We start from the raw sequence: 57,671 nt of genomic DNA on the forward strand, positions 1-57,671 counted from the left end.
ACCGCCGCACGCCACACACGCACGCCACACCCGAACCTGCACGGCTCACCGCCGCACGCCACACACGCACGCCACACCCGCACGTCCCTGTCCTGCCGCGTTTGTGGCCAACTCAGGAGATACGTCGGCCGCGTTCTGTTAGCCCCCGGACCAGTGCGGCGGAATCCGCCGGACGACGGCTTCCCCAGCGGATCTCCTGAGTTAGCCCCACGCGCGGCCCGTGCCCCACGCGCGGCCCGTACCCCACGCGCAGCCCGCAGCCCACGCGCGGCCCGTACTCCACGCGCAGCCCGTACTCCACGCGCAGCGCGCAGCCCGCAGCCCGCAGCCCACACGCGCTCCCCGCTCCGCGCCGCGGTGGCACCGGAAGCCTAGGCTGAGGTCATGAGCAACGAGGCTGTCATTGTCGATGTCGTGCGCACCGCGTCGGGTCGAGGCAAACCGGGCGGCGCCCTCTCGGGAGTGCACCCCGCGGACCTGCTGGCCGGGGTGCTGAGCGAACTGGTCACCCGCAACGGGCTCGATCCCGCGCTCGTTGACGACGTGATCGGCGGCTGCGTCAGCCAGGTCGGCGAGCAGGGCTACAACGTGACCCGCACCGCCCTGCTCAGCGCGGGTTTTCCCGACTCGGTGCCCGGCGCGACCATCGACCGGCAGTGCGGATCCAGCCAGCAGGCGGCCACGTTCGCCGCGCAGGGCGTGATGGCCGGCAGCTACGACATCGTCATCGCCTGCGGCGTCGAATCGATGAGCCGCGTGCCGCTGGGCTCGTCGCTCGGCACGGCCCAGAGCCCGCAGAACCAGCAAGGCGGGCAGAGCCACCAGAACCAGCAGAGCGGACAGATCCCGAATCCGCACGGCACGCTGATGCGCGACCGCTACCCCGACGGGCTCGTCAACCAGGGCGTCTCGGCCGAGCTGATGAACCAGAAGTGGAAACTGGGCCGCGGCGAACTGGATGCCTTCGCCGCCCGCTCGCACCGACTCGCCGCGGCCGCCGCCGAACGCGGCGATTTCGACGGCGAACTGCAGCCGACGACTCTGCGGGACGGCCGGGTCGTGGCCGCCGACGAGACCATCCGCCCCGGCACCACCCTCGATTCCCTGGCCGCCCTGCCTCCGGCGTTCCGCACCGACGCCCTCGCCGCCCGCTTCCCGAAACTCGACTGGCACATCACCGCCGGCAACTCGTCGCCGCTCACCGACGGCGCCTCCGCGGCTCTGATCATGAGCGCCAAACGCGCCGCCCAGCTCGGCCTCAACCCGCGCGCCCGGTTCCACAGCTTCGCGGTGACCGGAAGCGACCCGCTCTTGATGCTCACGGGCGTGATCCCGGCGACCCGGCGCATCCTGGAGCGCTCCGGTCTCAGCATCGACGACCTCGACGCCTACGAGGTCAACGAGGCGTTTGCCACCGTGCCGCTGGTCTGGCTGCGCGAACTCGGCGCCGACCCGGCCCTGCTCAATCCGCGCGGCGGGGCCATCGCTCTCGGCCACGCGCTCGGCTCCTCGGGCACCCGGCTCCTCGGCACCCTGCTCAACCACCTCGAACTGACCGGCGGCCGCTGGGGCCTGCAGACCATGTGCGAGGGCGGCGGCATGGCCAACGCCACCATCATCGAACGGCTCTGAGATGCGCGTCGACGGATGCTCCGCCCTCGTCACCGGAGCCGCCTCCGGCCTCGGGCTGGCCACCGCTACCGCCCTGGCCCACGCTGGGGCAGCGGTCGTGCTGCTCGACCTGCCCGGCACCAGTGGGGAGCAGGCGGCGGTCGTGATCGGCGGCCGGGCGTGTTTCGTGCCGGGTGACGTCACCCGCACCGAGGACGTGCAGGCCGCCGTCGACGCCGCCGCCGCGATCGCCCCGCTGCGCATCGTGGTCAACTGTGCCGGCATCGCCCCCGGCCAGCGCACCGTCGACCGCACCGGGGCCCCGCTGCCGCTGGACGACTTCGACCGGGTCATTCGCATCAACCTCGTCGGCACGTATAACGTGATCCGGCTGGCCGCGGTCGCCATGCAGGCTACCGACCCGGTCGGTGGCACGGACGGAGCCCCCGGGACGAACGGCACGGACGGCACCCCCGGCACGATCGACCAGACGGCCGGCACCGTCCCGGAGCGCGGTGTGATCGTGAACACGGCATCCGTCGCAGCCTTCGACGGGCAGATCGGTCAGGCGGCCTATGCCGCCTCGAAGGGCGGCGTCGCCGCGATGACCCTGCCGCTCGCCCGCGAATTCGCCCGATCGTTGATCCGGGTGGTGGCGATCGCGCCCGGCATCTTCGACACCCCGCTGCTTCAGGGGCTCCCCGAGAACGTGCGCGAGTCCCTCGCGGCGCAGGTTCCACACCCTTCCCGGCTCGGCAACCCGGCCGCGTTCGCCGCGCTCGTGCGGCACATCGTCGAGAACCCGATGCTCAACGGCGACACCATCCGGCTCGACGGCGCCATCCGGATGCCGCCCCGCTGACCGGGGCCGAGCCTGTGTATTCCCCTGCGGCCCCGACGACGCCAATTTCTTTAGGGTAGGCTTACCTAAAAGCACTGTGGGTCATGCCCGCACGACAGTAGGGACGCAACACGATGATCTTGACACGCCGCTGGGCACTGCTTACCGCTATCGGAACGGTGGCCCTGCTCGGGGTGACCGGGTGCAGCGCACCCGAGGAATCCAGTCCTGGTGCTACCGACGCTTCCACCCCGTCGGGTTCGATCACGGTCTACAACGCCCAGCACGAGGAACTGACCCAGGCCTGGGCCGACGAATTCACCGCGGAGACCGGCGTCACCGTCACGCTCCGCAACGGCGACGACTCGGAACTCGGCAACCAGCTCGTGCAGGAAGGCGCCGCGTCGAAGGCCGACGTGTTCCTCACCGAGAACTCGCCCGCGATCAGCCTCGTCGACAAGGCCGGCCTGTTCGCCCCGGTCGACGACGCCACGCTGGCCCAAGTTCCCAAGCAGTTCCAGCCGTCCACCGGCACCTGGACCGGCATTGCCGCCCGCTCGACCGTGTTCGCCTACAACCCGAGCATGATTAGCGCGGGCGAACTGCCGGCCTCGCTGCTCGACCTCGCCGACCCGGCCTGGGCCGGCCGCTGGGCCGCGTCGCCCTCCGGCGCCGACTTCCAAGCCATCGTCAGTGCGCTCCTCGAGCTCAAGGGCGAAGCCGCAACGAGCGACTGGCTCGCGGCCATGAAGGAGAACGCGGTCGTCTATAAAGGCAACAGCACCGTGATGAAGGCCGTCAACGCGGGTGAGATCCCCGGCGGCGTGATCTACCACTACTACTGGTTCGCAGACCAGGCCGGTACGGGCGAGAACAGCTCCAGCACCCAGATGCACTACTTCAAGAACCAGGATCCCGGTGCGTTCGTCAGCGTCTCCGGCGGCGGAGTGCTGGAGACCAGCGCGAACCCCGTGGCCGCTCAGGCGTTCCTCGCTTTCATCACCGGCAAGGCCGGCCAGGAAATCCTGAAGACCGGCACCTCGTTCGAGTACCCCGTTTCCGACGCGGTCGACGCGAACCCCGCGATGGTGCCGCTTCGCGAACTCGACGCCCCCGTCATCGACCCGTCCAAACTCAACAGCACCAAGGTCACCGATCTGATGACCGAGGCCGGTTTCCTCTAGGCTGAAACTGGTGATACCTGCAGCCCCCTCGACCGCGAAACCGGCGCCCGACCCGTCGGACACCGGTCGCGGAGCCGTCGCCGAAACCGGCGCAACGGGGCTTGCGGGGCGCACGGATGCCGCCGGCCGGGTCGGCAAACGACCCTCACCATTCATCGTGGCGGCCGCCGTCACCGTGTCCGTGCTCGGGCTGCTGCCGCTGGGCTACGTCATCGTCACCGGTATCCTGACCGGTTGGCCGACCCTCTCGGCGCTCGTGTTCCGGCCGCGGGTCGGCGAACTGCTCCTGAACACGATCGGGTTGGTCGTGATCACCGTGCCGTTGACCGCGGCGATCGGGGTGGCCGCCGCCTGGCTGGTCGGCCGCACCTCCCTGCGCGGCCACCGGGTGTTCGCCGTGCTCCTGGCGACGCCGCTCGCGGTGCCGGCCTTCGTCAACAGCTACGGCTGGGTGAGCGCCGTACCCTCCTTGAACGGGCTCTGGTCCGGGGTTCTGATCGCCACCCTGTCGTACTTCCCGTTGGTCTACCTGCCCTGCGTCGCCGCGCTCCGTCGGCTGGACCCCACGGTCGAAGAGGCAGCAGAGTCGCTCGGCAGCGGTGCCTGGGGCGTCTTCTTCCGCGTCATCCTGCCCCAGTTGCGGCTGCCGATCCTCGGCGGCGCCCTGCTGGTAGGGCTGCACCTGCTCTCCGAATACGGCGCGTTCGCGATGATCCGCTTTGACACCTTCACCACCGCCATCGTGGAGCAGTACCGGTCCACGTTCAACGGCCCCGCGGCCAACGCCCTCGCCGGCGTTCTCGTGCTGCTGTGCCTGTTCCTGTTGATCGGGGAGTCCGGTGCCCGCGGACGCTCCCGGTACGCCCGCATTGGCTCGGGTGTGGCCCGGGTCACGCCGCGGCGCTCCCTCCGCGCCTTCACGCCGGTCGGCTACCTGTTCCTCGGTGGGCTGTTCGCACTCGCGATCGGAGTCCCGTTCTGGAGCGTCATCCGCTGGCTCTACCAGGGCGGCGCAATCGTGTGGACCGATGCCGTGCTGGTCCAGGCCCTGCTGCAGACCGTGGGCTACGGCCTCGTCGGCGCCGCGGTCACCTGTGTACTCGCGTTCCCGATCGCGTTCCTCGCGGTGCGCTACCCGAGCCGGCTGTCCCGCGGCCTCGAATCGGTCAACTACCTCACCAGTTCCCTCCCTGGGATCGTCACGGCCCTCGCGTTGGTGACCATCAGCATCCGTTTCGTGCAGCCGCTCTACCAGACCACCGTGCTGGTGATCGTGACGTACTTGCTGATGTTCCTGCCGCGCGCGCTGGTGAACCTCCGGGCCGGGCTCGCACAGGTTCCGGTCGGACTGGAGGAGGCGGCCCGGTCGCTCGGCAAGCATCCGTTCGCCGCGTTCCTGAGTGTCACCACCCGCTTCTTCGCGCCCTCGGCCCTGGCCGCGGGGGCGCTCGTGTTCCTTGGCATCGTCACCGAGCTGACCGCTACGCTGCTGCTGGCCCCGAGCGGCACCCGCACCCTCGCGATCCAGTTCTGGTCGAAGGTGAACGACATCAACTACGTCGGCGCCGCGCCCTACGCCCTGATGATGATCGTGCTGAGCCTGCCGGTCACCTACCTGCTGTTCGCCCGCTCCCGGCTGACGAGCGTTTCATGACCGCCGCCGTCGAACTGTCCGGGGTCAACAAGAGCTTCGGCAGCACCCGTATCCTCGAGGACATCGCCCTCTCGGTGCCGGAGGGTAGCCGCACGGTCGTGGTCGGCTCGTCCGGGTCGGGCAAGACCACCCTGCTGCGCCTGATCAGCGGCTTCGAGCTGCCCGACTCGGGCACCATCAGCGTGCTCGGTCGCACCGTGGCCGCCCCGGGCGCGGCCGTGGCCGCGCATCGGCGCGGGATCGGCTTCGTCGCGCAGGACGGCGCCCTGTTCCCGCACCTCACCGTGGGGCAGAACATCGCGTTCGGCCTCGGCCCGGCGCTCCGCGGCGGCACCCGCAAGCAACGCGCCCGCGCCGTGAGCGAGCTGCTCGAGATGGTGTCGCTGAGGCCCGACTTCGCCGCCCGCCGCCCCGACGAACTGTCCGGCGGCCAGCAGCAGCGCGTGGCCCTGGCGCGGGCCCTCGCCCGCCAGCCGCGGGTGATGCTCCTCGACGAACCGTTCTCCTCCCTCGATGCCGGACTGCGGGCGGCAACCCGCGACATCGTCGCCGAAACGCTGGAGCGCGCCGGCATCACCACGGTGCTCGTCACCCACGACCAGGCGGAGGCGATGAGCTTCGCCCACCAGCTCGCGGTGCTCCGCGACGGCAACCTCTGCCAGGTCGGGCCGCCGCGCGAGGTCTACTGGCGCCCCGTCGACCTGTTCACGGCCCGGTTCCTCGGCGACGCGGTCGTGCTACCGGCCACCATCTCGGACGGTTTCGCCGCCTGCGCGCTGGGCACAGTCGCGGTCGCCCCCACCAGCCTGCGCGGCGACGCCTGCATCATGCTGCGCCCGGAGCAGATCATGGTCGAGCACTGCGAGTCCGGAGGGGCGGATGCCGCCGCCTCCTGTACCGGCCAGGTCGAAGCGGTCGATTTCTACGGGCCCGAGGTGCAGCTGGCGGTGCGCCTGTTCTGCGTGGGCGCCCCGGCGTCCGGCTTCCCCCAGAGCCCAGGGACGCAGAGCCCCGGGACGCTGGTGCACGTAAGGCAGCACGGCACGATGGGCACCGTCGTGGGCAGCCGGGTCAGCCTCACCGCCCGTGGCACCGCCACCGCGTTCGCCGCCCGCCCCTGACCCTCGCCCTGCCGCCCGTCGGGCCGCTCCGTCGTGCCCTGTCCGCGCCGAGCCGCCCGTCGTCTCCTGTCCGCGCCGAGCGTACGCTGTTCATCACAGATGGAGCGCCGTGTCCGGTATCGAACCAATTCGACGGAGATTCTCGCAAAAAGAAGCAGTTTCGGAGCGTTCGGGACCGTTTCTGGCAAAATCTCCGTCGAATTCGTTCGACGGAGACGGAGACGGAGACGAAGTCGTCTTCGTCGACGGATGACCCGACGACGTAAGTGGCTCAGTGCCAGGATCCCCACTACTCCGCGGCGTGCGCCTCGAGGAACTCGTAGACCTCGGTGTCGTCGACGCCGGGGAAGGTGCCGCTGGGCAGCGGCGACAGCACGTGCGCGTGCAGCCGGGCGCTCGGCCAGGCCTTGCCGGCCCAGCGCGAGGAGACCTCGGAGGCCGGGCGGCGACAGCAGGACTCGTCCGGGCAGCGGGACACCGCCCGCTGCGTGGTCTCCCGGCCGCGGAACCACTTGGCCTGCACGAAGGGCACGCCGACGCTGATCGAGAACTCGCCGGCATCCGTCGCCCCGGTCTGGGTGGCGCACCAGAAGGTGCCGGCCGGCGTGTCGGTGTACTGGTAGAACTCGGTGGTGCGGTTGGTGTGGGTGAAGGCGCTGCGGGCGCTCCACTGCTTGCAGACGAACTGGCCCTCGATCGAGCCGGTCACGTCGGCCGGCAGGGGAAGGTCGTCGTTCTCGTAGCCCTTCTGCAGGGCGCCGTCGCCGGTGACGCGCAGGAAGTGCAGCGGCATGTCCAGGTGCGAGGTGGCCAGGTTCGTCAGTCGTAGCGCCGCGGCCTCGTGGGTCACCCCGAAGGCGTCGCGGAAGTCCTCGACCGAGAGCTCGCGTTCGCGCTTGGCGTGGGAGAGGAACGCGACGGATGCCGCCTGCGGCATCAGGCAGGCGGCCGCGAAGTAGTTGATCTGCAGCCTCTGCCAGAGGAACTCGGCGTAGCTGCCCGGCCGCTCGTGGCCGAGCAGCCGGTGCCCCATGGCCTGCAGCGCCATCGAGCGCAAGCCGTGACCGCCGGGGATCGACGCCGGCGGCAGGTAGATGCGGTGATTGACCAGGTCGGTGACCGACCGGGTCGAGCCGGGCAGGTCATTGACGTAGATGAGGTTGAAGCCGAGCTGCTCGGCCATCACGCTGACCTCCCGGTGGGTGAGGGCGCCCGACACATGCCCGGATGCCCGCACTCGGTCTTCGGCGAGCTGCTCGATGTCGGGCATGAAATTATCTTGTTCGCGCATCTGTTCGCGCAGTTCCGTGTTCGCGCGGCGGGCCTCTTCCGGCGTGGCGATGGCTTCGCTGGCGCGGCGAGCGAGTTCGCGGTGCAGACCGAGAAGGGACTCGAGCGCCGCCATCGGCATGCCCTTGGTCATCTTCACCCGCGGCAGGCCGAGGGCGCCGTAGAGCGGATTGCGCTGCGCGCGCTCCAGCTCGATCTCGAGTGCGGCCCGCGTGTTCGGCGCTTCGTTTTTGAGCAGGTCGGTGAGCTCCACGTCGACGGCGGTGGCAATGTCCTGCAACGTCGACAGCTTGGGGGAGCGGCGGCCGTTCTCGATCAGGGAGAGCTGGCTCCCGGCCATGCCGACCTGCTCGCCGAGCTGGTCGAGCGTGAAGCCGCGCTCGGCCCGGAAATGACGGATACGGAGTCCCAGGGTGATCAGATCAGCGGCACGTGTCGACATTCCTTAACGATAACGAAAGATTCGCTGTTCTTAACCTGAGCACTTCCGGCACCGGTGGCATCGGTGGATCATTGTGGAGAGGGAGGGCGTATTTGCGTCCCCCCACGACTGCAGACCACTGGTTCACGCCGGATTGACCACGAAAGGCCAGGAGATGACAATCGCGAATTCCCGACTTGAGACCGGCGGGGGCGAGTCCCGCTATGTCGCCGGCACCACCGACCCCAACCTTCAGGCCTGGGTGGACGAAATTGCCCGGCTGACCCAGCCCGACGCCGTCGTCTGGTGTGACGGATCGTTGCGCGAAGCCGACGTGCTCGCGAAACAGCTCGTCGCCGAGGGCAAGCTCATCCACCTGAACCCGGAGTGGCGCCCCAACAGCTACCTGGCCCGCACGAGCCCGTCGGACGTGGCGCGCGTCGAGGACCGCACCTTCATCTGCTCGGTCGACCCGGGCGATGCCGGCCCCACCAACAACTGGGCCGACCCGGACGCGATGCGGGGCGAGCTGCGGGGAGTCTTCGCCGGCAGCATGCGCGGGCGCACAATGTACATCGTGCCGTTTTCGATGGGACCGCTCGGCGGCCCCATCTCCCAGCTCGGCGTGGAGATCACCGACTCGCCCTACGTGGTGCTGAACATGGGCATCATGACGCGCACGGGCCAGAAGGTGCTGCACATGATCGAGGCCGGAGCCCCCTGGGTGCACACCGTGCACAGCGTGGGCTACCCGCTGGTCGACGCCGAGGGGCGCCGCCGTGGGGACGTCTCCTGGCCGTGTAACGACACCAAATACATTGTGCAGTTCCCGGAGACCCGCGAGGTGTGGTCGTTCGGCTCGGGCTACGGCGGCAACGCGCTGCTCTCGAAGAAGTCGTTCGCGCTGCGGATCGCATCCGTCATGGCCCGCGACGAGGGCTGGCTGGCCGAACACATGCTCCTGATCAAGGTAACCTCCCCGGAGGGCGGCGTGTCGCACCTGGCCGCGGCGTTCCCGTCGGCCTGCGGCAAGACGAACCTGTCGATGCTGCGCCCGACCATCCCCGGGTGGAAGGTCGAGACCATTGGCGACGACATCGCCTGGCTGCGCCCCGGGCCCGACGGCCGGCTGTACGCGATCAACCCGGAGGCCGGCTTCTTCGGTGTGGCCCCCGGAACCGGCGAGGTCACCAACCCGACCGCCGTGGCCACCGTCTGGGGCAACACGATCTTCACGAACGTCGCACTGCGCGACGACGGCGACGTGTGGTGGGAGGGTCTGACCGAGACCACTCCCAGCCACCTGATCGACTGGGAGGGCAAGGATTGGACGCCCGCCTCCGGCCGCCCGGCCGCCCACCCCAACTCCCGCTTCACGGTCGCTGCGGCGCAGTGCCCGTCGATCGCCGACGACTGGGAGGCTTTCGGCGGCGTGCCGATCGACGCCATCCTCTTCGGCGGACGCCGCGCGACGAACGTGCCGCTGGTGGCCCAGGCCCGCAGCTGGAAGCACGGCGTGTTCATGGGCGCGACCATCTCCTCGGAGAAGACCGCGGCCGCCGAGGGCACCGTCGGCGAGTTGCGCCGCGACCCGTTCGCGATGCTCCCCTTTTGCGGCTACAACATGGCGGACTACTGGGCGCACTGGCTCAAGGTCGGCCGTGGTCTCGGCGGCAAGGCGCCGGAGATCTTCCAGGTGAACTGGTTCCGCAAGGGCGCGGACGGAAGCTTCCTCTGGCCCGGTTTCGGCGAGAACTCCCGCGTGATCGAGTGGATCGTGCGCCGCGTCGAAGGCTTCGCGGATGCCGTGGACACCCCGATCGGACACCTCCCGGTCCAGGGTGGCCTCGACCTGAAGGGTCTGGACTTGGCCGACTCTGATGTCGAGCAGCTCTTTGCGATCGACCCGGCCTCCTGGCTGGCCGAGTGCGACCTCACTGAGGAGTACTTCGCCAAGTTCGGCGACCGGGTGCCGCCGGCGCTGCTCTCCGAGCTCGCGAGCGTGCGCTACAACCTCCGAAACGCGTAGCGGAGCTCGGCGCCGCTCGTGCACTGCGGCATCCGTTGCCTGACGAATTCGACGGAGATTGTGCTCCCGTGGGGCTGTTTCGGGTGTGTAATCCGCTTCAGATCCGAAAATCTCCGTCGAATTGGTTCACGAGCGCCTGCAGTGGGGGACGTGCGGGGCCGGGGGCAGTCGTACGATGCTGCCAGTGGGGCGGCGGTGCCCGGCGGGAAGTCGCAGGTGCGATGCATGACGACGGCGCACTCGTGGAGAAACGCATCGACCGGTTCGTGCGGGAGCGGTTGCGCCCGGCGGTGCACCGGGCATCCGTGCCGTTGCGGGTCGGCGCCGGTATCCCCGAGGCGGTCGCGGAGGGGTACCGGCTGAACCTGCCGCTTTGTTCGGTGACCGGGGTGAGAGCGGCCCGCGTGGATCCGTTGATCGAGGTCGACCACCCGGCCGTCGTGGTCGAGGCGGTCAAGCTGGCCGAGGACCGCAGCGGGGATCTGATCGTGCGGCTCTCCGAGACGCACGGGTCGCGGGTGCGGGCGCGGGTCATCCGTCACTTCGCCGCGACGGATGTCACCGAAACCGACCTGCTGGAACGCCCCCTGGCCGCGCCGCGGGCTCCGTTCGCCGCCGATGGCTCCGCGCTGACGCTCGAGCTACCCGCGCTGTTACCCGCCCTGCTACCCGCTGTCCGCGCGCTGACAGGGTCACATGCGCCTAACGAATTCGACGGAGATTTTGGCTAGATCGGGTGTTCCAGGCCCAAAACTGGCGGTTTAGACTAAAATCTCCGTCGAATTGGTTCGGGCAGCCCAGGCTAAACGAGCAGCTGGTGCTTGGCGAGCTCGCGGTAGAGCGGCGTCGAGGCGACCAGCTCGGAGTGCGTGCCGGTGCCGATGACCTGGCCGTGGTCGAGCACCACGATCTGGTCGGAGTCGACCACGGTCGACAAGCGGTGCGCGATCACGATCAGGGTACGGTCCACGGCGACCGCGTCGATCGCGGCCCGCATCTTCTGCTCGTTGACGCCGTCGAGACTCGAGGTGGACTCGTCCAGCAGCAGGATGGGCGGCGCGGCCAGCAGGGCGCGCGCGATCGCCAGCCGCTGGCGTTCGCCGCCGGAGAGCATCACGCCGGACTCGCCGACCGCCGCGCCCAGCCCGGCCGGGTCGCGCTCGAGCACCTCGGAGAGGTTCACGGCGTGCAGCACGGCGATGCACTCCTCGTCGGTGGCGTCGGGCGTGGACAGGGTCAGGTTGTCCCTCAGCGAACCGGCCAGAACGGGGGCGTCCTGTTCGACGTAGCCGATCTGCGAGCGCAGCGCGGTGCGGTCGAGGGTGCGGATGTCCAGTCCCCCCATGCGCACAACGCCCCCGGTCGGGTCGTAGAAGCGCTCGATCAGGGCCAGGATGGTGCTCTTGCCGGCACCGGACGGGCCGACCAAGGCGGTGCGCTTGCCGCGCGGGGCGTCGAAGGAGACGCCGCGGAGCACCGGGCGGGGCTTGCCGGCGGCGTCGGCGCCGTTGCGCTCGGTCGCCCGTTCGGTCGCCTGCTCGGCAGCACGGTCGGCCGCGGCCGCGGCCGCGGCCGCGGCGGCGGCGGCGCGGTCAGCGGCCGCGAGATCTGCCTCGACGAGGTCGGGTTCGGCCAGCACGGCCTCCATCACGGCCGGAACCACGATGGCGGTCTCGAGCACGAACGGAGCCGCGACGGCGGTCTCGATCATCGCGTTCTCGGCGGCGACGAGCTCGGCGTCGGAAGCCGTGTGAGCGGAACGCCCGGCACCGGAAAGAGCGGCGGCATCCGCCGACGCGGCCGCAGCAGAGCCGATAGCCCCCGCACCGGCTGCGGCGCCGGCAACACGGCCGACACCGGCAGCACCGGCAGCACCGGCAGCACCGGCCTGCGACCCGGCCTGCGACCCGGCCTCCGACCCGGCCTCCGACCCGGCCTCCGCACCCGCGGCATCCGTCGCTGCCGAGGCGACCAGGTAGCCGAACTGCACGTTCTCGAACGAGATCGCCGGGGCATCCGGCCGCACCGACTCGTTGGCGGCGCCGACCGTGATGGCCAGAGGGGCGATGTCGCGGTCGAACTGGTCCTCGGTGGGCAGGTCGATGATCTCCTGGATGCGGCCGAGGGCGCCGAGCGCGGCGTTCACGGAGGTGATCGCGCCGAACGCCTGGCCGAGCGGCACGATCATCAGAAACAGGAACAGGATGAACGCGATCAGGTCCGCGATCGTGATGGTGCCGCTGGCCACGCGGAAGCCCCCCACGCCCAGCACGACCAGGAACGACACCTGCATGGCGATGCCGGCGATCGGCACGACGAGGGCCGAGATCCTCGCGACCTGGATGCCCATCCGCCAGGCGCCCTTGGCGTCCTCCTCGACGGCGGCGATCTCCCGGTCGGTGGCGTTCGAGGCGCGCACGGTGCGCACCGCGCTGATGGCGCGCTCGACACTGGCGGCGAGGTCGCCGACCTTGGCCTGCGCGGCGAGGCTGGCGGCACGGATGCGCTGCGACAGCAGTGTGACGGTGACCACCGACACGGCGATCACCAGTACCGTCAGGCCGAGCAGCACCGGATCGATCACGAGCATGGCGATGAGCGCGCCGACGAACGTGAGCGAGCCGCCGATCGCTTCGACCAAACCCTGGGTGAGCACGGCCCGCAGCAGCGTGGTGTCCGACCCCACCCGGGAGACCAGGTCGCCGGTGCGGCGGGTGTCGAATTCGCTGATCGGAAGGCGGAGCATCCGCCCGATCAGTTTGCGGCGACTGGAGAGCACGACGCCCTCACCGGTGCGCTGCAGCAGATAGTGCTGGTAGCCGCTGATCAGGGCGGAGACGACGACGAGTGCGACCAGCGCCCACACCAGGCTGCCGAGCGCGTCACCCTCCTGCACGATCGTGATGACCTGGCTGACCAGGAGCGGCTGGGCGAGGCTGGCGAGGGCGCCGAGGATGCTGAGTACGACGACGAAGCCGAGCACCTTCTTGTGCTCGAGCAGATACGGGACCAACTGGCTGAACGTCGCGCGGGGTCCGCCGGCATCGTCGCGGCGCCCCATCCGGCCGAGGCGACCGCGACCGGCCGTGCGGCCGGCCGTACTGGTGGGCGGGCGGGCGGCGGAACGGGGGTTGCTGGGGGTACTCACTGAATGAGCTTAACCTCATCCCGCTTGGGATGGGCCCGGCGGTCTCCAGTAGGGAACCGTGCCGGAGCCCGTCGTCGTGGCCCGGAATCTCGTCACGAGGCACCAGGATTTCGCCGCCGTGGACGGCATCTCCTTCGAGGTGGCGCCCGGCGAATCCTTCGGACCGCTCGGCCCGAACGGGGCCGGCAAGACCACCACCATGCGCAGGCTGGGCGCCGTCTCGACCCGCACCGGCGAGACCTATGATCCTGCCCGACCTGGCCTTCACGACCCGGCGCCTGCGCATCCTGTTCCTCGACTGACCCGGGTCTCGACAGGCTCGACCACCGGTGGTCGAGAGCCGGCCGAGAGCCAGGTCAGTGCTCGATGTCGATGTCGCGGGTCTCGCGGCTCAGCAGCAGGGCGACCAGGGTGATCACGGCCATCACCGAGAGGTAGACGCCGACCCAGAACGGGCTGCCCTCGCCGAGGGTCCACAGCCAGAGCGCGATGAACGGAGCCACCGCCGCCCCGAGGATCGAGCTCATCTTGTACGCGAAAGCGGAGCCGGTGTAGCGCACGCTGGTCGGGAACAGCTCGGGCAGCAGCGCGCCCATCGGCCCGAAGGTCATGCCCATCAGCGAGAAGCCGAGGATCAGGAAGAACATCACGCCGACGAACCCGGCGCCGAGCAGCGGCACGAAGAGCAGGCCGAATCCGATGATCGCCAGGGTCACGAAGATCAGGGTCTTGCGGCGCCCGTGCCTGTCGGCCCAGGGGCTGGAGGCCAACGTGAACACGCCGAAGAACAGCACGTAAGTGGCCAGCATGATGAAGGTGCCGAGGATCAGCTGGCGCCAGTGCGACCGGAACACGGCCGCGAGCGGCAGCTTCTCCACCCGCTTGGTGGCGACGACCTGTGTGAAGGCGTCGGATTCGACCAGGCGCCAGGCGGACCCAGAGGCCGACGACGACCATCACCGCGGAGAAGAGGAACGGGATGCGCCACGCCCACTCGAGGAACGCGTCCGAGGGGCGGGTCGGGTCGTCAGCGGGTCGGGTCGTCACCGGGCAGGGCCAGTGTGATGGCCAGGAACAGGCCGTTGGCGATGATGAAGCCGAGCGGGGCGCCGACCTGCGGGAACGTGCCGTACCAGGCGCGCTTGCCGACCGGGGCGTTCTCGGTCGCGACCAGCGCGGCGCCGGACCACTCCCCGCCGAGTGCGAAGCCCTGGGCGAGGCGCAGGACCACGAGCAGGGCCGGCGCGAGCCAGCCCATCATGGCGTAGGTGGGCAGCAACCCGATCAGGAAGGTCGCGATGCCCATGGTCAGCAGTGCCCCGACGAGAGTGGCCTTGCGGCCCCTCTTGTCGCCGAAGTGGCCGAAGACCAGCGCGCCGATGGGGCGGGCCACCATGGCCGCGCCGAAGACGGCGAACGACGCCAGCTGCACCGTGGTCTCGTTTCCGGTCGAGAGAACAGGTGCGGGAAGACGAGAAGGGCGGCCGTTTGTGACAGCCGCCCTTGCACCCTACGTCCGGAGTCTTGGCTCCGCTAATCCTCGGCTCACGCTCCGGTTACGATACGGATGCCGCCGCGCACCATGGTCGTGTCTTACTCGCGCAGCTTCTGCAGCAGCTGAGCGGTCGCGATGGCCGCCGCGGCCGCCTCCTCGCCCTTGTCCTCCTTCGAGCCGGGCAGGCCCGCCCGGTCCAGGCCCTGCTGCTCGTCGTCGAGGGTGAGCACGCCGAAACCCACCGGCTTGCCGGTGTCCAGCGCCACCCGGGTGAGGCCATCCGTTGCCGCCGACGACACGTACTCGAAGTGCGGGGTGCCGCCACGAATGATCACGCCGAGCGCGACAACCGCGTCGGCGCCGTTGTCGAGGGCCACCTTGCACGCAACCGGCAGCTCGAAGCTGCCGGGAACCCGCACGAGCGAGTAGCGGGCACCGGATGCCTCGAGCACCCGGGTCGCACCGGCGATCAGCCCGTCGGTGATCACGTCATGCCAGCGTCCGGCGACGATCACGATGTCCAGCCCGGTTCCGTCGATCTCGATCTCCGGGGAGCCTGCTCCGCTCATAGTGCGATTCCTTTCAGCATGTCTGCTTCTGTGATGTGGTGGCCCATCCGGTCGCGCTTGACGGCCAGGTAGTCCTGATTGTGCGTGCCGACGCCGACGACGAGCGGCACTCGCTCGGTCACGGTGATGCCGTGCGCCTCGAGCTGGCGCACCTTCTCCGGGTTGTTGGTCAGCAGCCGCACGGCGGACAGGCCCAGGTCGTGCAGGATGGCCGTGGCGGCGCCGTAGTCTCGGGAGTCGGCGGGAAGGCCCAGCGCCACGTTGGCGTCGAAGGTGTCCAGGCCGTCCTCCTGCAGCTTGTAGGCGCGCAGCTTGTTGATCAGCCCGATGCCGCGGCCCTCCTGGCCGCGCAGGTAGACGACGACGCCGCCGAGCTCCTGAATGGTCTCCAGGGCGGCATCCAGTTGAGGCCCGCACTCGCATTTGAGCGAGCCGAACGCCTCACCGGTGAGACACTCGGAGTGCACTCGCACGATCGCGCCGTCGGCGGGGGTGCCGGAGACGATGGCCACGTGGTCGGCGCCGGTCATCCGGTCCCGGTAGGCGCGCACCTGGAAGTAGCCGTGCCGGGTGGGCACCGTGGTCTCCACCTCGAAGTCCACCCGCGGCGATTCGAGGATCGGGCTGACTGTGGGCAGCTCGGTGTCGGTGTGGAACTCCTGCAGGTAGGCGATCAGGTCCTTGATGGTGATCACCAGCACGCCCTCGCGCTCGCCGAGGGCGAGGAGCCCGGGCAGGCGCATCATCTCGCCGTCTTCGGCGACGATCTCGCAAATTCCGGCGACCGGTACGAGGCCGGCCAGTTTCATCAGGTCGACGGCCGCCTCCGTGTGGCCGTCCCGCTCGCGCACACCGCCATCCCTCGCGCGCAGCGGCATGATGTGGCCGGGCCGGTGCAGGCTGGACGGCGTCGAGGCCGGATCGGCCAGCACGCGCAGGGTGTGCGCGCGGTCGGCCGCGCTGATCCCGGTGCTGAGCCGGTCGGCCGCGTCGACCGACACCGTGTAGTTCGTGCCGCGGGGGTCCTCATTGTTCGGCACCATCACCGGCAGATCGAGCTTGTCGGCTAGGTCGTTGGTCATCGGCGCGCAGATGAAGCCGGAGGAGTACCGCACGGTCCAGGCGATCCACTCCTGCGTGGCCATCTGGGCGGAGATGATCACATCGCCCTCATTCTCACGGCCCTCGTCGTCGGCGACGATGACCGGTTTCCCGAGCCGGAGGGCATCCAGCGCGGTAGGAATGTCGGCGAGGCTCATGAGTGGCTCCTTTTCGATCCGGCGTCCGCCAGGGCGAGCATGCGCTCCACGTGGCGGGCCAGGATGTCGGTTTCGATGTTGACGTGATCGCCGATCGTGCGCTGTCCCAGCGTCGTAACGGTGAGGGTTTCGGGGATGAGAGAGACTTCGAACCACTGGTCCGGTTCGCTCGCCGGGCTGATGTTGCTGACGGTCAGCGAGACGCCGTCCACGGCGATGGAGCCCTTGCCCACCACGAGCGGGGCGAGTTCGGCGGAGAGGCTGAACCGCAGCACCCGCCAGGCCTCACCGGGGGTGACGGCCAGCAGGGTGCTGGTGCCGTCGATGTGGCCCTGCACGATGTGGCCGCCCAGGCGGTCGCCGACGAGGGCGGCGCGCTCGAGGTTGACCGGGCTGCCGGCGCGGGCGGCATCGAGGGTGGACATGAGGAGGGTCTGGGCCATCACGTCGGCGGTGAAGGTGTCGCCGGTCTGCTCCACCACGGTGAGGCAGACGCCGTTGACCGCGATCGAGTCGCCGTGGCCGGCGTCGGCTACGACTCTCGGGCCGCGGATGGTGAGGCGGGCGGCATCCGTGGATCGCTCCACCTTCTCGACCTGGCCGAGTTCCTCGATGATTCCGGTGAACATGATTGTCCTATCTCGGCCGGGCGACGACGAGGAGGTCGTCGCCGAGTCGGTCGTAATGGTCGATGGCCAGGCGGCGCTGGTCGGTGATGCCGGCCACCCCGATGTCGCCCAGGGCGAGCCGGGCGCCGCCGAGCAGCGTGGGCGCTAGGTACACGAGGTACTCGTCGACCAGCCCGGCCGCGACGAACGCACTGGCGAGAGTGGGCCCACCCTCGATGAAGGCGTGACGGATGCCGCGCCGGTGCAGGTCGTGCAGCACGGCCAGCAGATCGTCGGTGGCGAAGAAGAGGGGCGGATGCGGGTGGGCGCGGAGGGCGGCGTCGTTGGGGATGCCGCGGGTGCCGATCACGACCGGCACCGGCTGCGTGGGCAGAAGCTTTCCAGCGGCGTCGCGGGCGGTCAGGGCAGGGTCGTCGGCGAGCGCGGTGCCGGTACCGACGAGGATGGCGCCGGCTGCCGCGCGCCGCCGGTGCACGTCCTGCCGGGCCTCCGGTCCGGTGATCCAGCGGCTGGTCCCGTCGTCGGCCGCCGCGCGCCCGTCGAGGCTCGACGCCCACTTGAGCGTCACGAACGGGCGCCCGAGACGGGCGGCGACGAGCCAGTCGGCGAGGAATCGTTCGACCTCGTCGACGAGCAGCCCGCCGGTGACGTCGATTCCGGCGCCGTGGAGCCGGTCGGCCCCGCCGGAGGAGCCGACGCCGGGGTCGGCGACGGCGTAGACGACCCGGCGGACGCCGGCGTCGATCAGGGCGAGCGAGCAGGGGCCGGTGCGGCCGGTGTGGTTGCAGGGTTCGAGGGTGACGACGGCGGTGGCACCGCGGGCGGCGCCGGCGGCGAGTCGGCTCAGGGCGACAACCTCGGCGTGGGGGGTTCCGGCGCCGAGATGCCAGCCTTCGGCCAGGACCTGCCCGGAATCGTCGAGGAGAACACAGCCGACGCGGGGGTTCGGGCCTGTGGCCGGCCCATTCGCGGCCAGCGCGAGCGCACGCCTCATGATGGCCTCGAGCGCCGCTTGGTCCGTCATTCCCGTCCTGTCCGTTGGTGCAACGAACTCCGGGTTTGCGGTGCGGCGAACACCATGTGGGTTGCGAAACCCGCCGACCGACCGGAATGGTCCATCGACTCGTGCGCCTCTCATCCGGACTTTAACCGTCGGTGCTGGAATTTCACCAGTTCAACCGTTCCGCTTTGGGAGCGGCACGGGTCGCGGACTTTCACCGCCGGTTCGGACTTACACCGACCCCGGAGCACGTTTCATATAACTACTACTAGTTATATCCCAACGCGTCGGCCACAGAAAAATTCCCGTTCGAGAGTGCGGCCTGCGATGGGCGCTCACGACTGCGGATGCGCGGCGACGGCCGGTTGGGGGGCCCGCGGCGGCCAGGTGCTGGCGCCGAGTTCCCGGGAGATGTTCCGGGCCGTCTCACGCAATCCGTTCAGCACGCTGGAGTCGGGAGGCCACTCGCTCGACGGTACGACAACGGCGACCGCGGCTATGACATTGCCGCGGGTGTCGACCACGGGCGCCGCGATCGACGACTCGCCCAGCACGGCCTCGTCCTCTTCGGTGGCGATGCCGTTGCTCACGATCGACACGAATTGGATGGCCAGCTGAGCCGGGTCGGTGATCGTGGCGCCGGTGAGACTGCGCAGGGGCATCCCCAGCAGTCCGGAGGCGTATTCCGGACTGTATGCGAGGAGAACCTTGCCCATTGCCGAGGCGTGGGCCGGGATGGACAGGCCCGTTTCGGGCATCTGCTGGCTGCCGTCAGGCCGCTGGTTGTGGTGAATGATGATGACCTCGTCGAACAATTGCACCCCCAGACGTGTGGACAGTCCGGTTCTGCGCGCGAGTTCGAGGGTCCAGCGCATGGCCCGCGCGCGCACGTCGAGCGTGTCGAGGTAGACATTCGAGAGTTTGAGCAGGGCCGGACCGAGCATGTACCGGGTGCCGCCAGGCTCCTGCGCGACAAGACCGTGGCCCTGCAGCGATTTGACGATGCCGTGCACGGTCGAGACCGGCAGCCAGAGTTCGGTGGCGAGTTCGGTGATGCCGAGGTGGCGTGCGCCCTGCAACGTCGACAGCACTTTCGCCGCACGATCGATGGCTTGAATCACAGCTGCACCTCCGGTTGATTCCTTAAGTATGCCGCGTCACCAACGCGTCTTCATGCAACGTGTTGACATCGGCCCACTCTCTGGAGGATATTCGACATTATCGAATTGCGTTCTGTATTTCTTTGAGTCGCGAGGGAAAGTGTCTCGCGGATCCAGCTCGAAAAGTTCAACGGAGAGCAAACATGAAGATAATCCTGGAGGTCTCAACATGAAGAAACTAATCAATTCCCCGGAGACGGTTCTCGCCGATTCCCTCATCGGCGTGGCGGCCGCACACCCGGAACTTCGCGTCGACCACGTCAACCGCATCATCTACCGGACAGACCCGACCAGAGCAGGCAAAGTCGCCCTGCTCTCTGGTGGGGGAACCGGCCATGAGCCGCTCCACGGCGGTTTCGTCGGTGTGGGAATGCTTGACGCGGCCTGCGCCGGGGCGGTCTTCACCTCGCCGACACCCGACCAGATGCTCGAAGCCACGAAAGTCGTGGACAGCGGAGCGGGCGTGCTGCACATCGTCAAGAACTACACGGGCGACGTGATGAACTTCGAAATGGGCGCGGAACTGGCCGCGGCTGAGACCGGGATCGAGGTTGCCGTCGTGGTCGTCAACGACGACGTCGCGGTCGAGGATTCCACCTTCACCGCAGGCCGCCGGGGCGTCGGCACCACTGTCCTGCTCGAGAAGATCGCGGGTGCGGCAGCCGAGGAAGGCCGCGACCTCGCGGCCGTCACCGCGGTGGCCCGCCAGGTCAATGAGTCCGGCCGTTCCATGGGCGTGGCCCTCAGCAGCTGCACGGTTCCCGCGGCCGGGAAACCGACCTTCGAACTTGCCGAAGGCGAGATGGAGATCGGCGTGGGCATTCACGGGGAGCCGGGCCGCCGCCGCGTGCCGCTGGCCGGGGCCGCCGAGGTTGCCCGTCTGCTCGTCGAGCCGATCCTCGCCGACCTGGACTTCACCGGCGCCCCGACGATCGTGATGGTGAATGGGCTGGGCGGAACCCCGTTGATCGAGCTCTATGTCATGTATGCCGAAGTCAGGAAGATCCTCGACGCCGCCGGCATCACGGTTGCCCGCTCCCTCGTGGGCAACTACATCACCGCGCTGGACATGGCGGGCTGCTCCGTCACGATCCTCAAGGCCGACGAGGACCTGCTTCATCTGTGGGATGCGCCGGTGAACACCCCCGGGCTGCGCTGGGGAATCTAGCACCATGACGAATGACACGATCAGCCTTGACCAGCTCACCGGCTGGCTCACCCGTTTTCGCGACTTGGTGACCGAGCAGGTCTCGTACCTCACCGAACTGGATTCGGCCATCGGCGACGCGGACCACGGCTCGAACATGACCCGCGGCATGGGTGCAGTCCTCGAGAAAATCCAGGCCTCACCGGTCGTGGCCGTCGACGAACTGTTCAAGGGCGTGGGCATGACCCTGGTGACGTCCGTGGGTGGTGCCAGCGGCCCCCTGTACGGCACCTTCTTCCTGCGGATCGGTACCTCGGCAGGACCGGTCAGCACCCTGGACGCGCCCGGCCTGGCGGCCGCGCTTCGTGCAGGGCTGGGCGGCGTCGTTGCCCGCGGCAAGGCCGAGGCCGGGGATAAGACCATGTTCGACGTCCTCGCTCCCGCGCTCGACGCGTTCGACGCCGACCTCGTCGTTTTCTCCGATATCTCCTCGGCGGCCCGTGCTGCCTACTCCGCTGCACAAGCGGGGCGGGATGCTACCGCACCCCTGATCGCCCGCAAGGGCAGGGCCAGTTACCTGGGGGAACGCAGCATCGGCCACATCGACCCGGGAGCCGCGTCGACGTCGCTGCTTTTCCAGGCTCTGGCCGAGATCCTCGACAAGGAGTAGATCGTGATCGGAATCGTAGTGGTATCGCACAGCCCCCGGCTCGCGCAGGCAGCAGTGGACCTCGCAGTGGAAATGGTCGGGGTCAACGGCCCGGCCATTGCGATCGCAGCCGGTGCCGGCGCAGGAGTGATCGGAACGGACGCGTCCAAAGTCGCCGAGGCCATCGCCGAGGTTTCCTCTCCCGAGGGCGTGCTCGTGATGATGGATCTGGGATCGGCTGTGATGAGCGCGGAAATGGCGCTGGAGTTCTCGGACGACCCCGACCTGCCCGTCCGGCTCAGCAGCGGTCCCTTCGTAGAGGGCCTGATGGCCGCAGTGGTGCGCGCGGCGGGTGGCGCCACCCTTGACGAAGTGGAACGTGAGGCCCGAGGTGCTCTTCGCGCCAAGCAGATTCACCTGGGCGACGAGGACCCGGCCGGCCTGCCGGTCGACTCCGGCCCGGCGGCGGAACACACGATCGAGGTGACGTTGCTGAACCCCGACGGCCTGCACGCGAGACCGGTCTCGATGCTCGTCACCGCCATCAGCGCCTTTGAGGCGACGGTGACTGTCGCCAACCTCCGCACCGGCCGGCCCCCGGTGCCGGCTAACAGCCCGACTGCCCTGTTGATCGTCGGCGCCCGGAAGGGCGACACGATCTCCGTCGCGGCGGCCGGGCGGCAGGCTGTGGAGGCGCTCGAGGCCGTGAGTGAACTGGTCGGGAAGGGCTTCGGCGAGCTCGCGGCCGCCCACGCTCCCGCGCCCAGGCCGGCATGTTCCGCGTCGCGGCCGCAGGCGCGGCCGCAGGCGCGGCCGCAGGGCGGGGCGCCGTCGAGCGGGCCTCTGGGCGTGAGCCCCGGCTTCGCCGTCGGTCCGATCGTGCGGATGCAGGAACCGGTGGACGAGCCGGGGCCGGCAGTCGCACTCCCCCTGCGCGAGCGGGCGGCGGCCGCGGAGAGGATCGTGGCCGCCGCGGCATCCGTAGCCCTGGCCCTGCGGGACAAGGCGGCCCGGGTGTCGGGAGCGGCGCGTGGGATCCTGGAGGCAACGGCGCTGATGGCGGCGGATCCCGGGCTGATCGATGCTGCCGTTTCCCGAGTGACCGGGCAGGGCCACACTCCGGAGCGTGCCGTCTGGGCGGCTGTGGGCGAGGTCACAGCGGTTTTTAAGGAGCAAGGTGGGCTCCTCGCCGAACGTGTCTCGGACCTGCACGACGTGCGCAACCGCATCGTGTCCGAGTTGCTCGGCCGACCGGCACCGGGCCTGCCGGATCGTGTGGAGCCGTATGTGCTCGTGGCCCGGGACCTGGCCCCCGCCGACACGGCGCTGATCGACCCCACGGTGTGTCGGGCGATCGTCACCGTCGAGGGCGGGCCCACCTCCCATACGGCCATTCTCGCGCGGGCGCTTGGCTTGCCTGCCGTGGTGGCGGCCCGCGATGCGATGGACCTGCCCGAGGGAAGCGTGGTGATCGTTGACGGCACGACCGGTGAGATCGTCGTGGCCCCCACCGACGAACAAGTGTTGCGAGCCGAGGAACAGATCCGCCGGGTGATCACCTTCGACGGTGCGGGAAGGACCAGGGACGGGCACCGCGTGCAGCTCCTCGCGAACGTGGCTTCGCCTGACAGCGTTGCCGCCGCGATCGAGGCGAATGCCGAGGGTGTCGGCCTCTTCCGCACCGAATTCTGCTTCCTCGACCACGCCGAGGCTCCGGGACTCGACGAACAGGTCGCCGCGTACCGCCGGGTGTTCGCCGGATTCCCCGGGAAGAAGGTCACTATCCGAACGCTGGATGCGGGAGCCGACAAGCCGCTGGCCTTCGTCACGGCGGCTGACGAAGTCAACCCTGCCCTGGGCATCCGGGGGTATCGCACAGCGTGGCAGCGGCCGGAACTGCTGGACACTCAGCTGCAGGCCATCGCAGCGGCGGCCGCCGCGGAAGACGCCGACGTCGGCGTCATGGCGCCGATGATCGCGACCGTCGACGAGTCCGTGGACTTCGCGGCCCGCTGTGCCGCGCACGGCCTGCACAACGTGGGCGTGATGATCGAGACTCCCGCTGCCGCTATCACGGCGGGCCCCATCCTCGAACGGGTGGACTTCGCGAGTCTGGGGACCAACGACCTCGCCCAGTACACCATGGCGGCCGATCGGCTGATGGGGGAGCTCGCCCTGCTCAACGACCCCTGGCAGCCGGCGGTCCTGCGGATGATCCGGGAGGCCTGCCAGGCCGGTCTGGCGGCAGGCAAGCCGGTCGGGGTCTGCGGTGAGGCCGCGGCAGATCCGATGCTTGCTGCCATCTTGGTGGGGCTCGGGGCGACCAGCCTGTCGATGTCCCCGCGAGCCCTGGGCGGCGTGGCCGAGTTCCTACGCGGCGTGACGGTGGACCAGTGCCGGGATGCCGCACTCGCCGCGGTCGCCGCCGGCAGCGCCGACGCGGCGCGATCCGCCGCCGCGCTCCTGCTGGAGCCGACACGGGCGTAGCTGCCGGTGTCGGCCCCTCCCGGGCGTCCGATCTGCACAGATGTGCAACGCTGGCTTTCAGAAACAGCGACGTATTTTCTGTAAATCCTGAATAGCATTCAAAAAATTGGCCCAAAGCGCGTGTTGGTGCGTCAGATCCGATCTCTGAGCCGTGACATCAGACTGGGCGAATGTGCCGGAAACCGCTCGGAGGGTGCGCTCGCACGGTCGCCCGCTGCAGGGCAGCCGATGTCGGTCGAATCGGCGGGCGTAATGTGAAATCTGTGCCCCGGAAGACCGGTTCACCGCCACCGTCCCACAAAGATGTAGACGCAGTTCGACCAGGAAGAAGTTCCACGATGACCACTTCAATCCGCACAGTCATGAGCCCCGGACGTTACGTCCAAGGCAAGGGAGCGATCGATCGCCTCGGCGAATTCGTATCCCAGATCGGCTCCGCCCCCCTGATCGTCGCTGATGACGTCGTGTGGGGTTTCGCAGGGCAGCAGGTCTCGGCGAGCTTCGCTGCTGCCGGCCTCCGCGTCGAACGGGTCGAATTCGACCGCTTTGCGACTGCGTCCGCGGTCGACGCGCTGGTCGAGAAGATCCGCGTAACCACGGCCGACGTGATCATCGGCGTGGGCGGCGGAAGCACGATCGACTCGGCCAAGGCCGCCGGCTTCCTGGCTGGAATTCGTTGGGTCAGCGTGCCCACCGTGGCGTCGACCGACGCTCCCACCTCCGCACTCTCGGTGATCTACACGGAGGAGGGCGAGTTTGTCGAATACCGTTTCTTCCCGCGCAACCCCGACCTCGTGCTGATCGACACCCAGATCGTGGCCAACGCGCCGGTCGAGTTCCTCATCGCCGGAGTCGGCGACGCGCTGGCGACCTGGCTCGAAGCCCGGGCCACGGCGGCTGCCCATGCGACCACGATGGCCGGGGGGCTGCCGACCCAGACCGGCACCGCGCTGGCCAAGTTGTCGTGGGACGTCATCTGGGAGAACGCCCTTCCGGCCCTCGATGCCGTGCGTGACAACCTGGTCACACCTGCTCTCGAGAAGCTGGTGGAGGCTAACACGCTCCTGTCCGGACTCGGTTTCGAGTCGGGCGGTCTGGCCGCCGCCCACGCCATCCACAACGGCCTGACCGCGGCCCCGCAGACCCACGGTCTCACCCACGGTCAGAAGGTGAACATCGGTTCCCTGACCCAGCTGGTCCTCGAGGGCGCGCCACGGACCGAGGTGGAAGACTTCATCGAGTTCACCACTCTCGTTGGATTGCCCACCACGCTGACCGAGATCGGTCTCAGCCTGGACGACGAGAAGGAGCTGAGGGCCATCGCCACGGCGTCAACCCTGCCGGGTGAGACGATCCACAACATGCCGTTCGTGGTCACTGCCGACGACGTCTTCGACGCCCTCAAGTCGATCGAGCGGCTCTCGCGCTCCGTGCGCGTGGCACGCGGCCTGCCTGCCCCCGTCAAGTACGTGCAGAAGCACTGACTTGTCGGCCCGCCGGTCGCCACGAACCTTCCGTGGCGCCGGCGGGCCTCCGTCTGCTCACTCGCACAGTGACCGGGCGCTGCTCTCGTCGATGAACAGGTCAGTGATCAGGTTCGCGGCCAGCGCGCCGCGAAGACTGTCCACCTTAGACTGGCCCGAGACGATGCAGATGCGCCGGGGGGTGCGGCGCAGCACCGACAGTTCCGGGCCGGTGCCGCGATCATTAAGCGGGATGCCGTCGGTCGAGCCGTCCGCGCGGTAGAAGACCGTCGCGACGTCGCCAACGACCCCGGCGTCGCTAAGAGCCGTGAGCTCGTCGTCGTCCAGGTAGCCTCCGACGTAGACGTGGCTGGGGACGTTGGAGAAGGGCGAACCCACGCTGAAGAGCGCGACGTCCATGTTCCTCTGCATTTCCAACAGCCGGCGCAGGCCGCGCTCCCGCCAGTACGCCGTGCGTGTGGCCGGGTCGTCGAAGAAGGTGGGAACCGGGAACTGTTCCAGGCGGGCGCCGAACGCGTTGCTGAACCGCTGCAGGATCTCGTTGGCGTAGTCCAGGCCGGTGCTGCGTGTGTTGCCGGCGCCGTTCAGCTGCACGATCTGTGCGTTGTGAGTGCGTTTGGGGGTCACGTGGCGGCTGACCGCATTCATCGTGGAGCCCCAGGCGATGCCCATGATCATGTTCGAGTCGAAGAACTCGCCGAGAATCCGTGCAACCGAGAGGGCCACGCGCTCCAACCGATCGACGTCGCTGGCGTGGTCGGGCACCGGCACGACGTGCGCGGTGACCTGGAAGCGGTTCAGGATGAGCTTCTCAACCCGGCTCGTCGCGTCGAGTGGGGACCGGATCTGGATGTCGACCAACCCGCTGGTTCTGGCCTGGCTGAGCAGACGGGACACCGAGGAGCGGGAGGTGTGCAGTTCCCGCGCGATGGCCTCCATGGTCAGGTCCTGCATGTAATACAGGTGGGCCGCCGTGAGCGCGTCACTGGTTCGGTCCGACAGGGACGGATCGTCTGGATGGGCCATTTTAACTCCTTGCACGTATGTTCAAACCTCTTGACCGTTTGTGTTGAACCTAGCAGGGTAGAAGCAATTCCCCCCCCACCCACAGAGAAGTGAGCGCATAGTGCTGTCCACACCCGATCAGTCATCTTCCGCACCGGCACAGTCCAGTGGTGCCGCCGCGCAGGCCGCCATCCAGGACCGCCCCCGCGCTCAAGTTCTCATCATCGGAGCCGGCATCAACGGCATCGCGACCTTCCGCGATCTGGCCCTGCAGGGCGTGGACGTCGCCATCGTCGACAAGGGCGACTACGTTTCCGGCGCATCCTCGGCCTCTTCGCACATGATCCACGGCGGTGTGCGTTACCTCGAGAACGGCGAATTCCGCTTGGTCAAGGAGTCTGTGGAGGAGCGCAACAGCCTTCTCAAGATCGCTCCCCATTACGTCAAGCCGCTCAAGACGACCATCCCGATCTACTCCACCTTTTCCGGAGTGATGTCGGCGCCGATGCGGTTCCTCACCCACAAACAGGGTGCGGCCCAAGAGCGCGGAGCTCTGCTGATCAAGATCGGCATGATGCTCTACGATTCCTTCTCCCGCGACGGCGGCAATGTGCCCCGGCACGAATTCCTCGGCAAGAAGGCGTCGCTCGACGTGCTGCCGCAGATCAATCCGGGCCTTAAGTACACGGCCACCTACTACGACGCCTCCATGCACGACCCGGAGCGCCTCGCCCTCGACGTGCTGGCCGACGGCCTAGCCGCCGGCACCCACGCCCGGAGCGCCAACTACATCGAAGCCGTCGGCATGGATGCTGCGGGTGTGCGCCTCCGCAACACGGTCACCGGCGCCGAATTCAGCTTCGAGGCCGACATCGTGGTCAACACGTCCGGACCGTGGACCGACCTCACGAACACGGCCCTCGGCCAGGCCAGCACCTACATGGGCGGCACCAAGGGGTCGCACGTCGTGCTCGACAACCCCGAACTGCTCGCCGCGACCGGCGGTCGCGAGATCTTTTTCGAGCACAAAGACGGCCGCATCGTGCTGATCTTCCCGCTCGCGGGCCGCGTTCTCGTCGGCACGACCGACCTCGAGCACGACATGACTCAGCCGGCGCGCTGCACCGAAGCCGAGGTCGACTACTTCTTCGAACTCGTCAACCACGTTTTCCCAAAGGTGGCCGTCGACCGGGCGCAGATAGTGTTCCGGTTCGCCGGCGTGCGCCCGCTGCCCCGCCACGACGACGAGGCGCCCGGTTTCGTCTCGCGCGACTATCGCATCGAATCGCGCCCGCTCGGCGCCCGGCCCGGCACCCTGCTGAGCCTGGTCGGCGGCAAGTGGACGACCTTCCGCGCCCTGGCCGAACACCTGAGCGGCGACATCCTGACCCTGCTCGGCCTGCCGCGCACCGTCTCGACGGTCGGCCTGCCCATCGGCGGCGGTCGAGACTTCCCGGCGACGGATGCCGCACGCGGGGTCTGGGTTGCCGCCAACGGCGACAAGGTCGGCGCCGAGCGTGCCGATGTGCTGCTGACCCGGTACGGCACGCGCGCCACCGAGGTGATCACCTGGCTCACCGCCGAACCGGACGCGCCGCTCATGCAGCACCCCGGCTACACCCGGCGCGAAATCGAGCTCATCGCCCGGGCGGAATCGGTCATGCACCTGATGGACCTGCTGCTGCGCCGCACCAGCATCGCTTTCCGCGGCGAAGTGACTCTGCCGCTGCTCACCGAGCTGGCCGGCGTGCTCGCACCGGTCCTCGGCTGGGACGCCGCCCGGAGCGCGCATGAGGTCGACACCGCGGTGAATACTCTGCTCGACATGTACGGCGTGCACCTGGCCCCGGCGGAAACGCCGGCCGTGCCGGCCGTCTAGGGACTGCTCGGGACTGCCCTGCGGGCGGGCGGCCGCTGCGGTCGCCTGCCCGCAGCCTGCCCTCCGGCCCGGCTCCGTACCCGCAGACTTGAAGGCTGATCTGCACAAACGTGCAGAAAGGTCAGGACCATCGGCGGTCTCGAGTCGCTAGGTTTTCTACTATCCGTTTCCTTCGCTTTCTTCATTTCAATGACCTAAAAGGATGTCAACGTGGACAATCTCGGTATCGTATTCCTCTCGGAAGTGGTGGGAACCGCTCTCCTGATCCTGCTGGGCTGCGGGGTGGTCGCCAACGTCGCCCTGACCAAGAACAAGGGCTTCGGCGGCGGATTCCTGATGGTCACCATTGGCTGGGGCCTCGCGGTGTACGCCGGCGTGATCGTCTCCTATAACTCGGGCGCTCATCTGAACCCCGCCGTCACCTTGGGACTCGTGTCGTCCGGGGCCACCGAGTTCGGCTCGGGGGTTCCGGTCAACGCCTTGTCCGTGGCGGCGTACATCGGGGCCCAGATGGTTGGTGCCATCCTGGGTGCCACCGTCGTCTGGCTCGCCTACAAGCAGCACTTCGACCAGGAACCGGAGCCGGCCAACAAGCTCGGCGTGTTCGCGACCGGTCCGGCCATCCGTTCCTACGGCTGGAACCTCATTACCGAGATCATCGGCACCTTCGTGCTCGTCTTCGTCGTCATCGCGTTCGGCGGCGGACGCCAGGGCGAGAACGGCGGCCTGGCCGCCCTTGGCGCCCTTCCGGTGGCCCTGCTCGTAATCGTGATTGGCACCTCGCTGGGTGGACCGACCGGCTACGCGATCAACCCCGCCCGTGACCTCGGCCCGCGCATCGCGCACTTCCTGTTGCCGATCAAGGGCAAGCGTTCCTCCGACTGGGCCTACTCGTGGGTGCCCGTCGTCGGTCCCGTCATCGGTGGCCTGCTGGCCGGCTGGACCTCCGCGTTCCTCCTGCCGATCCTCGCGTAGGCGCCGCGCGCTTCTTCTTTTTCCATTCCTGAATACCCGTGTACCCAGCATTGACAAAGGAGTTAAAAATGGCAAAGTACGTCATCGCAATCGACCAGGGAACCACCAGTTCCCGTGCGATCATCTTCGACAAGACCGGGTCGATCATTTCGACCGGTCAGCTCGAGCACGAACAGATCTTCCCCCGGGCGGGCTGGGTCGAACACGACCCGTTGGAGATCTGGAGCAACACCCGTGAGGTCATCGGTCAGGCTCTGGCCAAGGCCAACCTGACCCGCCACGACATCGCGGCCGTGGGCATCACGAACCAGCGCGAGACCGCCGTCGTCTGGGACCGTCACACCGGCATCCCCGTCTACAACGCCATTGTCTGGCAGGACACCCGCACCCAGCCCATCGTCGACCGACTCGCCGCCGACGGCGGCGTCGATCGTTTCAAGGCCCAGGTCGGCCTGCCGCTGGCGACTTACTTCTCCGGCACCAAAATCGTCTGGATCCTCGAGAACGTCGAAGGGGCGCGAGAGAAGGCTGAGGCCGGCGACCTCATGTTCGGCACGACCGACACCTGGATTCTCTGGAACCTGACCGGCGGCCTCGAGGACGGTGTGCACGCAACCGACGTCACCAACGCCAGCCGCACCATGTTCATGGACCTGAAAACCCTGCAGTGGGACGACGAGATCCTCGCGGCGTTCGACGTGCCCAAGTCGATGCTGCCCGAGATCCGTTCCTCCTCCGAGGTCTACGGCATCGCCAGCGGCCACAGCCTGCTGCGCGAAACCCCGATTGCGAGCATCCTGGGTGACCAGCAGGCCGCGACTTTCGGGCAGGCTGCCTTCGACCAGGGTGAGGCGAAGAACACTTATGGCACCGGTAACTTCCTGATCTTCAATACGGGCACCGATATCATCCACTCCAAGAACGGTCTGCTCACCACGGTCGGCTACAAGCTCGGCGACGCCGAACCGCACTACGCCCTGGAGGGCTCGATCGCGGTCACCGGGTCGCTCGTGCAGTGGCTGCGCGACAACCTGGGCTTCATCAACTCGGCGGAGGAGATCGAGGCGCTCGCCCTGTCGGTCGAGGACAACGGCGGCGCCTACTTCGTGCCCGCCTTCTCCGGCCTGTTCGCGCCGTACTGGCGTGCGGATGCCCGTGGTGCCCTGGTCGGCCTCACCAGCTACGTGAACAAGGGCCACATCGCCCGCGCCGCCCTCGAGGCGATCGCGTACCAGACCCGCGAGGTGCTGGACGCGGTCAACGCCGACGCCGGTGTTCCGTTGACCGCGCTCAAGGTCGACGGCGGGGCCTCGGCCAACGACCTGCTGATGCAGTTCCAGGCCGACATCCTCGGCGTGTCTGTCGTGCGCCCGGTGGTGGCAGAGACGACCGCCCTGGGTGCCGCCTACGCGGCCGGCCTGGCGGTCGGTTTCTGGAACAACCTCGGCGAGCTGCGGTCCAACTGGCAGGAGGACGCCCGCTGGGAGCCGAGCCTGGACATCGCCGAGCGCGACCGTCTGCTGCGCAACTGGAAGAAGGCCGTCACCAAGTCCCTGGACTGGGTCGACGCCGACGTGATCTAGCCCGCGCTCCCTTCTTCCCCCCGCGTCCCTCGCGCGCGCCCGCATCCCCCGCGCGCGCACGACGCACCTACCGAGACCCGGCGGCCGCACCTGGCCGCCGGGTCTCGGCATCCGTGCCCGTGCCCGTGCCCGTGCCCGTGCCCGTGCCCGTGCCCGTGCCCGTGCCCGTGCCCGTGCCCGTGCCCGTGCCCGTGCCCGTGCCCGTGCCCGTGCCCGTGCCCGTGCCCGTGCCCGTGCCCGTGCCCGTGCCCGTGCCCGTGCCCGTGCCCGTGCCCGTGCCCGTGCCCGTGCCCGTGCCCGTGCCCGTGCCCGTGCCCGTGCCCGTGCCCGTGCCCGTGCCCGTGCCCGTGCCCGTGCCCGTGCCCGTGCCCGTGCCCGTGCCCGTGCCCGTGCCCGTGCCCGTGCCCGTGCCCGTGCCCGTGCCCGTGCCCGTGCCCGTGCCCGTGCCCGTGCCCGTGCCCGTGCCCGTGCCCGTGCCCGTGCCCGTGCCCGTGCCCGTGCCCGTGCCCGTGCCCGTGCCCGTGCCCGTGCCCGTGCCCGTGCCCGTGCCCGTGCCCGTGCCCGTGCCCGTGCCCGTGCCCGTGCCCGTGCCCGTGCCCGTGCCCGTGCCCGTGCCCGTGCCCGTGCCCGTGCCCGTGCCCGTGCCCGTGCCCGTGCCCGTGCCCGTGCCCGTGCCCGTGCCCGTGCCCGTGCCCGTGCCCGTGCCCGTCCCCGTGCCCGTCCCCGTCTTCCCCCTGCGCCGGCCGGCATCCGTGCCCCGTCGGACAGTTCCTTCGTGGCGCTTCCCGGAGGGCAGCTCCCATGGGTGGTGTGTGTGGCTAACTCAGGAGATCTACCCCGGTGGCGCCGACGGATGCCGGACTGGTGCAGTTTGTCCCTCGCTTCACAGCCGTTTCTCCTGAGTTAGCCACGGGTCGGCGGCGACACCGCGGATCCTCCACAGCACAGGCTGACCGGAGCAGGCCACAGGTGGGCGGCCGACGCGGCAGACGGGGCCCGCGCTGTCCACACTGTCGATATGACTTGGGCAGAGTACTTCCGCGTCCACAACGTGCAGATCGCCGAAACCGGGGCGCTGAACGCCGCCGGCGCCAATTGGCGGGTGCTGAGGGCTGCCGTGGAGAGTGGATATCTGGTGAGGGCGCGTCGAGGGCACTATGCGCTTCCCGATACGGATGCGCACATCCTCGAAGCGGTGCGGCTGGGTGGGCGACTCGCCTGCGTCTCCGCGGTTGCGAATGCCGGGATCTTCGCCCTGGACAGCACCTTCGCGCACATCCATGTCGACCCCACCGCTTCCCGGTTGCGGGCGCCGCACGACCGATTTCAGCAGCTCAACGCTCACAACCGAGACGGTGTGGAACTTCACTGGGGTCAGCTGCTCGACCCCCGCGGCGGCACCGAGTTCCGTATCGGGTTGGCCGATGCGCTGGTCCAGGTTTTCCGGTGCCAGGAACCGAGATTCGCGATCGCCTCACTCGATAATGCCTTGTACAAGAGACTGCTCGCGGAGCAGGCCGTGGCCCAGATCTTCGCAGCCCTGCCCGCGGAGTTGCATTCCCTGCGCCCGCTCATCGACTGTCGCAGCGAATCGGGCCAGGAGACCGTACTCCGCCTCGTTATCACGGGAGCGGGCTTCGACGTCGAGATCCAGGTCGAGATCGGGGGCGTCGGTCGCGTCGATATGATCGTCGAGGGGCGCATAGCGGTCGAGGCCGACAGCCGGCAGTTCCACGACGGCTGGGAGGCGCACGCGCGGGACCGCACCCGCGACTGCGACCTCGCCATGCGGGGGTACCTGACTCTGCGGGTTCTCTACCGGGACATCATCCACCACCCGGAGCGCGTCATCGCCGCGATCACCGGCCTTCTGGCGTCGACCAGTCACTTCCGCACCTTCATCGTCTAGTCGGTTCCCGGCAAGCCGACATCCGCTCCCGCGGGGCTGCCGGGTCCGGCTCGGCGCACCCAACCTGCCGGTCATGCGGTTGAGACCCACCCCCATGTGGCTAACTCAGGAGATCTGCCGAATCGCAGTATCAGACCCGCGTGTTTCCGGGGCGAAGTGGAACGCATGCGACGGATGTCCTGAGTTGGCCACGCAGGCAGGGGCCGTGCCTGCTTCGAGCCCGGCGTTGCCGTCAGCGTGGCGGCCCGCCCGCAGACCCGACCTCCTTGCGGTCGAGACCCACCCTCGTGTGGCTAACTCAGGAGATCTGCCGAATCGCAGTATCAGACCCGCGTGTTTCCGGGTCAAATAGAAACGGATGCGACGGATGTCCTGAGTTGGCCACACCGGGGCAGGCCAGGGGGACCCCAGCGGCACCGTCAGCGGGGGCCAGCCGTCAGCGGGGGCCAGCGGTCAGTGGGGCGAGGTTGCGGGCCGCGAGGGCCCCGGGCAGCGCGGCGAGGCTGGTGATCCGGATGATGCCCAGCCGGGCGGCCTCGGCCGCATCCGCCCCGGCCCCGGCACCACTACCCCCAGCCCCGGCCCCTGCCCCAGCCCCGGCCCCGGCCCCGGCACCACTACCCCCAGCCCCGGCCCCGGCCCCGGCACCACTACCCCCAGCCCCGGCCCCGGTCCGGTCCAGCCAGACTCCGGTCAGCCCGGCCGCGGCGGCTCCGATCGCGTCCGTGCGCAGCCGGTCGCCCACGTAGACGGTCTGCTCCGGCTCCGACCCGAACACCATGCAGGCATGCCGGAAGATGCGAGGATCCGGCTTGGCGAAGCCCAGGCTGCCGGATGCGATCACGTGCTCCACCCGCACGTCGAGCCCGGTGTCCGCCAGTTTGTGCCCCTGAGGCGTCGACTCACCGTTGGTGATCAGCCCGATCCGCACGCCCGGAAAGGCGACGGCCAGCGCGTCGAGGCAGGGGAGCGCATCGGTGTGGAGGCGCCAGCTCGCCCGATAGTGCAGAAAATACGCGTCGAACCAGCTCGTCGCAGACGTCCCGGTCAGGGTCACGCCGTGCGCCGCCGCGAAGTCGCGGGCCCGCTCCCGGCGCTGCCCGGCGAAGTCCAGACTGCCGGCGAGGTAGGCGTGGTAATGCCGCTCTTCCAGGTCGTCCCAGAGCGCCAGCGCCGCGCCGGGATCGGCGTCGGTGAAGGTGCCGCCCAGAGAGCCGAGGTAGGCGCGGATGCCGTCGGCCACGGCACCGCGATGGGCGAACAGGGTGTCATCGAGGTCGAACAGAACGACGGCGGGCGCGGGCGCGGACATCCGCTACCCGACGACGACGTCGACGACCATGACGACCATGACGAACATGACGACGACGACCATGACGAAGACGACGGCCATGACGACGACGTCGACGGGCCGGCCCCGCCCCATCGGCAGCGAGCTCACCACAATCGCCACCACCGCCCTAGCGCCGCGGTAGCAGGCCGACGCGGTCGTAGGCGCGCGCCAGCGTCTCGTTGGCCACCGTCGCCGCCCGGTCCGCGTTGAGGGCGAGGAGTCGGTCGAGTTCGGCCGGGTCGTCGAGCAGCTCGAGAACGCGCGCCCGGATCGGCCCGAACGTGCCCGTGACCACCTCGGCGAGACCTTTCTTCAGGTCGCCGTAGCCGCGGCCGGCGTACTCGTCCTCGATCGAACCCACCGAGCGTTCCGCGAGCACCGAGTAGATCGTCAGCAGGTTGGCCACGCCCGGCTTGTTCTCGCGGTCGAAGACCACGCCGCCCTCGGCATCCGTGACCGCGCGCATGATCTTCTTATTCGTCACCGCCGGCTCGTCGAGCAGCCAGATCACGCCCGCGTGCGACTCGGCCGACTTCGACATCTTCGACGTCGGGTTCTGCAGGTCGTAGATCTTGGCGGTCTCCGTGACGATGGCGACCTCCGGCACCGTGAACGTCTGCCCGAACCGGGCGTTGAAGCGCGCCGCGAGGTCGCGGGTCAGTTCAACGTGCTGACGCTGGTCTTCGCCGACCGGCACGATCTCGGTGTCGTACAGCAGAATGTCCGCGGCCATCAGCATCGGGTAGGCGAACAGTCCCACGGTGGTCGCGTCCGATCCCTGCCGGGCGGATTTGTCCTTGAACTGGGTCATCCGGCTGGCCTCGCCGAAACCGGTGATCGTGTTCAGCACCCAAGCCAGCTGGGCGTGCGCGGCGACATGCGACTGCACGTACAGTGTCGACGCCGACGGGTCGATGCCGCTCGCGATGTATTGGGCGGCGGTGCGGCGGGTGTTCTCCCGCAGCTTCACCGGGTCCTGCGCCACGGTCAGGGCGTGCAGGTCGACGATGGAGAAGTACGCGTCGTGGGTCTGCTGCAGCGCCTTCCAGTTCAGGAGGGCGCCGATGTAATTGCCGATCTGCAGGGAATCGGCGCTCGGCTGCATGCCCGAGTAGAGGCGGGGCTTGTCCATGGGATCAGATCTTTTCGTAGCGTGTGGCCGCCGGCCGGGCCGAAGGCGCGAGTTGGAGGGGAGGTCAGATGGTGTAGTCGACGACCACGGGGCTGTGGTCGGACCAGCGCTGGTCGTAGGCGGCCGCGCGGTCGACGACGTAGCCGGTGACGGATGCCGCGAGCGCCGATGTGGCCAGCTGGTAGTCGATCCGCCAGCCGGTGTCGTTGTCGAACGCCTGGCCGCGCCACGACCACCAGGTGAACGGCCCGTCCACTTCGCCGGCCCACCGGCGCCCCACGTCGATCCAGCCGAGTCCGGCCCCGGCGTTGTAGTCCGGGGCGTCTTCGGCGCCGACGATGCGGTCGAAGTAGGCGCGCTCCTCGGGCAGGAACCCGGCGTGCTTCACGTTTCCGCGCCAATTCTTGATGTCGAGCGTGCGGTGCCCGACGTTCAGGTCACCGAGCACGACGGCCCGGTCGCTGTGCGCGGCGAGCTCGGGCAGTCGTTCGAGCATGGCGTCGAGGAACCTGTACTTCTCGACCTGCTTCGGGGTACCCACCTCGCCGGAGTGCACATAGGTGCTCACGACGGTGATCAATTTGCCGTTGACCTCGTAGTCGGCTTCGAGCCAGCGGCCGGCGCTGTCGAATTCGGCGGCGCCGAGCTCGACCCGGTGGATGGCCGCGGTCGATCGGCTGGCCAGGGCCACCCCGGCCCGGCCCTTCGCGGTGGCGGCGTCGTGCAGGATGCTCCATTCCGGCCCGAGCAGACCCTCGAGGTCCTCGGTCGAGGCACGCACCTCCTGAAGGGCGAGGATGTCCACGTCGCGTTCGGACAGCCAGTCGCCCATTCCCTTGCGGAAGGCGGCGCGCACGCCGTTCACGTTCACGCTCGCGATCCGCAGGCGCTCGCCGGCGAAAGCCGCGGATACAGCGGAATCGGCGGAGGCGGCGGAGGAAGCAGGGTCGGACGCGGCCGGGGTGGAAGCGGCAGTCGAGGCGGCAGTCGAGGCGGAAGGCATTCCCCGATTCTACTTTGGCTCAGGCCGAGGGGCCGTCGTTCGTCAGCTCAGCGGCTCGCTTCTCGGCGGCGCGCAGGCGACGCGCGGTGAGCAGCCGCTGGGGCCAGGCCGCGGTGTCGTGTGCGAGGCGGGCCTCCCGAAGCTCGGCCTGCACCACCACGCGGAACGCCTCCTCCTCCTGCCGGCGCTTCTCGGTGGCAACCTCGTCCGCGCTGATCCGTCGCGGTGAGAACCCGGCGTCGTCCATGCCGACGGCGATCCAGGATGCCGCGAGCAGTGTCAGGGTGCTGGTCAGGTTAAACCAGATCAGGAGTCCGATGATCACCGCGAATGCGGCGAGCAGCGGGTTGCGGCCGGCGCCGGCGAGCAGCGTGCTGCCGAGGACCTTGAGGACACCGAGGCCCACCGCGCCCAGGATGGAGCCGGTGATGAGCTGGCGAACGGGGATCCGCACCCGCGACAGCACCCGGAACAGTGCGGCGAGGGTGATCGTGTCGATCAGGAGCACGAGGAGCAGGCCGACCGCTCGGGCGGCGCCGTTGAACCAGAACGAATCCCGGGACACCCCGAAAAGCCCGAACAGGGCTCCGAGCGCCTCGGTGCTCGCGATCGAGATCAACGCCGATACCACGAGCACGACCGCGAACAGCACTCCGAGGCCCAGCTCCCGCAGCTTGACGAGGAGGATGAAGGTCTTGTCGGGCGGCATCCGGAAGATCGTGCGCACCGCCTGCGCCGTTGTCGAGAGCCAGCCGAGCACGGTCGCGAGCAGGCCGACCAGTGCGATGACGCCGGACCAGCCGAAGACCCTGGCGTCGGCGAGGACGCTCGGGTCGATCACGCCTTCCTCGCCGATCAGCCCGGGGACGGACTGGTTGATGAAGGAGTAGAGCGTCAGCTCGAGGTCGGGATTGGACGTGATCCACAGTCCCGCGATGGAGAAGGTCAGCCAGAGGGCCGCGAACGTCGCGAAGATGGCCTGGTAGGACATGCCGCCGGCCAGGATGCCGCCGCCGCTTTCACCGAACCGGGTGAAGACCCGCACCGGGCGCGAGCGCATGACCCGCGCGATGAGGGCCTTGGTCCGGTCGATCGCCGTGGGAGTGTTCACCCGCTCAGCCTAAGCGGCAGCCGGGCAGCGGAGAAAGCGAAAGGCCGGTCTCGCCACGACGAAACGTCGTGACAAGACCGGCCCCAGGGTTCGGACCGGCTACGCTATGCCGCGCAGCATGGCCTGCTTGACCTCGGAGATGGCCTGCGTGACCTGGATCCCGCGGGGGCACGCCTCGGTGCAGTTGAAGGTCGTGCGGCAGCGCCACACGCCTTCCTTGTCGTTCAGGATGTCGAGGCGCACGGCGGCGTTGTCGTCGCGCGAGTCGAAGATGAAGCGGTGCGCGTTGACGATCGCGGCCGGACCGAAGTACTGTCCGTCGGTCCAGAACACCGGGCAGCTCGACGTGCACGCGGCGCAGAGGATGCACTTCGTCGTGTCATCGAAGCGTTCGCGCTGGGCGACGGTCTGGATGCGCTCCTTGCCGTCGGTGGGGGCGTTGTTCGCCACCAGGAACGGCTGCACGGCACGGAACGATTCGAAGAACGGCTCCATGTCCACGATCAGGTCCTTCTCCAGCGGCAGGCCCTTGATCGCCTCCACGTATACCGGCTTGGTGATGTCGAGGTCCTTGATCAGGGTCTTGCAGGCCAGGCGGTTGCGGCCGTTGATGCGCATGGCGTCCGAGCCGCAGATGCCGTGCGCACAGGAGCGGCGGAAGCTCAGTGAGCCGTCCTGCTCCCACTTGATCTTGTGCAGAGCGTCGAGCACGCGGTCCGTCGGGTACATCTGTACGTCGAAGTCGTCCCAGTGCGGTTCGTCGTCGACCTCCGGGTTGTATCGGCGGATGATCAGGGTCACGGTGAAGGACTGGATTTCCTCCGGCACGACCGGGGCACTCGCAGTTGTCGGTGCGGTTGCGGTTGCGGTCGCGGTTGCGGTACTCAACTCAGTACTTCCTTTCCATCGGCTGGTAGCGCGTGATGGTGACCGGCTTCCAGTCGAGCGCAATGTGGTCGGCGGCGTCGGCGGAGAGCGGGTCTCCGGTCAGGTAGGCCATGGTGTGCACGAGGTAGTTGGCGTCGTCGCGCAGGGGGAAGTCGTCGCGCATGTGCCCGCCGCGGCTCTCCTTGCGGTTGCGTGCGGAGTACACGACGACCTCGGCCAGGTCGAGCAGGAAGCCGAGTTCGACGGCCTCGAGAAGGTCGGTGTTGAACCGGCGGCCCTTGTCCTGCACGCCGATGTTCTTGTACCGCTCGCGCAGGCCGTGGATCACGTTGGTGACGTCGGAGAGCGACTCGTCGGTGCGGAATACCTGCGCCTTGGCGTCCATCGTCTCCTGCAGCTCCTTGCGGAGCACCGCGATGCGCTCGGTTCCCGTCGAGGTGCGGATTCCTTCCAGCAGCTCCCGCACACCCCGGGCCGGGTCGGTCGGCAGCGGCGTGAACTCGGCTGTTTTGACGTAGGCGACGGCGTTGTTGCCGGCGCGCTTGCCGAAGACGTTGATGTCGAGCAAAGAGTTGGTGCCGAGGCGGTTGGAGCCGTGCACGGACACGCAGGCGCATTCGCCGGCCGCGTAGAGGCCGGGCACGACGGTCGTATTGTTGCGCAGCACCTCCGCGTTCACGTTGGTGGGGATGCCGCCCATCGCGTAGTGCGCGGTGGGCATGACCGGCACCGGTTCGGTGACCGGGTCGACGCCCAGGTAGGTGCGGGCGAACTCGGTGATGTCGGGCAGCTTGGTCTCGAGCACCTCGGCACCGAGGTGGGTGCAGTCGAGGTACAGGTAGTCCTTGTTGGGACCGGCACCGCGGCCTTCCGCGACCTCCTTGACCATGCAACGGGCGATGATGTCACGCGGGGCGAGGTCCTTGATGGTGGGCGCGTAGCGCTCCATGAACCGTTCACCGGCCGCGTTGCGGAGGATGGCGCCCTCGCCGCGCGCGCCCTCGGTGAGCAGGATGCCCAGGCCCGCCAGTCCGGTCGGGTGGAACTGGAAGAACTCCATATCCTCGAGCGGCAGGCCCTTGCGCCACACGATGCCCACGCCGTCGCCGGTGAGGGTGTGCGCGTTGGAGGTGGTCTTGTAGATCTTGCCGAACCCGCCGGTGGCGAAGATGAACGCCTTCGCCTGGAAGACGTGCAGTTCGCCGGTGGACAGGTCGTAGGCGACGACGGCCGAGGGCTGGTCGACCCCGTCGACCGGTGTCATGACCAGGTCGAGCACGTAGTACTCGTTGAAGAAGTTGATGCCGCGTTTGACGCAGTTCTGGTAGAGCGTCTGCAGGATCATGTGGCCGGTGCGGTCGGCGGCGTAGCAGGCCCGCCGTACCGGCGCCTTGCCGTGGTCGCTGGTGTGGCCGCCGAACCGGCGCTGGTCGATCTTGCCCTCCGGCGTTCGGTTGAAGGGCAGGCCCATGTTCTCGAGGTCGATGACCGCGTCGATGGCTTCCTTGGCGAGGATCTCGGCTGCGTCCTGGTCCACCAGGTAGTCGCCGCCCTTGACCGTGTCGAAGGTGTGCCATTCCCAGTTGTCTTCTTCGACGTTGGCGAGGGCCGCGGCCATCCCGCCCTGCGCTGCGCCGGTGTGCGAACGCGTCGGGTACAGCTTGGAGATCACGGCCGTGCTGGCGCCGGAGCCGGCTTCGATGGCGGCACGCATACCGGCACCGCCGGCTCCCACGATGACGATGTCGAACTGGTGGTAGTGCACACCGTCGACGACGGTGGACTCTGAGGGCGCGGTTGAAGCATCCGTAGTCATATGGGTTTTAGCAGCTCCTAGATGGCCGAGCAAAACGAGGGAAGAAGATCGGCGGGCGAACCGGCCGGGCAAGGGTCGAACGTGAAGACCACGAGCGTGCCGAGCACGATCAGGATCACGACGGCCGCCAGGATGGCGGACTTCAGGATGCCGCGGGTCAGACGCTGCGTGGCGTAGTCGTTGACCAGCGTGCGCATGCCGTTGCCGCCGTGGATCAGGGCGAGCCAGAGCATGAGAACGTCCCAGACCATCCAGAACGGGGTGGTCAGCTTGCCGGCGACGAAAGCGAAGTTGAGGGCGCTGACGCCCTCGCCGACCATCAGGTTGACGAAGAGGTGTCCGAAGATGAGCACGACCAGCACGACGCCGGAGACGCGCATGTAGATCCAGCCCCACTTCTCCCAGTTCACGCCGCGGGAGCGCGGCGCGCGGGAGTAGGGGCTGCGGGGAGCTTCGATTGTGGATGTCATGGCTCTCCCCGTTCTAGTGGCTGAACACGTTGATCAGGTGGCGCGGCACGAAGGCGAGCATCGTCACCACCCACAAGGCGACCACAACGTAGAACATGGCCTTCTGGTACTTGGCGTTCCAGAAGTCGATCAGGATGATCCGAATCCCGTTGAAGGCGTGGAACACGATGGCCCCGACGAGCGCGGTTTCGCCGAGGCCCATGATCGGCGTCTGATAGCTGCTGATGACCGCGTTGTAAGCCTCCGGGCTGACGCGCACCAGCGCGGTGTCCAAGATGTGAACCAGCAAGAAGAAGAAGATCGCAACACCCGTAATGCGGTGGAGGACCCACGACCACATGCCCTCACGGCCCCGATACAGGGTGCCGGCGGGGCGACGTGATGTCGTCTTCTGCTGGGATGTCAGTGTCGCTGCCTGCTCTGGCATGACCAACCCTCCCTGGCTGTGTAGCGGCCTCGACGAAGCAGGCCGACAATGCGCCGTGCGCACATGATTCAATTATAAGTGTCTCTGTGCCGAGATAAAACGCGAATGTCCGGCTAGCGCTGCATTGACAGCGGAACCGCAACCATGGCGCGAACGGCGGCTCGTTCGTCGACGACCTGCTCGTAATGCGCCAGCAGCGCGCCGCACACGTTTTCCCAGGATCGACCGAGCACGCTCCGGCGTCCCGCCTCGCCCATCCGCCGCCGCAGCGCAGGGTCCAGGACCAGCCGGGCGACGCAGCGGCGCAGGTCTCTCTCGTCGTCCGGAATGAAGAGGAAGCCGTTTTCGCCGTGGCTGACCAGGTCGATCGGGCCGCCGGCCCGCGGTGCGACGACCGGCAGCCCGGCGGCGTGCGCCTCCTGCAGGGTCTGGCCGAAGGTCTCCTCGGTGCCCGCGTGCAGGAACAGGTCGAAGCTCGCGTAAGCCCGGGCGAGATCCGCCCCGTCCAGGCGGCCGAGCCAGGTCACCGGTATCCCGGCGAGCTCCCGCTCGAGCGCCGGCCGCGACGGGCCGTCGCCGACGAGGGCGAGACGGATGCCGGGCAGCCCGCGCAGGGCCCGGAACCTCTCCACCTGCTTCTCCGGTGCCAGGCGGCCGACGTAGCCCACGACGACCTCCCCGTTCGGGGCCAGCCGGCTCCGCAGCGCCGACGCCTCCGGGTCGGATCTCCGGTTGGGGTGGTAGCCGACCAGGTCGACGCCGCGGGTCCAGTGCGCCAGCCGCCGCAGGCCGATGCGGCGCAGGTCCGCCATCGACGCGGAGGAGGGAGCCAGGGTGAGGTCGGCTCCCTCGTGCACCCACTTGACGAAACGCCAGACGGACTGCGCGGCCGGGCCGAGCCGGTTGCGGCGGGCGTAGCCGGCGACATCCGTCTGGAAAACGGCGACGCTGGGAACGTCCTGCCGGTTCGCGGCCGCGATGCCCTGGGCGCCGAGCAGGAACGGCGACGCCGCGTGCAGCACGTCCGGGGCGAAATCGGCCAGCAGCCGGTGCACCTGCGGGCTGGGCATTCCCACCGGGAACTGCCGGTAGCGTGCCGCGGGAACACCGTGCACGGGGAACCCGGCGTACTCGGCCGGGGCGCCGGCCGGGGCGATGACCATCGCGTCGTGGCCCGTGCGGGAAAGATGCTCGAGCACCTTGCACACGCTCGTGGTGACTCCGCTGACCGTGGGCAGAAAACTTTCGGTGATGAGTGCAACCCTCATGAGGGTGACCCTAGGCACGCCCTCCGGCGGGCAGGTGAACGCACCGTGAACGGCGTGGACCGGGCGGTAGTCTGGCCGAATGCTGCCTTCCACGGAACCACTCGATCGTTTCTACAGCGTGATTCCCGCCGGTGGGATCGGATCCCGGCTGTGGCCGCTGTCCCGCGCCGACGCCCCCAAATTCCTGCACGACCTGACCGGCTCCGGCCAGACCCTGCTCCGGGCCACCTGGGATCGCCTCGCACCTCTGTCGGGCGAGCAGCGCATCATGGTGGTCACCGGCCGCGCGCACCGCGCCGCCGTCGAGGAGCAGCTCCCCGAGCTCGCCGACCTGAACGTGGTGCTCGAAAGCGAGCCGCGCGAGTCCACCGCCGCCATCGGCCTGGCCGCGGCGATTCTGGAGAAGCGCGAACCGGGCGTCATCATCGGCTCCTTCGCCGCCGACCACGTGATAAAGGGACACCACCTGTTCCGCCAGGCGGTCGCCGAGGCCGTGCGCGCCGCCGACGCCGGCTACATCGCCACCATCGGCATCCAGCCCACGGAGCCGGCCGTCGGCTTCGGCTATATCAAGACCGCCGGCGCGCTGCACATTGCAGGAGCTGCCAGCGCCCTGTCGGTGGACTCCTTCGTGGAGAAGCCCGACCTTGCCACCGCCCAGGACTACCTGGCCAACGGCACCTATTTCTGGAACGCCGGCATGTTCATCGCCCGCGCCGACCGCCTGCTCGAAGAGATCGGGGCGTCCGAGCCCGAACTTCTCGCCGGGCTGCTTGAACTGGCCGAGGCCTGGGATACCCCGCGCCGCGGCGCCGTGGTCGACCGCGTCTGGCCCCGTTTGAAGAAGATCGCGATCGACTACTCGGTCGCCGAACCGGCGGCCGCCCGCGGCAAGCTCGCCGTGATCCCCGGCCAGTTCGACTGGGACGACGTGGGTGACTTCGCATCGATCGCGAAAATCCACGCCAACGGCCGCAAGCGCGATCTCGCCATCCTCGGCGACGGTGCCCGGGTGCTTGCCGACTCCTCGAGCGGGATCGTGGTCAGCCACACCGGGCGCATGATCGCCCTGATCGGCGTCGAGGACATCGTCGTGGTCGACACCCCGGACGCCCTCCTCATCACCACCAGCGCCAACGCGCAGAAGGTCAAGGCCGTCGTCGACGCGCTGAAGCTGTCCGGCAGCAACGACGTGCTCTAATCGGCATTAAACCCCCCGATCGGGGGCATTTTCGGGCCCGATTCGGCCGGGGCGTCCGGCAGGCCCGCCGCGGACCAGTATCGCGTCTTGATAACCTTTCGCCCACGGGCCCGTTTTGCTCCTCTGAGCAGAGAATCATTCGATAGCGTGTAACTCAATACAGCCCCTTGCGAACCCGCGTCGGGCGACCATTGGAGCTCATTTTGACAATCATGAAACGACGGGTCGCATTCAGCGGCCTTGCCACGCTGGGCGTCGTGGCCCTTCTCGCAGCCTGTGCGCCGGCGCCGACCGATGAGGGAACCGCTGGTGGCGGTGCCGAATCCGACTACCTGCCCTGCATCGTCTCCGACTTCGGCGGCTTCGACGACAAGTCCTTCAACCAGTCCAGCTTCGAGGGCATCACCAAGGCCTCCGACGAGCTCGGCATCGAATTCCAGCAGGCCGAGTCCAAGTCGGAAGACCAGTACGGCCCGAACGTCTCGAGCATGGTCGACCAGGGTTGCGACTTCGTCCTCACCGTCGGTTTCGCCCTCTCCAACGCCACCCGCGATGCCGCCCAGGCCGCGCCCGACACCAACTTCGCGCTGATCGACTCCGCGCTCTCCAATGACGACTTCAGCCCGCTGACGCTCGACAACGTGAAGCCGGTGCTGTACGACACGGCGCAGGCCGCGTTCCTGGCCGGCTACCTGGCCGCGGGCACCACCAAGACCGGAGTCGTCGGCACCTACGGCGGACTCCAGTTCCCGTCGGTCACCATCTTCATGGACGGCTTTGTCGACGGCGTCGCGTACCACAACGAGAAGAAGGGCACCGACGTCACCGTCAGCGGCTGGGACAAGGCCACCCAGACCGGCCTGTTCGCCGGTGGCTTCGACGACATCAACCAGGGCAAGGCGCTTAGCACCACCCTGATCGACGCCGGCGCTGACATCATCCTCCCGGTTGCCGGACCGCTCTTCCAGGGCACCGCGCAGGCCATTCAGGACTCCGGCAAGGACGTCGCCATCATCGGTGTCGACAGCGACCTGTTCGAGACCACGCCCGAGTTCGCTTCGCTGTACCTCACCTCGGTGCTCAAGCAGATGACGGATGCCACCGAGCAGATCATCCTCGACGACGCTGAGGGCGACTTCTCGTCCACCCCCTACGTCGGCACGCTCGAGAACGAGGGCGTCGACATCGCCCCGCTCCACGACTGGGAGTCCAAGGTCGACCCCGCGGTCATGACCGAGATCGAGGCCATCAAGGCCGACATCATCAGCGGCGCTCTCAAGGTTGAGTCGCCCGCGACCCCGAAGTAGCACCGAAACAGCACTCAGACGCAGTCGGGGAGGCACGCATCTTGCGTGCCTCCCCTCCTGCGTCAGTGGGCGGATGTCGTCGGCCGGGATGCCTGCACACCCAAGCGAACGGCGCCACCCCGCCAACATATGAGCAAGAGTGTCAACTTTCGCTCACCACTGAATAGAATCGACGACATGAAGCTCGAACTTCGAGGCATTACGAAGCGATTCGGTGCCCTGGTCGCGAATGACCACATTGACCTCACCGTCGAGGCCGGAGAAATCCACGCACTGCTCGGCGAAAACGGCGCGGGGAAATCCACCCTGATGAACGTGCTCTACGGCCTGTACCGGGCCGAGGAGGGCGATATCCTCCTCGACGACGTGGTGCAGCACTTCAGCGGCCCCGGCGACGCCATGGCCGCCGGCATCGGCATGGTGCACCAGCACTTCATGCTCATCCCGGTGTTCACCGTCGCCGAGAACGTCATGCTCGGGCATGAGGAGACCAAGGCCGGCGGTCGCCTCGACCTGCCCGCGGCCCGCAAGCACGTGCGCGAGATCTCCCGGCGGTTCGGGTTCGACGTCGACCCGGACGCGCTCGTCGAAGACCTCCCCGTCGGCGTGCAGCAGCGGGTCGAGATCATCAAGGCGCTCTCGCGCGACGCGAAGGTGCTCGTCTTTGACGAGCCCACCGCCGTGCTCACGCCGCAGGAGACCGACGAGCTGATGGTCATCATGCGCCAGCTCAAGGCGAGCGGTACCTCCATCGTGTTCATCACCCACAAGCTGCGCGAGGTGCGCGAAGTCGCCGACCGGATCACCGTCATCCGTCTGGGCAAGGTCGTCGGCGAGGCGTCCCCGACCGCGAGCAACGTCGAGCTGGCCACCCAGATGGTCGGCCGTGCGGTCGACCTCACCGTGGACAAGTCCCCGGCACTGCCCGGTGAGGTGGTTCTGTCGGTGAAGAACCTCACCGTGCTGGGCCCGCACGGCCAGATCCTGGTCAACAACGTCAGCTTCGAGGTGCACAAGGGCGAGATCCTGGCCATCGCCGGGGTGCAGGGAAACGGCCAGACCGAACTCACCGAGGCGATGATGGGGCTCCAATCGCGGGTCTCCGGGGAGATCACCCTCGACGGCAAGTCGCTGCGCGGGCATTCGGTGCGCCAGGTACTCGACGCCGGAGTCGGATTCGTGCCGGAAGACCGCAACGAAGACGGACTGGTCGGTGAGTTCACCATCGCCGAGAACCTCATGCTCGACCGCTCGAACGCGCTCCCCTTCGTCAAACGGTGGAACGTGCAGCGGGCCTTCCTCGCCGCGTTCGCCGAAAAAAAAGTCACAGAGTTCGACGTGCGCGCCCAGGGCATCGAGACCCCGGTCGGCAAGCTCTCCGGCGGCAACCAGCAGAAGGTCGTGCTCGCCCGCGAGCTCGGCCGCGATCTGCGCCTCTTCGTCGCAGCCCAGCCCACCCGCGGGCTCGACGTCGGCTCGGTGGAGTTCGTCCACGAACGCATCGTGGCCACCCGGGATGCCGGCACACCCGTGATCGTCATCTCGACGGAGCTCGACGAGGTGGCAGCCCTCGCGGACCGGATCATGGTCATGTACCGCGGTCGCATCGTCGGCATCGTTCCCGGTGACACGCCGCGCGCCGTACTCGGTTTGATGATGGCCGGCGAAACGCCCGCCGGAGAAGGAGCTGCCGCGTGAGCGCGACACAGGGTCCCACGACCGAGTCAGGAACGCCGTCAAGCCCGGCCCCCGAACAGCCGTCCCGCTGGAACCAGGCGTTTCGCGAGATCACCACCGGCAACGCGATCATCTCCGTGCTCGCCGTCGTGCTCGCGCTCTTCGTCGGCGGCATCATGATCGCCTTCACCAACGAGGGCGTTCAGGAAGCCGCAGGCTACTTCTTCTCCCGGCCCGGCGACCTGCTGCGGGAAGTCTGGTATTCCGTGTCCGGCGCCTACTCGGCCCTGTTTCAGGGGTCGGTCTACAACTTCCGTCGACCGAGCTTCGCCGCCGGCATCAAGCCGCTCACCGAGACGCTCACCTTCGCGACCCCGCTGATCATGGCGGGGCTCGGCGTGGCGCTGGGCTTCCGGGTGGGCATGTTCAACATCGGTGGCCGCGGCCAGATGCTGATCGCCGCCGCCCTCGGCGGCTGGGTCGGTTTCGCCGTTGACCTGCCCTACGGCCTGCACATGGTCGCGGCCCTCGTGGCCGGCGTGCTCGGCGGCGCCCTCTGGGGTGGGATCGTGGGTCTGCTCAAGGCCCGCACCGGCGCCCATGAGGTGATCACCACGATCATGCTCAACTACGTCGCGTTCTACCTGGTCAGCTACCTGCTGCGCGAGGGCTTCCTGAAGACCCCCGGATCGAACAACCCGAAGAGCCCGGCGACGAAGGTCACCGCGGTCTTCCCCGACCTTCTCGGCTCGACGTACTCGCTGCACTTCGGCTTCATCCTGGCCATCGCCGCCACGGTTTTCACCTGGTGGCTGCTGTCCCGGTCGAACCTGGGCTTCCAGTTCCGGGCCGTGGGACTGAACCCCCACGCGGCGCGCGTCGCCGGCATCAGCGTCAAGCGCATCTACGTCTACGCGATGCTGTTCTCGGGCGGACTGATCGGCCTGGCCGGCATCAACCAGGTGCTCGGCACCACGACCAGCGGTTTCGGCGCCGGACTGGACTCCGGCATCGGCTTCGATGCGATCACGGTCGCGCTGCTGGGCCGTTCCAAGCCCTGGGGTGTGTTCGCCGCGGGCATCCTGTTCGGCGCGTTCAAGGCCGGCGGTTTCTCGATGCAAGCGGCCGAGGGTGTGCCGATCGACATCGTGCTCGTCGTGCAGTCACTGATCGTGCTTTTCATCGCGGCTCCGCCCCTCGTGCGGGCCATCTTCCGACTGCCGGCCCCGGGCTCCGCGCCCCGCCGGGCACTGCCCAACGTTTCCCAGGAGGTGGCTGCACAGTGAGCACCGTTGCCCCGGCCGTCCAGCCCATATCGTCCACCGCCGACGATCGCCCCGAATTCAAAATCGTGAAGAGTTGGAAGTCGCCCATCGCCCTGGCGATCTTCACCGTCGTCGCCCTCGCGCTCTTCGTGGCCTTCGGCCGCGAGGGCGTCAGCACCATGCGGCTCTCCACCTCGAGCGACCTGATCCAGCTTCCCGATCTCCTGCTGCCCACGCGGCTGACCGGCATCGTCATCAGTGTGCTGCTGCTTTTGATCACGGGCGTGAGCGTGTGGCTGGTGCAGTCCCAGCGTCAGGTGCCGATCTGGCTTATCTCCGTCTACGCGGTGCTCTTCCTGATCGGATTCCTGGTCTGGGCCGCCGCCGGCGAGTCCATCCCGGTGCCCGGGCTGCTGTTCGGTTCGCTCAGCCTGGCCGTACCGCTGATCTTCGGTGCACTCGGCGGTGTCATCTCCGAACGGGTCGGCGTGGTCAACATCGCCATCGAGGGGCAACTGCTCGCCGGGGCGTTCACCTCGGCCATGGTGGCGTCCCTGACCAACCAGCCCATCCTCGGCCTCGTCGCGGCCATGTTCGCCGGCGTTCTCGTTTCGATGGTGCTCGCCTCGTTCTCGATCAAGTACTTCGTCGACCAGGTCATCGTCGGTGTCGTGCTCAACGTTCTCGTGATCGGCGTCACCGGTTTCCTTTACTCCCAGGTGATGGCGCCAAACGCGGCCCTGCTCAACCAGCCGCCTCGATTCGAGCGGATCAACATCCCGCTGCTCAGCGAGATCCCGATCATCGGACCGGTCTTGTTCCGGCAGACCCTGATCGTCTACATCATGTATGTGGCCGTCGCCTTGGTGTACTACGGCATCTTCCACACCCGGTGGGGCCTGCGCCTCCGCAGCGTGGGCGAGCACCCCCAGGCGGCAGACACCGTCGGCATCAACGTCGGCCGCACCCGGTTCTGGAACGTGTCGCTCGCCGGCGCGATCGTCGGCCTCGGCGGCGCCTACTTCACCCTCGGTTCGGTGGGCGCTTTCGGCAAGGAGATGACCGCCGGAGCCGGCTTCATCGCGCTGGCCGCCGTGATCTTCGGCCGTTGGGATCCGATCCGGGCCACGCTGGCCGCCCTCCTGTTCGGGTTCGCGAGCAACTTGCAGAACGTGCTCAGTGTCATCGGTTCGCCGGTGCCGAGCGAGTTCATGCTCATGCTGCCGTACCTGATCACCATCGCCGCCGTTGCCGGGTTCGTTGGAACGTCGCGGGGACCGGCGGCATCCGGCAAGCCCTACATCAAATCGTGACCGGCGTGAGCCACAGCGCCTCGCCAGCGGCCGGCGACATCGACTGGGCGGCGCTGCGGGAGGCCGCGACGACGGCGATGGCCCGGGCCTATGTGCCGTACTCGAAGTTCCCGGTCGGCGCCGCAGCGCAGGTCACCGACGGTCGTGTGATCAGCGGATGCAACGTGGAGAACGCCTCCTACGGGCTCACCCTCTGCGCCGAATGCGCCCTCGTCTCCGTGCTGCACCTGACCGGGGGAGGCCACCTCGTCGCGTTCACCTGCGTCGACGGCAACGGCCGAACGCTGATGCCCTGCGGCCGCTGCCGCCAGCTGTTGTACGAACATTCCGCGCCCGGCATGCTGCTGGAGACGGTGTCGGGTGTGCGCACCATCGATGAAGTGCTGCCGGACGCCTTCGGGCCGAGGCAGCTCGCCGAATATCAGGAAGAGTAGCTGTGAGCACCAACGAGAACCGTATCGAGGCCTTCGACGCCGTGGACCTGATCCATGCCAAGCGTGATCGGGGCGAGCTCAGCACGCCGCAGATCGACTGGCTGATCGACGCGTACACGCGCGGTTACGTCGGCGACGAGCAGATGGCCGCCATGACCATGGCGATCTTCCTGAACGGCATGAACCGCCGGGAGATCAAGGATCTCACCATGGCGATGCTGAGCAGCGGCGAGCGGATGAGCTTCGCCGGTCTCGGCAAGCCGACCACCGACAAGCACTCCACCGGCGGCGTCGGCGACAAGATCACCCTGCCGCTGATGCCACTCGTGGCGGTCTTCGGTGCGGCCGTGCCGCAGCTGTCCGGCCGCGGCCTCGGCCACACCGGCGGCACCCTCGACAAGCTCGAATCCATCCCCGGCTGGCGTGCGCACCTCACCAACGAGGAGATGTTCGCGCAGCTGCAGGAATTCGGCGGCGTGATCTGCGCCGCCGGCGGCGGTCTGGCCCCGGCCGACGGCAAGCTCTACGCGCTGCGCGACATCACCGGCACCGTCGAGGCGATCCCGCTGATCGCGTCGTCGATCATGTCGAAGAAGATCGCGGAGGGCACCGGCGCCCTCGTCCTGGACGTGAAGTTCGGGTCGGGCGCGTTCCTGAAAGACATCGAACGGTCCCGGGAGCTCGCCCGCACCATGGTCGCCCTCGGCGAGGACGCCGGCGTGGCGACATCCGCTCTGCTCACCAACATGAACGTGCCGCTTGGGCTCGCGATCGGAAACGCCAACGAGGTGCGTGAATCGGTCGAGGTTCTCGCCGGCGGCGGGCCGGCGGATGTCGTCGAGCTCACCGTGGCCCTGGCCCGGGAGATGCTCGCTCTGGTGGGCATCACCGACGTCGACGTGGAATCCGCTCTCACCGACGGGCGCGCCATGGACAAGTGGCGCGACGTGATCCGTGCCCAGGGCGGCGATCCCGACGCCCCGCTGCCCGTGGCCCGCGAGACCCACGTCGTCACCGCCCTGCGCGACGGTGTTCTCGTCGAGCAGCAGGCGCTGCCGTTCGGCATCGGCGCCTGGCGCCTCGGCGCCGGCCGCGCCCGCAAGCAGGATCCGGTGCAGCACGCCGCCGGCATCGACCTGCACGCCAAGCCGGGCGATACCGTGCGCGCCGGCCAGCCCCTGTTCACCCTCAGCGCCGATGAACCCGAGCGCTTCGCGCGGGCCCTGGAGGCCGTGGACGGCGCATATCGCATCGGCGACCCCGGCGAGCCCGTGCAGGACGGCGGCCCGCTGATCGCCGAGCGCATCGGCCGCTGAACCGCCCGGCCGGTCTCGGCCCGTGCATCTGAACGGATGTGCGGGCCGGCTGGGCCAGCAGTGTGACTCTCAGCACCCAGCCGGTAGATTAGGGGGGTGAACACGAGCCCTGAGGACTACCTGCTGCCCGGTGCCGGCACGAGCATCAACGCACTGCCGAAGATCTCCCTGCACGACCACCTCGACGGCGGCCTGCGCCCGCAGACCATCATCGAGCTGGCCGACGCGGTCGGGCTGGCGCTGCCGGCGACGGATGCCCGATCGCTCGGCTCCTGGTTCAGCGCCCAGGCCGACTCCGGCACCCTGGTCGACTACCTGAAGACTTTCGACGTCACCGTCGGCGTGATGCAGACCCGCGAGGCCCTGGTGCGCGTGGCCCGCGAATTCGTGGAGGACCTCGACGCCGACGGCGTGATCTACGGGGAGATCCGCTGGGCCCCCGAGCAGCACCTGGCCCGCGGCCTCACCCTCGACCAGAGCGTCGAGGCGGTGCAGGAGGGCATCGAGGCCGGCATCGCGCTGGTCGCGGGTGCCGGGTCCCGCATTCGGATCGGCCAGCTGATCACGGCCATGAGGCATGCCGAGCGCAGCCTGGAGATCGCGGAACTCGCCGTGCGGCATCGTTCCAACGGGGTTGTCGGCTTCGACATCGCCGGGGCCGAACTGGGGTTCCCGGCCCACCACCACCGGGACGCGTTCGACTTCCTCGCGAATGCCTTCCTGCCCGTCACCGTGCATGCGGGCGAGGCTGACGGGTTGGAGAGCATCCGTGGGGCGCTTTACGACGGCCGGGCATTGCGCCTGGGCCACGGCGTGCGTCTGGCCGAGGAAATCGTGATCGGCCGCGAAGACGCGGAGAACACCTACGTCACGCTCGGCCCGGTGGCGCAGTGGGTGCGCGACCGCGAGATCGCCCTCGAGCTCAGCCCGTCGTCCAACCTGCAGACCGGCGCAATCGCCGCGTGGGGCGCGGACCTGCTCGACCACCCCTTCGACCTGCTCTACCAGCTGGGCTTCCGGGTCACGGTCAACACCGACAACCGCCTGATGAGCAGCACCACCCTGACCCAGGAACTCGCGCTGCTCAGCGATGCGTTCGGCTACGACATCGACGACCTCGAGGTCTTCCAGCTCAACGCGGCGCAGGCCGCGTTCCTTCCGCTCGACGAACGCGAAGAGCTGGCGGACGCCATCGTCGCCGGTTTCGAAAGCGCCTGAGCGACTCGCGAAAGCCGACCCCCTACCCCGTGAAAGTTCCCATGCCCCTTCCGCCCCTGCCCCTCGAAGCCATCGCGATCGGCGTCCACGTCGACGATTGGCGCGGCGCGGTGGCCGCCGCCGGTGGTGCCCTCGAGCGCTCCGGCGCCACCGCCCCCGAATACACGAAGCGCATGATCGCCGTCATCGAGGAATTCGGTGCCTACGTGGTCATCGCCCCCGGGCTGGCGCTCGCGCACGCCCGACCCGGACCCGATGTGCACACCGAGGGCCTCAGCATCGTGACCCTGGCCGACCCGGTCGCGTTCGGACATCCGCACAACGACCCGGTCAGCGTGGTGCTCGGGCTCGCCGTCACCAGCTCCGACGAGCACGTGCTGCTCGTGGCCGAGCTGGCCAACGTCTTCAACGACGCGCACGTCATCCCCTCGCTCGCCGCGGCCACGGACGCCGACGCCATCCGCGCTCTGCTCGGCGTGCCGACCGCAACCGAGGAGCCCTCATGAAGATCGTCGCACTCTGTGGGGTGGGAGTGGGAACCTCCGCCATCCTCAAAATCAACGCCGAGCGCGCGCTCAAACGCCTCGATATCGAAGCTTTCGTCACGGCCACCGACATCGCCGGGGTGAGCACGGTCGGGGCGGATGCCCAGGTCATCCTTACCTCGTCGGAGTTGGTCGACGCCATCGGCAAGACCAATGCCGATATCGTCGTGATCGACAACTACTTCGATGTGGACGAGCTCACCGCCAAGCTGGAGACCGCCCTGGGCTGACGCCCTCGCGGCGGTGCGCTGCAGCTGCGCCGTTGCGCGCGAGGCACGCCACCCGCGCAGCGGCGCAACACCCGCGCGCCGTGCGAACGGATGCTGCACCGCGTTTCGCGGGGCTACGCGATCAGCTCGCGCATACCCCGGTCGAGCTCCGCGAGGGTTGCCTCCGCGGCGGCCCGGCGTTCGGCGACCGTGCCGACGGAACTGCTGGTGTCGAGGTAGACCTTGAGCTTGGGCTCGGTGCCGCTCGGGCGCACCATGACGCGGGAGCCGTCGGCCAGCCGGATGCGCAGCACGTCGCTGGGCGGCAGGCCGTTGAAGCCCCCGGAGAGGTCGTCGATGTGGTCGACGGCGATGCTGCCGACGAAGACCGGGGGTGTCTCGCGCAGCCGCGCCATGACCTGCTCGATCTCGGTCAGGTCGGTGACGCGCACCGAGATCTGGCCGGAGGCGAAGTGGCCGAAGCGTTCGCTGAAACGGTCGAGGTGCTGGGCGAGGGTGACGCCCTCCGCCTTCAGATTGCTGACCAGGGAGAGCAGCGCCACGGCGGCGGAGATGCCGTCTTTGTCGCGCACGGTTTCGGGGTTCACGAGGTAGCCGAGGGCCTCCTCGAAGCCGAAGATCAGGTCGGGCGCGCGCGACACCCACTTGAAGCCGGTGAGGGTGTCGGTGAACCGCAGCCCGTAAGCCTTCGCCACGGCCTCCAGCGCCGGGGTGGAGACGATGGAGCACGCGAGGGTGCCGGTGGCGCCGCCGTCACCGGTGACGCTCGCGGCCAGTTCCGCGGCTCGCCAGCCGAGGATCGCCCCGACCTCGTTGCCGCTGAGGCGCCGGTACCCGTCGGGGGACCCCTCTTGCGGGATGGCGATCGCAAGGCGGTCGGCGTCGGGGTCGTTGGCGATGATCAGCTCGGCGCCGGTCTCACGGGCCGTCTCATAGGCGAGGTCCATCGCGCCGGGTTCTTCGGGGTTGGGGAAGGAGACCGTGGGGAAGGCGGCATCCGGGGCGATCTGGGCGTCGACGAGTGTGGGCAGGTCGAAGCCGGCGGCTTCAAACACCCGGCGGGTGGTGTCCCAGCCGACGCCGTGCAGGGCGGTGTAAACCGTGTTGACCTGCGCGAGGGGCCGGCGGGCAAGACCTGCCGTCGCGTCGATGTAGGCCTGCACGATCGACTCGGGCGCCGTCTCGTAGGGTGCCCGGGGCAGGTCGGGAACCCGTTCTTCCGCGGCGACGCGCAGGATCTCGGCCGCGATCGCGGCGTCGTCGGGCGAAACGATCTGGGAGCCTTGGTTGGCGCCGCCCAGGTAGACCTTGTAGCCGTTGTCGTTGGGCGGGTTGTGCGAGGCGGTGACCATGATGCCCGCGCCGACGTCGAGGTGGCGCACAGCGAACGCGAGCACGGGGGTCGGTAGCAAGCGGGGGAGCAGGATGGCGCGTACCCCGGCACCGGCCATGATCGCGGCCGAGTCAGTGGCGAAGACATGCGAGTTCTTGCGCCCGTCATAGCCGATGACGACCGAGGGGACCCGGCCCGGGACGGCGTTCTTCGTCAGGAACGCGGCGAGGCCGGCGGCTGCCTGGCAGACGAGTACGCGGTTCATCCGGTTGGAGCCGGCGGCGATGGCGCCGCGCAGACCCGCCGTGCCGAAGGCGAGGCGTTCGTCGAAGCGGGCGTGCAGCTCCGCGAGTGCGACGGCGTCGCCGTCGCCGGCCCCGCGCAGCAGGAGGCGCAGCTCGGCCTGGGTCTCGGGATCGGGGTCCTGGCTGAGCCAGGCATTGGCCACGGCGATCACGGTCGGCGTGGCAGCCGCGGCCGGAGCGGAGTCGGTGCCGGTCTCGCTGCCGCTCACGGCATCCGTGCTGGTGCTGGTGTCTGTGTCGTCGTCGGCGCCGATGGTGTTGATGACCATCGTGTCGGGCAGGACTGTTTCGGTGGCGCCGGTGCCGGTGGCGGCATCGGCACCGGCAGCGGACGCGGGAGCAGCGTCGGCGGCGGCGGAATGCCGGCCGGTGATCTGCGGGTCGGTGTTGTCGAGGGTCACAGTGCGGCCACGATCCGGGCGAGGAGCGCGCTGATGACGGGCTCGGCGAGCTTTCCGGCCTCGAGCACCTCCGAGTGGCTGAGCGGGTCCTGCTGGATTCCGGCCGCGAGGTTGGTGATCAGCGACAGACCGAGGATCTCCATGCCCGACTGGCGGGCGGCGATCGCCTCGAGGGCGGTCGACATGCCGACGATGTGGCCGCCGATGACCTTGGCCATCTGCACCTCGGCCGGCGTCTCGTAGTGCGGGCCGCGGAACTGGCAGTACACGCCCTCGTCGAGCGACGGGTCGATGGTGCGGGCCAGGTCGCGCAGGCGGCGCGAGTAGAGGTCGGTCAGGTCGACGAACGTCGCGCCCTCGAGGGGCGAGTCGGCGGTGAGGTTGATGTGGTCGCTGATCAGCACGGGGGTGCCGGCTTTCCAGGTCTCCCGGATGCCGCCGGCACCGTTGGTGAGGATCATGGTCGTCGCGCCGGTGGCGGCGGCGGTGCGCACGCTGTGCACGACCCGGCGCACACCGTGGCCTTCGTAATAGTGCGTGCGGGCGCCGATGAGGAGGGCGCGCTTGCCGCTGGGCAGCAGCACCGAGCGCAGCGTGCCGGCGTGGCCGGCCAGGGCGGGTGCACTGAAACCGGTGATGTACTGCGCGTCGAGGGTGTGCGTGGTCTCGCCGATGAGATCGGCGGCCTTGCCCCATCCGCTGCCCAGGGTCAGGGCGATGTCGTGGCGGGCTACGCCCGTGGCTTCGGCGATTTCAGAAGCGGCGGTCCGTGCAACATCAAACGGATCGGTTTCTGGCGCGTCAAGCAAGTTATTGTCGGTCTTCAGCATCCCCCTACTCTAATTGCCCGCCGATTTCGGGACCGTTCCCTTGTTCAATTCGACGGAGATTTTGGGATTTCACGGCGAAAAAGGGGCCTGAACGTCAATTTTGGGCAGAATCTCCGTCGAATTGGTTCGTCGACGGGGGAGCGGAGCCCCGGGGTTTGGCGGCGGGCGCGCCGGGGCAGGAGAATATGAGCATGGCCTACGACTTCGAACGCAAGCAGCGCATCGCTATCCTCGGCGGAGGCCCCGGCGGGTACGAGGCCGCCCTGGCCGGCGCTCAGCAGGGCGCCGAGGTCACCCTGATCGAGCGTGTCGGCGTCGGCGGTTCGGCCGTGATCACGGACGTCGTCCCGTCCAAGTCCCTCATCGCGACGGCCGAGGCCACCAACTCGATCCACGACGCGACCGAGCTCGGCGTACAGCTGTTCGTGCGCGGCGAAAAGGGCAAGCCGGCCCGCCCCGAGGTGGCCATCAACCTCGCCGCGGTCAACAAGCGGCTCCTGGCCCTGGCCCGGCAGCAGTCCGAAGACATGAAGTCCACCCTGATGCGCGCCGGGGTCAACCTGGTGCACGGCCACGGCCGGCTGGACGGTACCAGCGGCGTGATCGTGTCCACAGCCGAAGACGGCTCCGGCACGGACTTCGACCGGATCGAGGCCGACACGATCGTCGTCTCCGTCGGGGCAACCCCGCGCATCCTGCCCACCGCGCTCCCCGACGGCGAGCGCATCCTCACCTGGACGCAGCTCTACAACCTGCGGGCCGTACCCGAACACCTCATCGTCGTGGGCTCCGGGGTGACCGGGGCCGAATTCGCCTCCGCCTACCGCGCCCTCGGTGCCAAGGTCACCCTGATTTCCAGCCGCGACCGCGTGCTGCCCGGTGAGGACGCCGACGCCGCGAACGTGGTCGAGAACGTATTCAAGCGCAACGGCATGGTCGTGCTCAGCAAGTCCCGCGCCGAGTCCGTCATGCGCACGGTGGGTGGAGTGCTGGCCACGCTGGCCGACGGCCGAACCGTCGAGGGTAGCCACTGCCTGATCGCGGTCGGGTCCGTGCCGAACACGAAGGGCCTCGGCCTCGAGGAAGCCGACGTGCAGCTCACCGACTCCGGTCACATCCGGGTGAACCGGGTCGCGCGCACGTCGATGCCGAACATCTACGCGGCCGGGGACTGCACGACCGAGCTGCCGCTGGCATCCGTCGCCTCGATGATGGGCCGCACGGCCGTGTTCCACGCCATGGGCGACGCGGTCAACCCGATCGAGATTCGCAACGTCGCGGCCAACATCTTCACGCAGCCGGAGATCGCCACGGTCGGCTGGACCCAGAAGCAGATCGAGGACGGCCTCACTCGCGGCAGCATCTACAAGCTCCCGCTCGCTTCGAACCCTCGGGCCAAGATGATGGGCATCAAGGACGGCTTCGTGAAGCTGTTCGCCACCACCACCACCGGCACCGTCATCGGCGGCGTGATCGTGGCCCCTAAGGCCAGCGAACTGATCTTCCCGCTCGCCCTGGCCGTGGAGCACCGGCTCACCGTCGACGAGGTCGCACGAGCGTTCCCGGTCTACCCGTCGCTGACGCATTCGATCACGGATGCCGCCCGCGCCATGCACATCGTGCTCTGACGCCTTCGAGAGACACCACAAACGAAAGAAAAGACAACGCCCTCGTTCTTGGAACGAGGGCGTTGACGTGTCAGCCGGTGACGTGGGTCAGGCGTCCACGGCTTCCACGGCTTCCACGGCTTCCACGGCGTCCATGACGGCCATCAGCAGGAAGCCGGAGGCCACGGTCGCGCCGATGATCGCCCCCACGTTGCCGACGATGCCGTCCTTGTGGGCGGTCAGTGGTTGCTCCATCTTCATGGCCTCCAGCACCAGCAGCAGATCGCCCTTGACGACGAGGTCGCCCTCGGCCACGGCCAGCTTCACGATGGTCGCCTGCATCGGGGCGTGTACGGCGTCGCCGGTGGCCGAGCTGACGGAGGGGGAGCCGCCGCGCCGACGGGGTGCCGGGCCGGCCGTGTTCTCGGAGGCGGCGCCGGGCAGCAGGCGAACCGGCAGACTGACCTCGATCCGTCGCCCCTCCACCTCGACGACGACGTTGTGGCGCTTAGCGGGGCTGGTCAGCACTTCCGGCGAGCCGTTCCACGGCTCGATGTCGTTGACGAACTCGGTTTCGATCCACCGGGTGAAGATCGTGAACGGCTCACCGTCGGCGGGGGCGAACGCGGGGTCGCGCACGATCCGGCGGTGGAACGGCAGCACGGTGGGGAGACCCGCGACCTCGAACTCGTCCAGGGCCCGGCGGGAACGC

48 protein-coding genes, 2 pseudogenes and 1 riboswitch (1 of these 51 running past the window's edge) are annotated in these 57,671 nt (G+C 68.6%); of the genes and pseudogenes, 28 read left to right on the plus strand and 22 right to left on the minus strand.

Annotated features, from left to right (window positions below; translation table 11 throughout):
• Positions 1 to 384: 384 nt before the first annotated feature.
• The 5 genes from CXY82_RS13320 to CXY82_RS13340 all read left to right on the plus strand — a co-directional run bounded on the left by CXY82_RS13320 (position 385) and on the right by CXY82_RS13340 (position 6,411).
• A complete protein-coding gene (locus tag CXY82_RS13320; protein ID WP_104171351.1) occupies positions 385 to 1,632 on the plus strand; it encodes a thiolase family protein in 1,248 nt (415 codons plus the stop codon).
• Position 1,633: 1 nt separating this feature from the next.
• Positions 1,634 to 2,473, plus strand: coding sequence for an SDR family NAD(P)-dependent oxidoreductase (locus CXY82_RS13325; protein WP_104171352.1), 840 nt, complete (start codon positions 1,634 to 1,636; stop codon positions 2,471 to 2,473).
• A gap of 113 nt (positions 2,474 to 2,586) precedes the next feature.
• The gene (locus tag CXY82_RS13330; RefSeq protein ID WP_104099200.1) at positions 2,587 to 3,636 is read left to right on the plus strand and encodes an iron ABC transporter substrate-binding protein; all 1,050 of its coding nucleotides are present in this window, start codon (positions 2,587 to 2,589) and stop codon (positions 3,634 to 3,636) included.
• Positions 3,637 to 3,793: 157 nt separating this feature from the next.
• Positions 3,794 to 5,290: an ABC transporter permease gene (locus tag CXY82_RS13335; protein WP_370295405.1), complete on the plus strand. Its 1,497-nt coding sequence runs from the start codon at positions 3,794 to 3,796 to the stop codon at positions 5,288 to 5,290.
• The gene (locus CXY82_RS13340; RefSeq protein ID WP_104171353.1) at positions 5,287 to 6,411 is read left to right on the plus strand and encodes an ABC transporter ATP-binding protein; all 1,125 of its coding nucleotides are present in this window, start codon (positions 5,287 to 5,289) and stop codon (positions 6,409 to 6,411) included. The genes CXY82_RS13335 and CXY82_RS13340 overlap by 4 nt, the downstream gene beginning before the upstream one ends.
• Before the next feature lie 289 nt (positions 6,412 to 6,700).
• Here the strand turns inward: CXY82_RS13340 and CXY82_RS13345 are convergent, their stop codons facing one another.
• Positions 6,701 to 8,143 carry a helix-turn-helix domain-containing protein gene (locus CXY82_RS13345; protein WP_104171354.1) on the minus strand — a complete coding sequence of 481 codons (1,443 nt, stop codon included), beginning with the start codon at positions 8,141 to 8,143 and terminating at the stop codon, positions 6,701 to 6,703.
• Positions 8,144 to 8,297: 154 nt separating this feature from the next.
• Between CXY82_RS13345 and CXY82_RS13350 the strand changes: the two genes are divergently transcribed.
• Together CXY82_RS13350 and CXY82_RS13355 are read left to right on the plus strand one after the other, a co-directional pair.
• A complete protein-coding gene (locus CXY82_RS13350; RefSeq protein WP_104171355.1) occupies positions 8,298 to 10,151 on the plus strand; it encodes a phosphoenolpyruvate carboxykinase (GTP) in 1,854 nt (617 codons plus the stop codon).
• A gap of 221 nt (positions 10,152 to 10,372) precedes the next feature.
• Positions 10,373 to 10,882: a glycosyl hydrolase-related protein gene (locus CXY82_RS13355; protein WP_104171356.1), complete on the plus strand. Its 510-nt coding sequence runs from the start codon at positions 10,373 to 10,375 to the stop codon at positions 10,880 to 10,882.
• 71 nt (positions 10,883 to 10,953) lie between these two features.
• Here the strand turns inward: CXY82_RS13355 and CXY82_RS13360 are convergent, their stop codons facing one another.
• Positions 10,954 to 13,212, minus strand: a complete 2,259-nt coding sequence (locus tag CXY82_RS13360) for an ABC transporter ATP-binding protein (protein ID WP_104171430.1) — start codon at positions 13,210 to 13,212, stop codon at positions 10,954 to 10,956.
• 145 nt (positions 13,213 to 13,357) lie between these two features.
• On the opposite strand from CXY82_RS13360, the pseudogene CXY82_RS13365 reads away from it, so the two are divergent.
• Positions 13,358 to 13,534, plus strand: a pseudogene (locus CXY82_RS13365) (ATP-binding cassette domain-containing protein); the annotation flags it as partial.
• A gap of 121 nt (positions 13,535 to 13,655) precedes the next feature.
• Here CXY82_RS13365 and CXY82_RS13370 read toward each other — a convergent pair.
• The 6 genes and pseudogenes from CXY82_RS13370 to CXY82_RS13395 form a co-directional block, all read right to left on the minus strand.
• Positions 13,656 to 14,808: pseudogene (locus tag CXY82_RS13370) on the minus strand (MFS transporter).
• Between the two features lie 84 nt (positions 14,809 to 14,892).
• A complete protein-coding gene (gene ribH / locus CXY82_RS13375; protein ID WP_104100365.1) occupies positions 14,893 to 15,363 on the minus strand; it encodes a 6,7-dimethyl-8-ribityllumazine synthase in 471 nt (156 codons plus the stop codon).
• Positions 15,360 to 16,622: a 3,4-dihydroxy-2-butanone-4-phosphate synthase gene (gene ribB / locus CXY82_RS13380; RefSeq protein WP_104100364.1), complete on the minus strand. Its 1,263-nt coding sequence runs from the start codon at positions 16,620 to 16,622 to the stop codon at positions 15,360 to 15,362. The genes ribH and ribB overlap by 4 nt, the downstream gene beginning before the upstream one ends.
• Positions 16,619 to 17,251, minus strand: a complete 633-nt coding sequence (locus CXY82_RS13385; RefSeq protein ID WP_104171357.1) for a riboflavin synthase — start codon at positions 17,249 to 17,251, stop codon at positions 16,619 to 16,621. Before CXY82_RS13385 ends, ribB begins: the two co-directional genes overlap by 4 nt.
• Before the next feature lie 7 nt (positions 17,252 to 17,258).
• Positions 17,259 to 18,275, minus strand: a complete 1,017-nt coding sequence (ribD, locus tag CXY82_RS13390) for a bifunctional diaminohydroxyphosphoribosylaminopyrimidine deaminase/5-amino-6-(5-phosphoribosylamino)uracil reductase RibD (protein WP_104171358.1) — start codon at positions 18,273 to 18,275, stop codon at positions 17,259 to 17,261.
• 98 nt (positions 18,276 to 18,373) lie between these two features.
• A riboswitch (FMN riboswitch) is annotated at positions 18,374 to 18,505 on the minus strand.
• Positions 18,506 to 18,586: 81 nt separating this feature from the next.
• Positions 18,587 to 19,372, minus strand: a complete 786-nt coding sequence (locus CXY82_RS13395) for an IclR family transcriptional regulator (protein ID WP_104171359.1) — start codon at positions 19,370 to 19,372, stop codon at positions 18,587 to 18,589.
• A 208-nt stretch (positions 19,373 to 19,580) separates the two neighbouring features.
• Between CXY82_RS13395 and dhaK the strand changes: the two genes are divergently transcribed.
• The 4 genes from dhaK (at position 19,581) to CXY82_RS13415 (ending at position 25,178) form a co-directional block, all read left to right on the plus strand.
• Positions 19,581 to 20,579, plus strand: a complete 999-nt coding sequence (gene dhaK, locus CXY82_RS13400) for a dihydroxyacetone kinase subunit DhaK (RefSeq protein WP_104171360.1) — start codon at positions 19,581 to 19,583, stop codon at positions 20,577 to 20,579.
• A 4-nt stretch (positions 20,580 to 20,583) separates the two neighbouring features.
• Positions 20,584 to 21,228 (plus strand): dihydroxyacetone kinase subunit DhaL, encoded by a 645-nt coding sequence (dhaL, locus tag CXY82_RS13405; protein ID WP_104171361.1) that lies wholly within the window; start codon positions 20,584 to 20,586, stop codon positions 21,226 to 21,228.
• A 3-nt stretch (positions 21,229 to 21,231) separates the two neighbouring features.
• The gene (ptsP, locus tag CXY82_RS13410) at positions 21,232 to 23,694 is read left to right on the plus strand and encodes a phosphoenolpyruvate--protein phosphotransferase (RefSeq protein ID WP_104171362.1); all 2,463 of its coding nucleotides are present in this window, start codon (positions 21,232 to 21,234) and stop codon (positions 23,692 to 23,694) included.
• A 338-nt stretch (positions 23,695 to 24,032) separates the two neighbouring features.
• The gene (locus tag CXY82_RS13415) at positions 24,033 to 25,178 is read left to right on the plus strand and encodes a glycerol dehydrogenase (protein WP_104171363.1); all 1,146 of its coding nucleotides are present in this window, start codon (positions 24,033 to 24,035) and stop codon (positions 25,176 to 25,178) included.
• A 57-nt stretch (positions 25,179 to 25,235) separates the two neighbouring features.
• On the opposite strand, the gene CXY82_RS13420 is transcribed toward CXY82_RS13415, so the two are convergent.
• The gene (locus CXY82_RS13420; protein ID WP_104171364.1) at positions 25,236 to 26,204 is read right to left on the minus strand and encodes a sugar-binding transcriptional regulator; all 969 of its coding nucleotides are present in this window, start codon (positions 26,202 to 26,204) and stop codon (positions 25,236 to 25,238) included.
• Positions 26,205 to 26,307: 103 nt separating this feature from the next.
• Here CXY82_RS13420 and CXY82_RS13425 point away from each other — a divergent pair, with 103 nt between their 5' ends.
• The 5 genes from CXY82_RS13425 (at position 26,308) to CXY82_RS13445 (ending at position 32,529) form a co-directional block, all read left to right on the plus strand.
• Entirely contained in the window at positions 26,308 to 28,062 is a 1,755-nt protein-coding gene (locus CXY82_RS13425) for a glycerol-3-phosphate dehydrogenase/oxidase (protein ID WP_199180972.1), read from the plus strand.
• Positions 28,063 to 28,272: 210 nt separating this feature from the next.
• Complete coding sequence (locus tag CXY82_RS13430; RefSeq protein WP_104171365.1) at positions 28,273 to 29,037, plus strand: MIP/aquaporin family protein; 765 nt, start codon at positions 28,273 to 28,275, stop codon at positions 29,035 to 29,037.
• 68 nt (positions 29,038 to 29,105) lie between these two features.
• Positions 29,106 to 30,620, plus strand: a complete 1,515-nt coding sequence (gene glpK, locus CXY82_RS13435; RefSeq protein WP_104171366.1) for a glycerol kinase GlpK — start codon at positions 29,106 to 29,108, stop codon at positions 30,618 to 30,620.
• A gap of 119 nt (positions 30,621 to 30,739) precedes the next feature.
• Positions 30,740 to 31,522: a hypothetical protein gene (locus tag CXY82_RS17390; RefSeq protein WP_158252190.1), complete on the plus strand. Its 783-nt coding sequence runs from the start codon at positions 30,740 to 30,742 to the stop codon at positions 31,520 to 31,522.
• A gap of 116 nt (positions 31,523 to 31,638) precedes the next feature.
• Complete coding sequence (locus tag CXY82_RS13445) at positions 31,639 to 32,529, plus strand: endonuclease domain-containing protein (RefSeq protein WP_104171367.1); 891 nt, start codon at positions 31,639 to 31,641, stop codon at positions 32,527 to 32,529.
• Positions 32,530 to 32,965: 436 nt separating this feature from the next.
• On the opposite strand, the gene CXY82_RS13450 is transcribed toward CXY82_RS13445, so the two are convergent.
• The 10 genes from CXY82_RS13450 to CXY82_RS13490 all read right to left on the minus strand — a co-directional run bounded on the left by CXY82_RS13450 (position 32,966) and on the right by CXY82_RS13490 (position 41,977).
• A complete protein-coding gene (locus CXY82_RS13450; protein ID WP_104171368.1) occupies positions 32,966 to 33,841 on the minus strand; it encodes an HAD family hydrolase in 876 nt (291 codons plus the stop codon).
• 3 nt (positions 33,842 to 33,844) lie between these two features.
• On the minus strand, positions 33,845 to 33,982 hold the full coding sequence (locus CXY82_RS17395) for a hypothetical protein (RefSeq protein ID WP_158252191.1): 138 nt from the start codon (positions 33,980 to 33,982) through the stop codon (positions 33,845 to 33,847).
• 7 nt (positions 33,983 to 33,989) lie between these two features.
• On the minus strand, positions 33,990 to 34,994 hold the full coding sequence (gene trpS / locus CXY82_RS13455) for a tryptophan--tRNA ligase (RefSeq protein ID WP_104171369.1): 1,005 nt from the start codon (positions 34,992 to 34,994) through the stop codon (positions 33,990 to 33,992).
• A gap of 64 nt (positions 34,995 to 35,058) precedes the next feature.
• Positions 35,059 to 35,997 (minus strand): exodeoxyribonuclease III, encoded by a 939-nt coding sequence (locus tag CXY82_RS13460; protein WP_104171370.1) that lies wholly within the window; start codon positions 35,995 to 35,997, stop codon positions 35,059 to 35,061.
• Positions 35,998 to 36,016: 19 nt separating this feature from the next.
• Positions 36,017 to 37,108, minus strand: coding sequence for a YihY/virulence factor BrkB family protein (locus tag CXY82_RS13465; RefSeq protein WP_104171371.1), 1,092 nt, complete (start codon positions 37,106 to 37,108; stop codon positions 36,017 to 36,019).
• 99 nt (positions 37,109 to 37,207) lie between these two features.
• Entirely contained in the window at positions 37,208 to 37,996 is a 789-nt protein-coding gene (locus CXY82_RS13470; RefSeq protein ID WP_199180970.1) for a succinate dehydrogenase iron-sulfur subunit, read from the minus strand.
• 1 nt (position 37,997) lies between these two features.
• Positions 37,998 to 39,812: a succinate dehydrogenase flavoprotein subunit gene (gene sdhA, locus CXY82_RS13475; RefSeq protein WP_104171372.1), complete on the minus strand. Its 1,815-nt coding sequence runs from the start codon at positions 39,810 to 39,812 to the stop codon at positions 37,998 to 38,000.
• Between the two features lie 17 nt (positions 39,813 to 39,829).
• Positions 39,830 to 40,282 carry a succinate dehydrogenase hydrophobic membrane anchor subunit gene (locus CXY82_RS13480; protein WP_104100347.1) on the minus strand — a complete coding sequence of 151 codons (453 nt, stop codon included), beginning with the start codon at positions 40,280 to 40,282 and terminating at the stop codon, positions 39,830 to 39,832.
• Positions 40,283 to 40,295: 13 nt separating this feature from the next.
• Positions 40,296 to 40,709, minus strand: a complete 414-nt coding sequence (sdhC, locus tag CXY82_RS13485) for a succinate dehydrogenase, cytochrome b556 subunit (RefSeq protein WP_104100346.1) — start codon at positions 40,707 to 40,709, stop codon at positions 40,296 to 40,298.
• 113 nt (positions 40,710 to 40,822) lie between these two features.
• Positions 40,823 to 41,977: a glycosyltransferase family 1 protein gene (locus CXY82_RS13490; protein ID WP_104171373.1), complete on the minus strand. Its 1,155-nt coding sequence runs from the start codon at positions 41,975 to 41,977 to the stop codon at positions 40,823 to 40,825.
• A gap of 79 nt (positions 41,978 to 42,056) precedes the next feature.
• On the opposite strand from CXY82_RS13490, the gene CXY82_RS13495 reads away from it, so the two are divergent.
• The 10 genes from CXY82_RS13495 to CXY82_RS13540 all read left to right on the plus strand — a co-directional run bounded on the left by CXY82_RS13495 (position 42,057) and on the right by CXY82_RS13540 (position 52,483).
• On the plus strand, positions 42,057 to 43,178 hold the full coding sequence (locus tag CXY82_RS13495) for a mannose-1-phosphate guanylyltransferase (RefSeq protein ID WP_104171374.1): 1,122 nt from the start codon (positions 42,057 to 42,059) through the stop codon (positions 43,176 to 43,178).
• A 212-nt stretch (positions 43,179 to 43,390) separates the two neighbouring features.
• Positions 43,391 to 44,485, plus strand: coding sequence for a BMP family protein (locus tag CXY82_RS13500; protein WP_104100343.1), 1,095 nt, complete (start codon positions 43,391 to 43,393; stop codon positions 44,483 to 44,485).
• Between the two features lie 177 nt (positions 44,486 to 44,662).
• Positions 44,663 to 46,183: an ABC transporter ATP-binding protein gene (locus tag CXY82_RS13505; RefSeq protein ID WP_104171375.1), complete on the plus strand. Its 1,521-nt coding sequence runs from the start codon at positions 44,663 to 44,665 to the stop codon at positions 46,181 to 46,183.
• Positions 46,180 to 47,448 (plus strand): ABC transporter permease, encoded by a 1,269-nt coding sequence (locus CXY82_RS13510; RefSeq protein ID WP_166784761.1) that lies wholly within the window; start codon positions 46,180 to 46,182, stop codon positions 47,446 to 47,448. Before CXY82_RS13505 ends, CXY82_RS13510 begins: the two co-directional genes overlap by 4 nt.
• A complete protein-coding gene (locus CXY82_RS13515) occupies positions 47,445 to 48,740 on the plus strand; it encodes an ABC transporter permease (protein ID WP_370443709.1) in 1,296 nt (431 codons plus the stop codon). Before CXY82_RS13510 ends, CXY82_RS13515 begins: the two co-directional genes overlap by 4 nt.
• Before the next feature lie 5 nt (positions 48,741 to 48,745).
• Positions 48,746 to 49,174, plus strand: a complete 429-nt coding sequence (locus CXY82_RS13520) for a cytidine deaminase (RefSeq protein ID WP_255408592.1) — start codon at positions 48,746 to 48,748, stop codon at positions 49,172 to 49,174.
• Between the two features lie 2 nt (positions 49,175 to 49,176).
• The gene (locus CXY82_RS13525; protein WP_104100341.1) at positions 49,177 to 50,490 is read left to right on the plus strand and encodes a thymidine phosphorylase; all 1,314 of its coding nucleotides are present in this window, start codon (positions 49,177 to 49,179) and stop codon (positions 50,488 to 50,490) included.
• 96 nt (positions 50,491 to 50,586) lie between these two features.
• Complete coding sequence (locus CXY82_RS13530) at positions 50,587 to 51,708, plus strand: adenosine deaminase (protein ID WP_104171376.1); 1,122 nt, start codon at positions 50,587 to 50,589, stop codon at positions 51,706 to 51,708.
• Between the two features lie 41 nt (positions 51,709 to 51,749).
• Positions 51,750 to 52,214, plus strand: a complete 465-nt coding sequence (locus CXY82_RS13535; protein WP_104171377.1) for a PTS sugar transporter subunit IIA — start codon at positions 51,750 to 51,752, stop codon at positions 52,212 to 52,214.
• A complete protein-coding gene (locus CXY82_RS13540; RefSeq protein ID WP_104100338.1) occupies positions 52,211 to 52,483 on the plus strand; it encodes a PTS sugar transporter subunit IIB in 273 nt (90 codons plus the stop codon). The genes CXY82_RS13535 and CXY82_RS13540 overlap by 4 nt, the downstream gene beginning before the upstream one ends.
• A gap of 113 nt (positions 52,484 to 52,596) precedes the next feature.
• On the opposite strand, the gene CXY82_RS13545 is transcribed toward CXY82_RS13540, so the two are convergent.
• Together CXY82_RS13545 and CXY82_RS13550 are read right to left on the minus strand one after the other, a co-directional pair.
• Entirely contained in the window at positions 52,597 to 54,390 is a 1,794-nt protein-coding gene (locus tag CXY82_RS13545) for a phospho-sugar mutase (RefSeq protein WP_104171435.1), read from the minus strand.
• Between the two features lie 128 nt (positions 54,391 to 54,518).
• Entirely contained in the window at positions 54,519 to 55,352 is an 834-nt protein-coding gene (locus tag CXY82_RS13550; protein ID WP_104100337.1) for a purine-nucleoside phosphorylase, read from the minus strand.
• Between the two features lie 191 nt (positions 55,353 to 55,543).
• Between CXY82_RS13550 and CXY82_RS13555 the strand changes: the two genes are divergently transcribed.
• Entirely contained in the window at positions 55,544 to 56,980 is a 1,437-nt protein-coding gene (locus CXY82_RS13555) for an NAD(P)H-quinone dehydrogenase (RefSeq protein ID WP_104171436.1), read from the plus strand.
• Between the two features lie 87 nt (positions 56,981 to 57,067).
• Here the strand turns inward: CXY82_RS13555 and CXY82_RS13560 are convergent, their stop codons facing one another.
• On the minus strand, positions 57,068 to 57,671 hold the 3' end of the coding sequence (locus tag CXY82_RS13560; protein ID WP_104171378.1) for a biotin carboxylase N-terminal domain-containing protein. 1,202 nt of this gene lie beyond the right edge of the window; the window shows 604 of its 1,806 coding nt (coding positions 1,203-1,806); the start codon falls outside the window, past its right edge; it ends in the stop codon at positions 57,068 to 57,070.

It is taken from the genome of Cryobacterium sp. M23 (genome assembly GCF_002929655.1).
Lineage (GTDB): Bacteria > Actinomycetota > Actinomycetes > Actinomycetales > Microbacteriaceae > Cryobacterium > Cryobacterium sandaracinum.

Bases quoted from the DNA above. Each gene is read 5' to 3' on its own strand.
- CXY82_RS13355 (WP_104171356.1), top strand. From the start codon at position 10,373: ATGCATGACGACGGCGCACTCGTGGAGAAACGCATCGACCGGTTCGTG.
- CXY82_RS13490 (WP_104171373.1), bottom strand. From the start codon at position 41,977: ATGAGGGTTGCACTCATCACCGAAAGTTTTCTGCCCACGGTCAGCGGA.
- dhaL (WP_104171361.1), top strand. From the start codon at position 20,584: ATGACGAATGACACGATCAGCCTTGACCAGCTCACCGGCTGGCTCACC.
- CXY82_RS13415 (WP_104171363.1), top strand. From the start codon at position 24,033: ATGACCACTTCAATCCGCACAGTCATGAGCCCCGGACGTTACGTCCAA.
- ribB (WP_104100364.1), bottom strand. From the start codon at position 16,622: ATGAGCCTCGCCGACATTCCTACCGCGCTGGATGCCCTCCGGCTCGGG.
- CXY82_RS13460 (WP_104171370.1), bottom strand. From the start codon at position 35,997: ATGCCTTCCGCCTCGACTGCCGCCTCGACTGCCGCTTCCACCCCGGCC.
- CXY82_RS13505 (WP_104171375.1), top strand. From the start codon at position 44,663: ATGAAGCTCGAACTTCGAGGCATTACGAAGCGATTCGGTGCCCTGGTC.
- CXY82_RS13345 (WP_104171354.1), bottom strand. From the start codon at position 8,143: ATGTCGACACGTGCCGCTGATCTGATCACCCTGGGACTCCGTATCCGT.
- CXY82_RS13450 (WP_104171368.1), bottom strand. From the start codon at position 33,841: ATGTCCGCGCCCGCGCCCGCCGTCGTTCTGTTCGACCTCGATGACACC.
- CXY82_RS13500 (WP_104100343.1), top strand. From the start codon at position 43,391: ATGAAACGACGGGTCGCATTCAGCGGCCTTGCCACGCTGGGCGTCGTG.
- CXY82_RS13550 (WP_104100337.1), bottom strand. From the start codon at position 55,352: ATGCTGAAGACCGACAATAACTTGCTTGACGCGCCAGAAACCGATCCG.
- CXY82_RS13545 (WP_104171435.1), bottom strand. From the start codon at position 54,390: ATGGTCATCAACACCATCGGCGCCGACGACGACACAGACACCAGCACC.
- dhaK (WP_104171360.1), top strand. From the start codon at position 19,581: ATGAAGAAACTAATCAATTCCCCGGAGACGGTTCTCGCCGATTCCCTC.
- CXY82_RS13445 (WP_104171367.1), top strand. From the start codon at position 31,639: ATGACTTGGGCAGAGTACTTCCGCGTCCACAACGTGCAGATCGCCGAA.
- CXY82_RS13330 (WP_104099200.1), top strand. From the start codon at position 2,587: ATGATCTTGACACGCCGCTGGGCACTGCTTACCGCTATCGGAACGGTG.
- CXY82_RS13540 (WP_104100338.1), top strand. From the start codon at position 52,211: ATGAAGATCGTCGCACTCTGTGGGGTGGGAGTGGGAACCTCCGCCATC.
- CXY82_RS13320 (WP_104171351.1), top strand. From the start codon at position 385: ATGAGCAACGAGGCTGTCATTGTCGATGTCGTGCGCACCGCGTCGGGT.
- ribH (WP_104100365.1), bottom strand. From the start codon at position 15,363: ATGAGCGGAGCAGGCTCCCCGGAGATCGAGATCGACGGAACCGGGCTG.
- ribD (WP_104171358.1), bottom strand. From the start codon at position 18,275: ATGACGGACCAAGCGGCGCTCGAGGCCATCATGAGGCGTGCGCTCGCG.
- CXY82_RS13340 (WP_104171353.1), top strand. From the start codon at position 5,287: ATGACCGCCGCCGTCGAACTGTCCGGGGTCAACAAGAGCTTCGGCAGC.
- CXY82_RS13555 (WP_104171436.1), top strand. From the start codon at position 55,544: ATGGCCTACGACTTCGAACGCAAGCAGCGCATCGCTATCCTCGGCGGA.
- CXY82_RS13385 (WP_104171357.1), bottom strand. From the start codon at position 17,251: ATGTTCACCGGAATCATCGAGGAACTCGGCCAGGTCGAGAAGGTGGAG.
- CXY82_RS13325 (WP_104171352.1), top strand. From the start codon at position 1,634: ATGCGCGTCGACGGATGCTCCGCCCTCGTCACCGGAGCCGCCTCCGGC.
- CXY82_RS13420 (WP_104171364.1), bottom strand. From the start codon at position 26,204: ATGGCCCATCCAGACGATCCGTCCCTGTCGGACCGAACCAGTGACGCG.
- glpK (WP_104171366.1), top strand. From the start codon at position 29,106: ATGGCAAAGTACGTCATCGCAATCGACCAGGGAACCACCAGTTCCCGT.
- CXY82_RS13350 (WP_104171355.1), top strand. From the start codon at position 8,298: ATGACAATCGCGAATTCCCGACTTGAGACCGGCGGGGGCGAGTCCCGC.
- sdhC (WP_104100346.1), bottom strand. From the start codon at position 40,709: ATGCCAGAGCAGGCAGCGACACTGACATCCCAGCAGAAGACGACATCA.
- trpS (WP_104171369.1), bottom strand. From the start codon at position 34,994: ATGGACAAGCCCCGCCTCTACTCGGGCATGCAGCCGAGCGCCGATTCC.
- CXY82_RS13495 (WP_104171374.1), top strand. From the start codon at position 42,057: ATGCTGCCTTCCACGGAACCACTCGATCGTTTCTACAGCGTGATTCCC.
- CXY82_RS13535 (WP_104171377.1), top strand. From the start codon at position 51,750: ATGCCCCTTCCGCCCCTGCCCCTCGAAGCCATCGCGATCGGCGTCCAC.
- CXY82_RS13480 (WP_104100347.1), bottom strand. From the start codon at position 40,282: ATGACATCCACAATCGAAGCTCCCCGCAGCCCCTACTCCCGCGCGCCG.
- CXY82_RS13360 (WP_104171430.1), bottom strand. From the start codon at position 13,212: ATGGGGCGCCGCGACGATGCCGGCGGACCCCGCGCGACGTTCAGCCAG.
- sdhA (WP_104171372.1), bottom strand. From the start codon at position 39,812: ATGACTACGGATGCTTCAACCGCGCCCTCAGAGTCCACCGTCGTCGAC.